This is a genomic window from Streptococcus sp. 27098_8_148 (genome assembly GCF_041432105.1).
In the GTDB taxonomy this organism is placed as follows: Bacteria; Bacillota; Bacilli; order Lactobacillales; family Streptococcaceae; genus Streptococcus; species Streptococcus parasanguinis_AE.
Genome location: NZ_JAPVYY010000004.1, coordinates 173,014 through 230,684 on the forward strand (window position 1 = coordinate 173,014; position 57,671 = coordinate 230,684).

The following is a 57,671-nucleotide window of genomic DNA, read 5'->3' on the forward strand; positions in this document are numbered from 1 at the left end:
CCAAAGTCGGAGCGGGAGCTGTCGTCGTCTCAGATGTACCAAGTGATGTGACCGTTGTCGGTGTTCCAGCCAAGATTGTGCGGGTGCACGGTCGAAAAGATGAACCGGTTATTCACCAAGAAGAAGAAAAACGGGAATACTATATGAACAAGCTGGAGCATGCTAAGGAAGCTAGCCATCGGTCTTCGAGTTTGTAAGGAGATCGCTACGTGATTCAATCAACCAATACATTGAATGACCACCAACTACTGGAAGCAAAGGCCCTTATTGCCACCTGTCAGAAGTATGACGGAACGTTTCGGGATCCTTATCTCTCCAATATGCTCAATTTTGATCCCGATATGCCCGCCTTTTTCCTTTATTATGAAAAAGGTGAACTTGTTGGCCTATTAACCGTCTATGCGGATGACCAAGATGTGGAAGTAGCGATCCTGGTCCATCCCAATCATCGACGTCAGGGAATTGCGCGTGCTTTGTATGGAAGTTTTGAGAAAGAAACGGCATCTTATCCAATTGAGTCTGTGACTTTTCAGACAGAGCGTATTTTTCTAGAGTGCCATCCTGATTTTGCCAGCAATTGGGGACTGGTTGAGGATGAAGAGACAGAAACTTGGTTAGGACGTGATCGAACCGCTTATGCATTAGATTCCCGTTCGGATGTCGATGTGCTCTTGGCAGAGCCTTCTTATCTTGAAGCCATTGCCCAGCTCCACCACCAAACCTTTGCAGATGAAGTGGAAGCACCGGAAGTGAGCCACAGATACATTTTGGAGGCCTTGAAGGATCCTGATAGTCTGCTTTACATGTTACTCAAAGAAGGTCAAGTGATTGGCGTTTGTACGGTCGATATGTCTGGAAAATGCAATTACCTTTATGGACTAGCGATTGCTGAAGTCTATCGTGGGCAAGGTTACGGAAGCTATCTGGCAAAATCCCTCATCAACCAACTCATGGAGCAAAATGATAAGGCATTTCAGATTGCAGTGGAAGATAGCAATGTAGGTGCCAAACGCTTGTATGAAAAGATTGGCTTTATCAAACAGACTCAGGCGGTTTATTTGAAGCCAAAAGAGTAGAAACAGAAAGGAAATGAAGCGTGTTAAAAATTTATGATACCATGTCTCGTGATTTGAGAGAATTTATCCCCATCGAGGAAGGAAAGGTCCGCATGTATGTTTGTGGGCCAACGGTTTACAACTATATCCACGTAGGGAATGCCCGCTCAACGGTGGCCTTTGACACGATTCGTCGCTACTTTGAGTATCGTGGCTACGAAGTTGCTTACATTTCCAACTTTACAGATGTGGATGATAAGATCATTAACCGTGCCAAAGAAGAAGGCATTACTCCACAGGAAGTGGCAGACAAGTATATTGCGGCCTTCCGTGAGGATGTAACGGCTCTCGGGGTCAAACCTGCAACCCGCCACCCTCGTGTGGTTGAGTTTATGGATGACATCATTCGTTTTGTCGCTGACTTGATCGAAAAAGGCTATGCCTATGAGAGCCAAGGTGATGTTTATTTCCGTGTGGAAAAATCCCACAACTATGCAAAATTAGCCAACAAAACTCTAGAAGACTTGGAGCTAGGCGCTTCTGGTCGGACAGATGAGGAAACAGCCCGCAAGGAAAATCCAGTCGACTTTGCCCTTTGGAAAGCTGCCAAACCAGGAGAGATTTCCTGGGACAGCCCTTGGGGCCCTGGCCGTCCGGGTTGGCACATCGAGTGTTCGGTCATGTCAACGGAGATTTTAGGGGATACCATTGATATTCACGGTGGTGGTGCTGACCTTGAATTTCCGCACCATACCAATGAAATTGCCCAGTCAGAAGCTAAGACGGGAAAAACTTTTGCCAACTACTGGATGCATAATGGCTTTGTCAATATTGACAATGTCAAGATGTCCAAGTCCTTGGGGAACTTTATCACCGTGCATGATGCTCTCAAGACCATTGATGGCCAAGTGCTTCGCTTCTTCTTTGCGACCCAGCACTACCGCAAGCCCATTAACTTCACAGAAAAAGCGGTGCGCGATGCGGAAACCAACCTCAAGTATTTGAAAAATACCTATGAGCAACCGTTCACAGGAGGAGTAGATTCAGCAGACTTGCAAGGCTTTGTGGACAAGTTTATCGCGGCTATGGATGAAGATATCAATGCGGCAAACGGAATCACTGTCGTCTTTGAATTGGCTAAATGGATCAATTCAGGTCACTACAACCAAGACGTCAAGGATGCCTTGACCAAGATGTTAGAAGTCTTTGGAGTGGTCTTTGTCGAAGAAGTCTTGGATGCAGATATTGAAGCCTTGATCGCTGAACGTCAGGAAGCGCGTGCTAAGAAAGATTTTGCCCGAGCTGATGCCATTCGTGATGAATTGGCTGCGCAAGGAATCAAGCTCTTGGATACAAAAGAAGGTGTAAGGTGGACACGTGATTGATGTCAATCTAATCAATGGGATTGCCCTTGCCTTTGAGGGAGATGCAGTCTATTCCATGTATATTCGCAGACACCTGATTTTTCAAGGGATGACCAAGCCCAATAAGCTTCACCAGGCTGCCACCCGCTATGTCTCTGCTAGAGCTCAGGCCAGCTTGATTGAAGGCATGCTGGAGCAAGAAATTCTGACGGAAAAAGAGTTGGAGATCTACAAGCGCGGTCGCAATACCAATAGCCATACCAAGGCCAAAAATGCCGATGTCGTGACCTATCGGATGTCGACGGGCTTTGAGGCTGTCATGGGTTATCTCCATATGACGGGGGAGCTCTATCGTCTAGAAGAGCTGATTGACTGGTGCATCCAGCAAGTAGAAGAAGGAAGAAAGCAGTGAAAAATATCAGAGAGTGGTTCCCTCATGCAGAGGTGACGGATCAAGCCAATCCACCAGCTGGTTATGTAGCCATTCCCCTTCAGGCTCATCAATGGCTGCTGCTGAAGGAAGAAGAGCTAACCGAGCGAGAAAAACAATTGATTTCCTGGTTGGGTGGTGAAGAAGAGGTTGCCCCTAATCCTTGGTACCAATACCTGATCGATGGAAAGGGAGAAGCCCCTCAAGTCATCAAAAAAATGCAACTCGTCTATTGCCACATCTCGCACTCGACAGCAGAAGGGACAGCTTCTTGGTTGGAGATGATGCAGACACTCTTGCCCAATTTCCGAGCAACCTTGCAACTGAGTGGGCAGGACTATGTGCTCATTCTGGACCAAGACCAGTCTTTGCCTGTGGCCGATATCTTAAAAGATACCGTCTCTGCCATGGAGTATGACTTCAATATTCGTTTATCTATCCTGGTCGGGCAAGTATGGACCGAGTCTAAAGACGGGAAAGTGTCTCCTGTCATCCGAGCAGAACAGGCTGTCTTTCGAGCTTGGATTCGAGAAGGTCATCAAGGTGTTTATCGCTTTTCTCAACTCTACCTATGGGGAATCGAGCAGGCAGATTTGGAACTCCATCCTATCAAAGAACGTTTGCATCAGTTGATTGGAAGTCAAGACCAGTTGCAGGACATCATTGTCGCCCTCTGGGACAACGGGGCAGTCGTCACCAAGGCGGCCCAGCAACTTTATCTCCATCGCAATTCCCTTCAATACAAGATTGACAAGTGGGAGGAGTTGACGGGTCTTCAGTTGAAAAATCTGACAGATCTAGCCTTGTGCTATCATTTAGTTTTACAAGATGTGATTTAAACAGAATCAATCCAGAGTTTTGTGCAACTTGCACAAAACTCTTTTTCTTTTTTGTGAGACTTGCCATAGAAATGTAAAACGTTTTCATTTACAATAGAACTATAAAAATCAAAGGAGTACCATCATGGTAGAATTGAATCTTAAAAATATTTACAAAAAATATCCAAACAGCGAACATTACTCAGTTGAAGACTTCAACTTGGACATCAAAGACAAAGAATTTATCGTTTTCGTAGGTCCTTCAGGATGTGGTAAATCAACGACTCTTCGTATGATCGCTGGTCTTGAAGACATCACAGAAGGTGAATGTTCAATCGATGGTACTGTTGTAAACAACGTGGCACCTAAAGACCGTGATATCGCCATGGTATTCCAAAACTACGCTCTTTACCCACACATGACTGTGTACGATAACATGGCCTTTGGTTTGAAATTGCGTAAATACAGCAAGGAAGATATCGACAAACGTGTACAAGAAGCAGCTGAAATCCTTGGCTTGAAAGAATTCTTGGATCGTAAACCAGCTGACCTTTCTGGTGGTCAACGTCAACGTGTGGCCATGGGTCGTGCCATTGTCCGTGATGCAAAAGTGTTCTTGATGGACGAACCTTTGTCAAACTTGGATGCTAAACTTCGTGTATCCATGCGTGCTGAAATTGCGAAAATCCACCGTCGTATCGGAGCTACAACCATCTACGTAACTCACGACCAAACAGAAGCGATGACATTGGCTGACCGTATCGTTATCATGTCTGCTACTAAAAACCCAGCTGGTACAGGTACTATCGGACGTGTAGAACAAATCGGTACTCCGCAAGAAGTGTATAAGAACCCTGTGAATAAATTCGTAGCTGGATTCATCGGAAGCCCTGCTATGAACTTCATTAACGTGAAATTGGAAGGTGGACACATCGTTGCCAATGGATTGAACTTGAAAGTTCCAGAAGGTGCTTTGAAAGTCTTGAAAGAAAAAGGCTATGATGGTAAAGAATTGATCTTTGGTATCCGTCCAGAAGACGTGAATACAGAAGCTGCTTTCCTTGAAACATTCCCAGAATCAGTCGTGAAAGCAACCATCTCTGTATCTGAGTTGCTTGGTTCAGAATCTCACTTGTACTGCCAAGTTGGTGACAACGAATTCATCGCTAAAGTAGATGCACGTGACTACCTTGGAACTGGTGAAACCATCGAACTTGGATTTGACTTGAACAAAGCTCACTTCTTCGACAAAGAAACTGAAAAAACAGTATACTAATACCTACTGAAACTGTAGAGACTGAGACGATATGTCTCAGTTTCTTTCATTTTAAGGAGACAAAACATGGAAAAAGACTGGTGGAAGGGGAAGGTCGCTTATCAGATCTACCCAAAAAGCTTCAAAGACAGCAATGGAGATGGTGTTGGGGACTTAAAAGGGATCACGGAGAAACTCGATTACCTTCAAGACTTGGGGATTGATATCCTCTGGTTATCGCCTATTTACAAGAGTCCGTTTATTGACCAGGGCTATGATATTTCTGACTATTATGCCATTGATCCTATTTTTGGAACTATGGAAGATATGGAGGAGCTGATTGCGGAAGGTAAGAAACGGGGCATTTCCATCATCATGGACTTGGTGGTCAACCACTGCTCCAGTCATCACGAGTGGTTCCAAAAAGCTCTAGCGGATCCAGATGGACCTTATGCGGACTACTTTTATTTCATCGAAAGTGACAAGGAACCCAACAACTGGGAAAGTTACTTTGGAGGCAGTGTCTGGGAACCAGTTCCTGGCACCAACAAATACTATCTCCATTCTTTCCACAAGGATCAGCCGGATCTCAATTGGCAAAATCCTGTCTTACGCGAAGAGATTTACAAGATGATCAATTGGTGGTTGGACAAGGGAATCGCTGGCTTCCGGATTGACGCCATTATCAACATTAAAAAAGATTTAGAATGGCGTTCGCTTCCGTCCGATCGTGACAATGGCCTGGTTCCAGTGCCGGAATCGCTGGTCAATGCCCAACCGATTGAACCTTTCCTGCGAGAGTTAAAGGAGCGAACTTTCGCCAAGTACAATGCCTTCACTGTAGGGGAAGTTTTCAATGAAACCGATGAAGAATTGCACTTCTTTATTGGAAAAGATGGTGTCTTCTCTTCTATCTTTGACTTCAAACAAACCATGCTGGGGCAGGAAGGAAAAGGCTGGTTTGACCATAGTCTTCCGACAGCAGATGAACTCAAGGAAAGTATTTTTCAAGCGCATGAGCGTGCAGATAGTATTGGGGTTCTATCGACCATCATTGAAAACCACGATGAGCCTCGTGGGGTGTCCCACTATATCGCAGAAGGTCAAGTCAACGACACGAGTAAAAAAGCTCTGGGAACTATTCAAATCTTGCGTAAGGGAATTCCTTTTATCTACCAAGGCCAAGAAATTGGAATGGAGAACCAAGTCTTTGAATCAGTGGAGGATTTTGATGATATCGCGACCATCAATGGCTACCACGTTGCGAAAGAAGCTGGTTTGAGCGAGGAAGAAGCCTTGGCAGCGATTGCCAAATACAGCCGGGACAATGCGCGGACGCCGATGCAATGGTCGGCAGAGCCAGGATTGGGCTTTAGCGATGGGTCAGCTTGGTTGATCAGTCCCAAACCAGATGTTGCCATCAATGTGGAAGTTCAGGAAAAGGATCCCAATTCCATCTTGAATTATTATCGGCAGTTGACGGCCTTGTATCACCATCCCCTCTATGGAAATACCGTTCGGTTTGGAGATATGATTCCAGAGTATCGGGACCGTGAAAACATCATCGCCTTTGAACGTCGTGGGGACAAGCGTCTCTTGGTGATCAGCAATTTCCAAAATCGCCAAGCTAGCTTGGAGTTGCCGGCTCCGATTAAAACGGTCGTTTTAAATAATACTGCTGGGTTGTTCCATGAAGGAGACCAAGTGCTCGAATTAGTCCCTTACCAAACTGTTGTGTTGGAATTGGTGGAATAGAAAAGAACCTTCGCAGACGCGAAGGTTCTTTTGAAGATATATCTTTTGAAACTTTCCTTAGGTGAGTACGGACGTCAGCGAACTTCTTCGAAGTTCCATGACTAATTATTGAGCCTGAGGTCTCAATAATTCCGCGTGCTTGAAACATAATAGTTTCAAGCACTTTTCTCACGGCGGAAAGTTTCAGTATAAGACTGAATACTGCTAAATACTAGAGCGAGTTTTATACCTTTTGTCTAATTTCTTAGATTATTTCATATGAAAAATTGATTTTCTATGAAAAGATGAACTTGAAATTCATAGCTAGTCTAAAATCTTACTCAACTTCTTTCTTTTTCAAGAGGAGGAAGCCTCCGCTAACGGCTAACAAGAAGCCTGAAAGAACGAAGTGTGCAGTTGTGTCTTCTCCAGTTTGTGGCAATTGCGCCTTGGCTGGACTTTCTTGGAAGCTTTGTCCTACTTGGTAAGTCAAGGCTTGCACACTTTCTTCATTTTTAGTTGTCATTTCTTTTTGTGGAAGGAGGACTTTAGGAGTATCCTTCTTGGCCAAGATTGGCTGTGGATTGGTTGTTTGGTTATGAATTGGAACCACCACTTGATCTGGTTCTTTAGCTGGAACGTAATCCATCAAGCTTGCCAACTTGCTGCCAAAGATCGCATTGGTTACCCAGCGGAAGAAGTGGACAGGGTGTTGACGGTTGGTTGGATTTCCTGCATAGACAAAGAGAGGTTGTCCCATCAGTTCTCCAGAGATGGCCATGACTTTGTTGGCTAGCACATCATTATGTGGCCACCAACCTGCAATATAATAATCACTCGGAGCGATGCTCATCAAGGTCTTGAAATGCTCTGGAACCTTTTCAATCCAGTTTCCTGAGTTGGAGTAGAAGAGGGTATTCTTCTTGTATCCGCTGGTCAATGGATCCTGATCATCAATGATCGCTTTCATCAAGCCTTCGTAGTCACTACCGCCTTTTAGTTTTTCAGCGTCAAATCCTGTAAGAACTCCCAATTTTTCCAATTTTTGCATGGCTTCCCCACCAATGACAAGGGTTGGTTTCTTACCAAAAATGGAAGCGTCAAAGCGGTTGCTTTCCAAAATAACAACATCTGCTTCTTCTGGAGTATTGACGATTTGGAAGCCTAATTTTTCAAGGACCAGACTAGTATGAGCAGGCGCATCTACTCCAGCCCAATTATAGTGGTAGTTTGGAGAGTAGACCTTCATCGGTTTCAAGGTTGGTCCGCTTGGTACCTTGTAGAGGGCATCACCATAAATAGCATAGTTTGGCAGGAGTGAAGCAAAGGTATCGCGGTCAACGATGTAGCCATCATCTGTTAGGTAGACAGATTTTCCTTGGGCAATGGCCTGGTTGACAGCTTTAACGGCACTAGCTGAGGTATTGGCAATCACATAGTAAGGAGCTTTTGGATCGATCTCAGAGGTACGAGTCGCGCGGGTGGTGGTGACTTCTCCTAATTTTCCGTTGAAAAGACCATCCGCAAAGACAGGTTCGGACTTGAACCCTCTCATATCTGGGAAGTTGACCAGCAACTCTGCGTACATAGCAGCCCAGGCAGATTCGTTGGAGCCCTTGTAGAGAATGTGGTTGGCATAGCCACGTTTGGCTTGGGCCATGTCAATGACTAAGTCCCCTTTTTTATAGTTGCCAATATCTTCTTTGAGTTCCTTAACAAGGACACCATTGCGTTTGAAGTAGTCGATCATATTGAAGGCTTCTTGGGCATCGTTGTCTTTGTCGAGGCTCATTGGGATGACGTAGTAGTCTGGGAAGAATTTCGGACGACCATTTTTCACACGTCCAACGATTTCCCCATTTGGGCCGACCAGTTCATTTTCAGCTTTTGGATCTTCGGTTTTATTGAGACCGCGCAGGTAGAAGTTGAGACGCATCTCAAGGAGACGGTCCGGATCTTGGTTGAGGAAGTCAATTCCGCCTAGGACAGCATTGCGACCTGCTTTATAGGATTCTTCATTTCCTTCCGGAATTTCGATAGTATGGCCTAAGATACCATGGTAGACAGCATAAACTCCTGTATAGCCAGAGAAGGAGTCATCCCAGCCATCGCCCCAATCCAGTTTTGGAATGATGTAACTATCGTATTTAGAATTGGCAACTCCTGCCCGTCCCATATGATGGGCATTTTCTAGCATCAGGTTTGACAGAAGATCGTATTCGAAGTTCGGATCATGTGGTGGCGTTGCAGGTTCGATCAAGAATTCTTTGACAAAACCGTGTAAGTCGTAGAGAGCGATTGGATTCCATTTGTTGATCATTTGGATAACCGTGCGAACTTCAGGGTTGGTTTGATAGCTGGCATCCCGGTTTGGATCGAGCCCGTTTGCTAGGGCCCGCAGGTTGAGAGCATCCCCATCTGGGTTTTCCGTGAAGTCAAATAAGAAAATGAATTTGTTTAAGAGAGTTGGGATGTCCAGGGTCACATTCTTGACGTTACCAGCTTCGTCTGTCGTTTTAAAAGTGACTTGATTTTCTGTAGCGAAGGTATGGAAGAGGCCTGTGATGATATCAATGCCTGGCTGTTCATCCGCGTGGGTGTTGTGGACTAAGACAGGTAATTTGTAATCCAAGGTCTTGTCTTTTAGTGCGGCCAGCATTTCACTTGGCTTAGTCAAAGCTGTAGGGTTGGTACTAGAAAGGTAGTGATCAATGCTGGCTTGGTCCTTGCTCACGATCCCCATCTTCATATCCCGGCCTTGGGCACTCTTGCCAAGAGTTTCCAGCTGCACTAAACGATCGGGTTTCGCTTCTTCCTTGGATTTTTCGATGGCAGCCAGCATCTCTTCATGTGTATGGTAGTCTTGGTAAGGTCTAAAAACAAGGGTTTTATTGATGGTCACACCTAAGTCTGCATTGGTCCCGACCAGTTCATGGTTGCCGATGTAGTTGCGGTAAGTCCGGCGAATATTATTTGGGCTACGAAGACTGAGATCTTCACCAAAGAGATCCTGCACGTCAATGTGGAGATCCAGATCATTGCCGTTTGCGGTCTCTGTGATAGTAAGGAATGGATCCTTGCTCAGTGTTCCTGTCTCCATATCCCAGGTTTTCCACTCAGAGAGAGGTTTATTGTCTAAGGTCCAGCTGATCTTGCCAGCAGCTTGAGCTTTTTCTTGGACTTTGTCATCAATCGTACTCTTTTCAGAGAGATAAATGGTGCTATCCGTCAATCGAGTCGCTTGGTCAGCGGTCGTTGTAGCACGGGTAGTGCTTGGACTAGCGGTTGGAGCAACTTCTGTTGTAGAAGCCGCATCAGAAGTCGCTGCGGTTTCTGTAGGACTAGCAGGAGTTACTTCTGTGGATGCAGCGGGACTGGTCGTCTCGGCGGTCACAGGTTGCTCAGTAGCAGGTGTCGCTTCAAGGGCCGTGCTAGGCTCTGTTTGAGGCGCTTCTAAGCTATCGGCTGAAGCTTGGCCATGACCGATAACGGAAAGCAAGACAGCCGCTGAGAGGCTGAGTGTTGTAGTGTACAAATGTTTCTTATACGAAGACTTCATATAGAAGACCCTCCTTAAAAAGTTATTTTCCGTTTCTAGTATACCATTTTAGGAAAGTGTTTACAACAAAACCCCGAATAAAAAAGCCTTTGCATCTTGCAAGGGCCTTTTTGTCTATTCTGTCTCCTTATGAAATTGTTGGTAAAAATCAACCTTGACCTGGATAAAAGTTTCTAAGTCTCTTAAGAGTTGGAGCAAGGTGGCGCGTGTTTCGAATTCTTCACGGGTCTTAGGAAGAGGACGTTCGCGAAAGATCGCCAAATACTGACTAATATCATCTAGAAGATCTTGGGCAGGATTTTTCTGGCTTAACTGTTGGGCCGTTTTCTTAAAAAGTTGAGCTAGGATTATGCTTTCACTCGCCGCCAACTGACAGCGGTTGACGTTTTCTGCCATATCCCGCAGAATATCGTTTTGCCGCTTGCGCATTTCGAAGTAGTGAATATGGTAGTTGGTTTGGTGAAAGAGGTGGTTGGAATGGTCCAGATAAACTAGCTTCAAAGCGTCCTTTAGGATACCATCCAACTCCTTAATCAAGCGAGCATCATTGCGACCATCCCCTTTACTAAGTAATTCCGCAAAACGACCAAGGATCTTTTTCAGTTGGTCTTCAACAACATCATGGTAGTGATCGATCGCTCCCTGATTAGAAGGCATATAGAGATTGGCCAGCAAGGCAAAGCTGGTCCCAATTAAAAAGAGAGCAAGTTCATTGAGCAAGAGCCCCCAGGAGGTAGACTGCTCAATCAAGAGGTGGGTAACCAACACCGTACTAGGGGTGATACCGATCTGCCAACCCAATAGAAAGGCACCAGGAACATAGAGAGCGATAAAAACTCCCAGTGCCCAGAGGTTGAATCCAAAAAAGGAAAAAGCGAGACTTCCGATAGCAAGGGCTAGCAAGGTCGACATAAAGCGCTGGTAGGCTTGCTTGATGGTACTGCGACGCGTATCAGAGATGCTCAAGATGGCAATGACGCCAGCTGAGATGGCATAGGTCAAGCCCAGAGCATAAGCAAGGGCAGCTGCTAAACAGGTGGCCAAGGTGAGCTTAATGGTTCGTTGAAAAAGAGGCATGGTTTCCTTTCTATTTTACTAGTTTCGCTGAGATAGATTTCATTTCATTATATCATGAATTGGCCTCATCCTCCTTTCTTATGGTATACTAGTTCTATGGAAAATAACGATATCGTATACGGTGTCCATGCAGTCACCGAGGCTTTACAAGCCAATACAGGCAATAAATTATATATTCAAGAAGACCTCCGAGGGAAAAATGTCGACAAGATCAAGGCCTTAGCAGCTGAGAAAAAAGTGTCGATTTCTTGGACGCCAAAGAAAACCCTGCAGGAAATGACAGAAGGAGCTGTTCACCAAGGCTTTGTTCTTCGAGTGGCAGCCTTTGCTTACACCGACTTGGCAGCGATTCTGAAACAGACAGCCCAAGAAGAGAACCCGCTTTTATTGATTCTCGATGGCTTAACAGATCCGCACAATCTTGGATCTATCTTGCGGACAGCTGATGCGACCAATGTCTCAGGAGTCATCATTCCTAAGCACCGAGCGGTTGGGGTGACCCCAGTGGTGTCAAAAACTTCTACCGGAGCAGTGGAACACATTCCCATTGCGCGTGTGACCAATCTTAGCCAAACCTTAGACAAGCTAAAGGAAGAGGGCTTCTGGATCTTTGGAACCGACATGAACGGCACGCCATCTCATCAGTGGAATACGGCTGGCAAGTTAGCCTTGATCATTGGCAATGAAGGAAAAGGGATCTCGGCCAATATCAAAAAACAAGTCGATGAGATGATCACCATTCCCATGAATGGTCATGTGCAAAGCCTCAATGCCAGTGTGGCAGCAGCCATCCTTATGTATGAGGTCTTTCGCAATCGACTATAATCCTAGAAAGGCAATGATATGAAACGAAAAATCTTATTGGTTGACGGCTATAATATGATTGCCTTTTGGCAGGAGACCCGCCAGCTCTTTCAAAAAAGTGAGCTCGATGCAGCCCGCAATATCCTCCTGCAAAAACTGAGCCACTATGCTAGCTTTGAAGGAATCGAAGTCATCTGTGTCTTTGATGCCCAGTATATGCCAGGAGTGCGGCAGACCTATGAGGAGTTCAATGTTCAGGTGGTCTTTACCGGTGAGGATGAGACGGCAGATGACTATATCGAGCGCTTGGCGGCAGAGCTTAACACGCCCCTCCACCAAGTATCAGTAGCGACCAGTGACTTAAATGAGCAATGGACCGTCTTTGCTCAAGGAGCTCTTCGGGTATCTGCCAGAGAGTTAGAAAAACGGGTCGCAGTCGTCAAAGGAAACCTCAATCAAGCGCAGCGAGTGGTTAACGATCAAAAACCACCCATGCGACCGCTCGATCACGAAGTATTGCGACAATTACAAGAAATGATGGGAGACAAGTAATGACATTTGCTATTTTAACCGATTCGACCGCAGATTTAGACCAAAACTGGGCCAAGGAACATCAGGTGACCATTCTTGGCTTGACCATTGAGTTAGATGGGACGGTTTACCAGACAGTAGGCCAAGCTCAATTGACCAGCCCGGAGCTTTTAGAAGCCATGAAAAATGGGGCCAAACCGACAACCAGTCAGGTCAATGTGGGCCAATTTCAGGAAACCTTTAAACAATTTGCCAAAGAAGGAAAAGATCTGCTTTATGTGGCCTTTTCATCAGTCTTATCTGGGACCTATCAGAGTGCAGTCATGGCACGAGACCTGGTTTTAGAAGACTACCCGGAAGCCGTGATCGAGATTGTCGATCAGAAGGCTGCTGGGATTGGAGAGGGTTATCTGGTCATGCGAGCAGTAGCTGCGCGTGATGCAGGTCGTTCATTAGCAGAAGCCAAAGAAGAAATCATGGACCTAGCGCCAAAACTGCGGACTTATTTCCTAGTTGATGACCTCTACCACCTCATGCGTGGCGGCCGTCTCTCAAAAAGTGCCGCGATCATGGGAAGTTTGGCCAGCATCAAACCCATTCTCTGGATAGATGCGGAAGGGAAATTAGTCCCTATTAGCAAGGTTCGGGGACGCAAAAAAGCTGTCCGGGAATTACTGGAGCTGATCAAAGCAGATATCGGTGAAAGCACAGCCTTGGTATCTTATACCAACGATCTAGAAGGAGCCGAAGCACTGAAGCAAGAAATGCTTGCGCTTGAAGGCATCGATGAAGTTCTCGTGATGCCTCTTGGACCGGTTATTTCAGCCCACGTCGGCCCGAATTCCTTGATCGGATTTGTCATTGGAAAAGAAAATCGCAAATAATTTTCCAAATCGGTTGACTTTTATCTTAGAATTTTGATACAATAGTAGGCGGTATTGTTTACCCCATTTGTAAGGCCCCGGAACCTTTCAAATAACTTGCGGACCGGAACATCCGCCCTGTAAACAAAAACGACATTCATATAGGAGAAATCATGAACAAAACTACATTCATGGCTAAACCAGGCCAAGTAGAACGCAAATGGTACGTTGTTGACGCAACTGATGTACCTCTTGGACGCCTTTCAGCAGTTGTTGCTAGCGTGCTTCGCGGAAAAAACAAACCAACATTCACACCTCACACTGATACAGGTGACTTCGTAATCGTTATCAATGCTGAAAAAGTTAAATTGACTGGTAAAAAAGCAACTGATAAGATCTACTACACTCACTCAAACCACCCAGGTGGATTGAAATCAATCTCTGCTGGTGAACTTCGTTCTAAAAATGCAGTACGTTTGATCGAGAAATCAGTTAAAGGTATGCTTCCACACAATACTCTTGGCCGCGCTCAAGGTATGAAATTGAAAGTATTCGTTGGAGCTGAGCACACTCACGCTGCACAACAACCAGAAGTTCTTGATATTTCAGGACTTATCTAAGGAAAGGAACAATAAAGTATGTCACAAGCACAATATGCAGGTACTGGACGTCGTAAAAACGCTGTTGCACGCGTTCGCCTTGTTCCAGGAACTGGTAAAATCACTGTTAACAAAAAAGATGTTGAAGAGTACATCCCACACGCTGACCTTCGTCTTGTAATCAACCAACCATTCGCAGTTACTTCAACTGCAGGTTCATACGACGTTTTCGTTAACGTTGTAGGTGGTGGATACGCTGGTCAAGCAGGAGCTATCCGTCACGGTATCGCTCGTGCCCTTCTTCAAGTAGACCCAGACTTCCGCGATTCATTGAAACGCGCAGGACTTCTTACACGTGACTCACGTAAAGTTGAACGTAAGAAACCAGGTCTTAAGAAAGCTCGTAAAGCTTCACAATTCTCAAAACGTTAATCAATACGATTATATCAACGTTTCAAAGCACTCAAGAGTTTACCTCATGGGTGCTTTTTTTATGTTTTTTGAAAAAGTTCACCTCAAAGTTTACCTTATTTTAACCTTATTGTTTTAGAGACTTTAAGGCAAATTCACCGACTGCCATAGGGACTACATTAGAAGTATTGACATAAATCTGTGTTGTACCTGTGTCGCTATGTGTCAGAGCTTCGGAAATAGCTTCTAAGCTCATTCCTGCCTGTTTAGCAAGTGTTGCTCCCGTATGACGTAGTTTATGTGGTGTAGCGTGTGTAAGCTCTGGGTGTCGCTTTTTGATAGTTTTCATCTTATTATTAAGATAGTCAGCATGTAAAGGTTTATTGATATTCCCTCTGGTATCTATATAAGTGAAAATGAATTGTTCTGAATTGCTGATGATGCCAAACTTTGCAAGTTCATATTTTTGTTGTTTTTTCCATAAAGTCAGAAGTTGAAGCAAGTCACTAGAAATAGAAAAGATAGTTTTTTTATTTCCTTTGGTAGATTTTACTTGTCCGTATCTGTCTAAAGCCTGAATTAACTGAATCTGAGATTTTGAAAAGTCGATATGTTTCCACTGGAGAGCATATGTTTCTGATTTTCTATCTCCAAGGAAAAAGGTGAGATAAAAAAGGACGTAATCTTTGAGTGAGATTTTATCGTTCTCTAAATCTTCTTTAAAAGCTGAGAACCATTCTTGGAGTTGTTCATGAGTTAAATATAAATCTTCATCACGTTTTGATTCTGCAAGTTGAATTTTTTTGACGGCCTTAATTCGTCTTAAAGTTTTTGCAACTCTATTTGCTTCAATATATTCAAGTTCTTCTGCCCAATCAAAAATAGAAATAACGTAACTTCGTAAAGTTTTGAAGTTGGCATATTCGTTGGCTTTTGCCGTCATCAAATTTAGAATAACCTGTTTATTTTGGTTTAAAAATTGAATCGTATAGTTGCCAAGAAGTGGTAGTATATGCTTTTCAAAACATGTTTTGGTATTAGCAATTGTTGACCTGCTTGGTGGCTTCGAAGTAGATGTAGTTTGTCCTGCTTTGTAGGATTCCCACCAAATATTATTATAGAAGTCCGAGAAAAGAATATCTTCTTTTCCTAGTCCCGAAAAGACGTTATCTTCAATTTGGTTTAGCTTCGTCAGTAGGTCTATCTCTGCTTGTCGTGCTTCCTTTCTTGTTTTAAATCTCTTATCATAATAGTTATTGTTAACGATACCAAGAGGCATTCGTGCTTCTAATGGTATATAGACTTTTAAGCGGTAAGTTCCGTTTTTTGTCTTACTGATAGTCATGATATTCTCCTTTATATCGAACCAGAAAATATCATGACCATTATAAAATAAAAATCTTGATTTTTCTAGTTGTTACTGTTTAGCCAGCGGTCAATAGCGTCTTTGTGGAATCGAATTGTTTTTCCAATTTTGATTGATGGAAGCCCCCTTTGAATCCATGAATCAAGAGTATTGTTGGAAATTCCTAAATAGTCGCAAGTCTGTTGTTTGTTCAAATAGGGACAACTTAAAGTATTTTTTTCTATTTGCTGTTCAATTTCTTTTTGGATAAGGTTTGATAGCAATAGTTGAATCTGATGAATCTGTTCATCAGGAAGAATCACTTGCATTTATTATCCTCCTTCTTATCTTGGTTCCTCATTGGATTGCATCGACGTGAATCCAAATACTTAGCAAAAAAGTAGGTACGCTCAATGATAAGTCCAAGAAGTGGTGTGTGATTAGCTCGTGCATACCAGACGAGTTCTTCAAACTCTGTGAAGTCATTCTGCTCAATAATATCCACAACTTCATGCATGAAATCATCTGAGTTATTTTCTACAAGAAATTTATCAAGATTAAAACCACATCCAACTTCAATATCATCTATATCATATTGAGTTTTCTCCTTATTTTCGGCATGAATGAAGTAGTCAAAAAGTCCTTTGGGTGATTGTACGATTTCTACATGAGCAGGGCCATTCAACTTGTCCTTGATTAGCTCAGAAACTTGTTTATAACTTTTGAGAGAATCAAAGAAGAAAGCTCCGTGTTTGTGAGATTTTTTCAGTTCCCCAGTTTGTCGATTAATATCCTTATCGTGCCAAGGACTCAGGACGAAGGGGATGTGTAGTTCTTCAAGAACTTCAAGGTAGTCAGCAGGGGCACTTTCTTTGTAAAAAAGGAATGTCCACTTGCTAGAGCGTTGTTCTTTTGTCATTTTGATACGCCTTTCTGATTACTGATTATAGGATAATTGGGGGTCGTAGTAACCCCAATTATCTTGGAAAATGCTAGAAGGGGCTATCTGGCTACTGCTTAACGCAAGCCATAGCCCCTTTTTATCGTTTTTTACCAACTAACCATAGCTTATTATGAATCCGATTAGGTGCTGAAAAGTAGTAGTCAGGATGTTGACTCGAAACCTCTTCTTTCAGTTGAGAGGTCATGTCAGCCAAAATTTTTTGCCCCTGCTGGTCTCTAGGGACTTTGATAAAAACCGTCACATCATCTTTTCGTATGTCTACGACACTCTTATGTGCACAGTGATTAAAACTACTATTTATGGGATTAAAGGTAGTTATATTCTGATTGTCAATCGTTGTTATTTTTTCTGATTTCTCACGTTGCGTTAAAAACTGACGAAGTTTGAATGTAAAGTATACGGACTTAAAATAGTTGAATAGACTATCAAATCGAAATCGATTCAGAATTTCAAACATTACAGAAACAAATAGTGTAAGTAGAAGGAAGGACATTGCTGTATAAGAATATTTGCTTCCTAAATCTAAATAGCCATTGAACTGGGAGAGGTCAAAAAAACTCAGAGGATTTAGTTTAAACTGATTTGATAGAAAATCCAGAGACCATCCTATAAATCCTGCTAGAAATGAAACTAGAATTAGATTGATATTGATGTTGAATGTCCTCATGAAGTAAGATTTTTTCACCATTAAAGAATTCCTTTCTTTGTGTAATACGTTGGACATAGTAGCGGAAGTACCTGATAAGGATGTTCGTTATCAATTACTTGAATCAGACCTGTTCCATGCCCGATAGGGATAACAATACCTTCTGGGTCGAGGTCAGGGAATAGAAATTGTGTCGTCTTCTTGTTAATGTTGCCAATCTGGATGAGGACATTAAGTTGTTCACGAACAGAAATGGGAATCGTAGTGTGATCGAATCTTTGTGAAACAAGTAACAAGTGAAGTTTTGTAGCACGTCCGAGAAGTGCGATAGAAGATAAGAGTGAGAAAAACGATTCTTTAATCGTCTTATTGACTCCCTCAGATAATGCAAGAACTTCATCAATCACAATTGTCATATGGCTGAACTCATGACGTGGATTCTCGTATAGGATTGATTGACGTTTGTGAATCAGTTCTAGACATTGACTTAATTTCTCATTGATTTCTGATACAAAGTCGGACTTAGAGCGATTTTCAACGGGGTGAAGCACTGCAATTTGATGTTCACGAGCCCAACGACTAGGTGTGTCAAATTTTGGGTCTACTATAATTAAATCAGATTGATGTTTGAGTACACTCAGTAAATAGGTGAGAGCATAGGATTTACCCGAACCACTATTTCCACAGATTGCCATGTGATTGACCTTATCAAGATTGAGAGTGAAATTTTCCATAATTGGAATTTGATTTTTTGGTAAACTTGTTGTGTATCTATCAAGGTCAGGAATGACTAATCGTTTTGAAATTCCCACCCTCCACGGAAAGAAAAGTCCTCGCTGAATATGGATATCATCCGTTTTTAGAGGGACGAAGTATGTGGCATTTTGCTTCAATAATGTGTAATGTGGATATAGGGTTGCGTTAGCAATCAAGAAGATTTTATTATAGAGCTCATCATCTAAAATATAGGCACAGGGAAGCCGTGGGATGAAAATGAAACCGTTTTCTTGAATAACGATGTTAAAACTGTTTGTATAACTCGTTTCGCCTTGCATCAAGGCTCCAAGAGCCATATTAAGGCTCTGGAGCAAGTATGAATGCAAGACGGTATCTGTTTTAGATACCATTATTTGACCTCCTTAACATTGTCAGCTTTGAAGTAGACGTTAAAGCCAACTTCGCAGGCTTGAAGATTATCAAACCGTACCAATGACATATAAGATGGTAGCTCCACTTCAGTTTCGAATTTGACAGTGAAGGGCGGGAGTCCTTTTTGTGAGAACCAAGCTTTATAAGAGATAATTTCCCCTGTTGGTTGACCGTCTTCAAATTTAATTTGTGCTTCTAGTTCGGTGCTTAAGCTGAGAATTCCCTGCTTGTTGTCAATATATTCATTAGCAGTATTAGCTGAGTAGCCACCTTTGCGATTGCGTGTTTTCATTAGATTTACCTCGTGTTTGATTATTTGTCTTAGCTAAGAACAATCTTAGTTTAACGTAATTTCATGAAGCAGACTGTCAATTTTTATGACAGTCTATCTTTAAAATTGTGATATGAGGCAAGCAAATTCAGATAACCAATCAGTTAATTTTTCAGCAATTTGATAGGATGTCTCTTCTTCTGGAAACTCAGAGATAAAATTTAATAGAGAAGTAATAAGAGTTTCTTGATAATAGTCAGTAAAGTCGGATACTTGCTCGTTTGACGAAATGGAATAATTTCTAAGTTTTTGTTTTAAAATTTTTTTGAGTAAACTATTATCAAAAATGGGGTCTGTTAAAATTGCAATTATCAAGTTTTGAAAAAGTTGGAGCATAAACTCTTTGTTTGGAAAGAATAGTTTTCTTGGTGTTGGGTAATTGAGGCTAGTTTGAAAAGCTAGTGAAGCATTAAAACTAAGATTCCTTTTCCCTTTGATAATTTGCCCAACAGTTGTTTCTGATAGAAGTTCAAATTCTCCCTCAGGTGTTTCAAAACCAATTTGATTTTGTAAGATTTGTAATTCTTTAAGACGCTTGTGTATTGATTCTCCGAGTAGTTTACAATATAATTTCGTCATAATCTTCTTATAAGTCATTTTCTTCCTTATCGTCCTTGGACGGAAAGAAACTTAATAGAGTTTAACCGAATAGTACAAAAAAGCACACCAAATAAACGGCGAAACTTCACAAAATATAGATAACTAATATGACTGTCTATATTTTGAGTTTCAATCCGTCAATTTGATGGCCATCAAAAAGAACTATTTAATTATTTATCAAGATTTTTCTTGATAATTCTATTTTATCTGAAAAAAATAATTTATTTTTCTACCAATAAGATTATTAAATCAATGATCAGGAAGTTTTGTAGCTTTTTAAAAAAGGAAACTTCCTAAAAAATGATATAATTAAATTATGGAAAGTAAAAATTTTGATTATAAGAAGTTAAATACCATTTTACAAAATAAGAATATCTCAGTTGAGCAACTTGCCAAAATGACAGGAAAAACGACCAGAGCAGTTCGTCCATGGTTAAATGGAACCAGTACACCACATAAAAGTACCTTAAAAAAAATAATTGAAGTTCTACATATCTCTGAAGAGAGTATTTCAAAGACAGGTGTATCAATAAGAAATAAAGAGTACGAAGTGATAACAGAAACACTAGATTTTCTTTTTGACTACTACCTACCGTTATTTGCATACTATACTCGAAGTAATGAAGGATATCAGTTAAATAAAAATATAGACAAACTCAATAAATTAAATTCAATACATAGCGATTCTATTAGATATAGATCTAATAAAGAATTATACAAAAACAAGACATCATTAGATCGCTCTCTAGATAGCATTATTAGTGAGATAAAAGAGTATGTTCAGAAAAATGATTTCCCCTTGGAGGAGATGAAAGAGATTTCAAAGAATATGATCTATGAGATAGCAAAATCTAGTATACGTAAAGAATATAGCAATCTTGATAAATATGAACTTTACCGCTCTACTTGCCTTGAAAGCATAACGACAATAGACAGAATTTTAAAATCCTCGCCAACTCTATTAAGAATGTTAGGAGAAAGAACTATTTTAAATTATTCGGATGAGTTACTTAAAGATAAAGCTACTCTTTCTTCAAAACACGAGATAGATTCTCACATGGGCATTATTGTAAATATCTTTTCTTCAAATATAAGGTTAATGAAAGATATCTTTATTCACGAACTAGAGCGATTCAGTTATTTTTCTGCATATTATTTATTTCTATACGAGCAAAGCATTTTAGATCAGAATTTTATAAATTTGCCAGTTCCTAGCAAAGAATTTGTGATATATTTGAATTGGAAGATATACAAGAGTGATGATGACAAATTTGCTAAAACTATACTTGACTCTTTGGAAAAACTGATACAAGACAAAGTTGATTTCCTTTCTAGTCATAGTTTTAATATTGAAGAAATAATTGATGATTTTGCTCCACTAGTAAAAGATGATGTTCGATTAGCCTGCGTATCGTATTTGCAAAAAAATATAACAGACTATTCAATAACATTGTTAAGCTTTCTAGAGGATCTACCGGTACAATTGACAAGAAAAGAGGAGGATTATTTATAATGGTCGAACAATTTAATGAACGTCCACGAAAAAATGAAAAGGATGAAGCAATCCATTATGTTAGAAGTCTGCTTGCAAAAGCTCGTGAAGATAATCGAAACGAAGATATAGAAAAATTAGAAGAATTAATTCGATTACTACACACCAAAAAATATGGTTTAGTTTGGGAAGAACATGCTGAATTCGTTGAAGAAGAGATGAAAACAAAAATTCCAGTCTTTGTAGAGGACCGAAATAAAAAAATTACAGGTAATCCTAACTCAACTGACTATAATTTTTTGCTAGAGGGAGATAATCTACACAGCCTTCATTTACTTGAAAAAACACACACTGGTAGGATAGATGTTATCTATATTGATCCGCCATATAATACCGGAAACAAAGATTTCAAATATAATGACAACTTTGTTGAAAAAGAGGATTCTTTTAAACACTCTAAATGGTTATCATTTATGAGCAAGAGATTGAGAATAGCTAAAAATTTATTGTCTGATACCGGAGTCATTTTAGTTAGTATGGACGAAAACGAACACTGTCAGCTCAAATTGTTAATGGACGAAATTTTTGGTGAAAATAATTTTGTAGAGTCTATTGTTTGGGATAAAAAATCATCTGCAAAGGGTGTGCCGCCAAGGAATATGATGGTCGGTGTACATGAGTATATTTTAGCTTATCAAATATCGGATAAATTCAGATTCTTGGGAGAAAAAAGAGATGAATCAGGATTTAAGAATCCAGATAATGATCCAAGAGGACCTTGGAGAGAATCCAATATAAAAAGCACGACTAAGCCTATTGAAGATGCCTTTACAATAAAAGATCCTAACACAGGAAAAGAATATACGAATACATGGGCGTTCTCAAAAGAGTCATTAGAAAGAATGATAGCAGAGGATAGAATCATTTGGAAAGAAAATCTTCCTAAACAGAAAGAATTTTTGAACAATATGAGAAATCCAACAAAAGCATTAAAATCAAATTGGGGAGTTTTTGATAATCAAAAAACAACAATGTTTTTAAAAAAATTATTACCATCTGTTCAATTTAATAATCCTAAACCATTAGAATTGATGAAATATTTGATTGAAGTCACAGTCCCGGAGAATTCTATTATTTTGGATTTTTTTGCTGGTTCAGGAACAACTGCCCAAGCTGTCATTGAAGCTGGAGGCAATAGAAAATTTATTCTAGCTACCAACAATGAAAATAACATTGCAAGTGAAATAACTCATGCTAGATTATTAAAATTGTCTGAGGGAACAGATTTTTATGTTCCTCAAAATTTTAACTTAAAATATTTTAAAACAGACTTTGTTGATAAAAGCCAATTCCCTGATATTACACTTGAAGAAGAATTACTTAAATATATAACTCCCCTTGTTGAACTGGAATTTGGTGTTGACATCTCTGACCCTTCTGTTCAAATTATTCTAACCGAGGAACATTTGGAAGATCTTTTGAAAAATGAAAAACTTGTTCAAGGGGCAACTCTCTTTATTCATCCTGATGTTTTTCTTGATAGCACTGAAGAGGAAAAACTCAATCAGCTAAATATCACTCTACAAGAAATTCCTGATTACTTCTTTGGAAAGGAACTTTGGTCATGATTACTTTAAAAGAATTTCAAAAAGATATAGTCGATAAATTACTCAGTTTTATTGCTCCTGAATACCGAGTCAATGAGCTCGTTATTAAGGCCCCTACGGGTTCCGGAAAAACAATCTGTCTTTTATCCTGGATTAACGATTATATTTCAACTACACATGATAACGTGGCTTTTGTCTGGTTCACTCCCGGAGCCGGTGAACTAGAAGAACAAAGTGAAGATAAAGCTAAAAACTTTTCAAGTATCAAACCTCAATCTGTCGACGATGCTCTGCTTCATGGATTTGATAATGGAACAGTAACTTTTATTAACTATGAGCGTGTTGTCGGGAAAAAATCTAAGGCGATGCTAACGGATAGTGAACGAGATAATCTCGATGATAAGATTGAAAAAGCATTTCAACAAGACAGACATTTTATCCTTGTAATCGACGAAGCGCATAGAAATGATACAAAGAAAGCTCGGGATATTATCTCACGATTTAAAGCTTCAAAAACAGTTAGAGTATCGGCTACAATTGATGACCCTAAAACGCCAGATATATCTGAATTTTATGAGGTGTCGGAAGAGTCTGTTATATCATCTGGGCTCATCACAAAATCAGTTGTCGTGAATGAAGGGATAAATATCAATCTTGAAGTTAAAGATGAGTTTGAAATTCTCTTTGAAGCAGCAGAACAGAAACGAAGAGAGATTGTCCAAGCATACTCTGATAATAATGTGCAAGGAGTGAATCCTCTTGTTATCGTTCAACTCCCTGATAAATCCGATTCAGAAGCCGAACTTGTAACACGAGTTGAAGACTATCTCAATAAAAAACTCAGAAAAAACTATGAGGACGGAACACTCGGAATTTGGTTAGCTGATAAGAAACGAAACCATCTTGATGTGACTAATCTTAATAATGAAGTCGAATATCTTATTATTAAGCAAGCTATCGCCACAGGATGGGATGCCCCCAGAGCAAAAATCCTTATTAAGATTCGTGAAAAAATGGGTGAAGCCTTCACTATACAAACTATCGGACGTATCCGTCGTATGCCACAGCCTCAACAAGGCCACTACGAGGTCGATGTTTTAGATAACGCTTATCTATACACGTTTGATAGTGATTTCTTGAATGGTGCTTTTGCCCAAGGTGGAGCTGTTGTTCCTACCCCACTTCTGCGATTAAAGGATAAAGCGAGAAGTTTAAAACTAGTAAGTGAGCGTATTATTAATGAATCAGAAGAGAAGAGCGAAAAAGTCATTCTTCAAAACCTCTATGAAGGATTGAAAAGAGATTGGGGACTCACTGATAATTTCGAGGCAAACCGAAATACTGTCGAAAACATTGGATTAAACATTGGACGTACAATAAAAACAACCTATAAACAAGGCCGTTTTGATACACTAAAACATACTGATCGGTTACAAGACCTTAATCGCCAAGTAGAAGTTGACTATAGAGGAAACCGTCTTGATCTACTTCACGCCTTCCACGAACTTGACCGTGTAATCCATCTCCCGATTTCAAAAGTCGAAGCAATTTTAAAACGTTTTTTCCTAAAAGATGGAAGAGCAAAGAAAGAAACCCTTCTACAATTAGATGCACAAGAATGGACAGCATTTATACTTAATCATTGGAGAGCTCTTCGAGAGGAATTTAGAAAAATTGATGTCGAAAAAGCAATGGTTCTAGAACTAGAAAATATTCAACAAAATGATTTTTCACTTCCATTGGAGGAGCGATACAGCTATAATCCTAAGATAGAAGCTGAGCCTGTTTATAGTAGTGCCTACGAGGGCTATTCTACAGCATCCATCGCTGTTCGACCTAGTCTAGTAGAACGTCTTTTAGAACGATATTTAGAAAATCGTGACGATGTTGATTTTGTTTATAAAAACGGTGATAAAGGACCTCAGTACTTCTCTCTAGCATACGGTACCAATGGTGGACGAAGTCATTTTTATCCAGACTTTATCGTTAGAATGAAAAATGAGGATATTTATATTATTGAAACCAAGGGTGGTGAAACACACTCAGGTCAGGATAAAAATATTGACCCCTATGCACCAGCTAAGTACGAAGCGCTAAAAAACTATGCAAAACGGCATGGTGTGAAATGGGCATTTATTCGTGACTATGATGAGAAACTTTGGTGTCTAAATGATGGGGAATGGTGCGATGAAATGGGGAACGAAAATTGGAAGCCAATCGATAATTTATTTAACTAATACCTGACACCACCATCTTGTTTTTTTAGGAGGATTAAAGTGGAAAATTTAGAAAAATTATTAGGAACTCTGCAGGAGCAAAGCTTTACCTTCAATTATGGAGATAGAGAAGCGAGGATTGATTTAGATACATTATTGTCTGATTATGATGATGGAACCTCATTTATAGACTACATATCAGATTTTTATTACGTTCAATCTGTTTATCAAAAATTAAAAAATAGTGAAGGTGCTGATCCTGTAGAATTCTTTAAAGAATTCTCTAATAGTAATAAATCATACTATAAACTATTATCATTTATTAAATTCTACTATTCAGAACTTGAAAGTTGCCTTCAATCGCTTAATGATAATGGTATTGAACTAGAAGAATATTGTCTTTTTGCCATTTTCGAATTTAGTTTGGATTTATATTTTGATAATGTGGATAAAGAGGTAAGCTTGAGCCGTTATTTTTATTTTTTAGAAGAAACATCAAATCCACTGCATAAATTTATTTTCTTGGTCAACATTTTAGAAATATTAATTTGGGATAAATTGGATTCACCTCTATATTATGAATCATTTGATGAACTCTTTGAACATTTATCATATCTATTATATGCTTTAACAGAAGAAGTTCAAAAATTACTAAGACGCCGACTCTCTAATGACAAGCTCTATCTTATTTCAGCCCCAATACATGATTGGTTTGGAAAAATAACTAGAAATAAGTCGTTTTCAATTGTTTTGAATAATTTGACAAAAACACAAGATGAGAAATTAAATTGTTATGCGGTTGCCTATGGTAATGACTTCTATTACTATGCAATAAATCATATGGACGGAGAGGACCGAAAAAAACTTCATGATACATTTAACAGCTTTCTAGAAAATATTCCTGCTGCACGATTGACAGATCAAGTAAGATATTTTTTACCTAATGAAATAGATTATATAACATATGAAGAATTCCAAAGCTTACCAGATAAACCAGATGGAAATTTTAATCGGATGTTTACTTGTTGTGAGAGGAAAATATTCGCAAAGCTAAGAACGGATAAACCAGCAGACAAATATGTCAATATAATTGTTACACAGGCTCCTTGTGAATATTGTTCAAGGGAATTACGTTATATTAAAAACAATAAAACATTAACTATTGATATAAATTATCCTGAGTTAAGTAATATCAATTCTTACGATAGTTTAGCACGCAAAATATTTGATTCCTGTCCACGTCATATGGGGGGGACAGATATTTAAATTTAATAAATAAAATATTATGTTTATCAAATGGCGTGATTTAAATGTTAAAAAAAGACCTCTTGAGGTCTCAGACTGAAGAAAAGTCCATTTTAGACAATTTTCTCCGGTCTTTTTCTTTTATTAGAGAAATTAAAAAACTCTTAAGAACAGCGTAATATCAACATTCCTAAGAGTTTTCACTATATGTTAACCAACCTACAAAATGATAATTTTTCTATTGCTGGTAGGGTTTGTATACGTTATGAAAGATCTCATAAGGTTTTTTTGTTTAATGTAGGTATTTTTGAACTTCCTCAAATGGCTTACAAAAAGCAGTTGCCCGCCCACCTAAAGGATGAATTGATTTCCCAACAAGTTGTTCAGTATCTTCTGCTAGAGTCATGGTATCAAACGTTATTTTTCTTGTAGTTCTAACATTTTCCCCATCAGGAGTCTGAGTTAGAGTTCGGTAATACTTAACAGTGTAACTTCGACGATAATCATCAGTCCATAGCTTTGCTGTTGCTAAAATTCTTCCAGAATCCTCTCCTGTGGAGATAATTAGAACACGCTGAACGTCCTCACTGTAATCAGGTGCGATCTTCCACTCGCCTCTAGCCCTAGTTAAAAGATCATTCAAAGATAAATCTTGAGCTTGCGAAACCTTTAGTATAAGTGTTTTATCCTTCATGGGATTTGTAGCCATTTAAACCACCTCGATTCGTATTTGATACATATATATTACCAAACAAGAACTTAAATGTCAAGTAAAAACTGTAAGTTTCTCTAAAGATTACAGTTTATATAAAGTTGGAGTATTTTGAATTTATAAGACTACCTTTTCTATTTATTTCTTCCTTTAATTCAGGAGAATAGTAACGATTCTTCCCTTTTTAACGAATTCCGTAACTATCAATCAATTTAACCATGTACTGAAGATTAGAAATGTTTATCTCAAATTGGTTTGAAAGACGTCTAAAGCTTTCTCAATTCCCTCATAAGTTGATTTCATAATAAAATAGTCCAAAAGCTAGATTTTTTTCTGTCTAACTTTTTGTATGCAGTTCATTACATTCAAATTAGAGTGTTGCATGTTAAAAAACACAATATATTGTGTTTTTTAAATATCAGTACACAACATATTGACAAAAACTAATATTTAGTAGTATAATCATCTTATATAAGTCGCTAGATAAAAAACTTTTAAAAGTAAAGCAATGATAAAAAATTAAAACAGAGGTACAGATGCTAGAATTTGATGTAATTGAACACTTTAAAACGTTTGAAAAAAACTTGAGGACTTCTGATGATGATGTAAAGACTATAAGTGAGAGAGTAAAAGTAATTACCAAAATAATTAACAAAGCTTATTGGAATATAAATTCTGAAGTTTCACATAGTATATTGGTAGGTTCATATGGACGGGGAACGGCGATACACTTGAGTGATATAGACTTACTTGTAGAGCTTCCAGAAAATCAAAAAGATCGATTTGGTAAGTATAGCGGAAACGGTCAGAGTGCCTTGCTTCAGGATCTGAAAAGCAAATTATTGAAGCACTATTCAAATTCGATTATTAAGGGAGATGGACAGATTGTTAGTATTGAATTTTCTGACGGTATTCGCTTTGAGGTATTACCAGCTTTTAAAATATCTGGTACAGATAAGTATGAATATCCCAATGCTAATGACGGTGGTAGTTGGGAAGAGACAGACCCTAAACTAGAACAATATAAACTAACGGACCAGAATAAACAATATAATTATGCTGTAAAAAAATTTTGTCGTATGTTACGTGCATGGAACGATGCAAACGATGTTGGATTGCATGGAATTGCCATTGATTCATTAAGCTATAAATTTTTTGAAACTTGGGATGAGTCTAAGACAGGGTATATATATTTTGATCAGATGTCGCGCGATTTTTTCAGGTATGTAATAAAATTTATAGAAAATAATAATATTCTACTCTCACTAGATGGAAGCTACAGCATTGAGGTTGACACTGCTATAAAACGTAAGGCAGAGAGTGCTCTAAGGAATTGCGAAGCAGCTATTGTTTTCTGTAGGGATAATCAGAAATCAGAAGAGTATTGGAGTAAAGTCTTTGGAAAAAATTTTCCAAAACTGTTATCTGGAAAAAATTTCCAAACTGACAGAGTTTCAATCTCAAACCGTAGCACTAGAGAACCAATCGGCACTGCTACGGATACTGAGCAATTTGCAGATGAAATGGGGTGGGATATTGCTATAGAAAAGATTATTGAAATCCAATCAAGTTTAGAGATCAATGGTTTTAGGAAAGGTAGCATTTCACATAAATTTAGAATCCCAATAAAACCTAACTCAAAAATAATCTTTTCAGTTAAAGATATTCCTGGTATTTATTGGTATTGGAAGGTTAGAAATGTTGGAGCGATAGCCAATAGTAGAAATGCAATCAGAGGTCAAATTGTAAAAAGGACATATAAGATCGTTGAACCTATTAATTTCAAAGGCAATCATTATGTAGAAGTATACGGGGTACATCAAGGTAGAGTGAAAATTTATGGGAAAATAGATGTGCCTTTGGAGGATTTCTTATGAGTGAAAATATTATGTATCAAAAGTTATGGCAGCAAATCGTTGAACAACATGCCAAGTTAGTATATAGTTTTACTACAGATGAAAAAGAAATAGCTCGTATATTATGGTGGGCGAAATTTCGACAAGTAATATCTATTATTTCGTCTGCAATAACAGTTAGCCCCGCTCTTTCATCTTTGTTTGGTCATAATGTGTGGTGGAAGTTTTTTTCTGCAATAGCTGGTATCGTTTTATTATGTTTATCTACTTACAATCTTAAAACAGATAATGACGGTAAGGTGATCGCTTTAAGAAAGTCAGCGGATACTTTGTGGGAAATTAGAGAAAAATATATATCTTTATTAGTTGACTTTGATAATTTTACGATAGAGGAAATTAGAGATAGAAGAGATGAGCTGATTAAAGAGACTGCTAATGTTTATAAAAATAGACCTAAGACAAGTCTACGTGCTTATAGAAAAGCTCAAAAAGCTTTACAAGTTGAAGAAGAGCAAACATTTAACGAGGGAGAAGCAGAGCAACTATTACCCAGGTCGCTAAGAAACAGGTATCCAATATCTAATCATTGATATATAAAAAGATAACAGATTTACCTCTGTTGTCTTTTTATATATCCGAACATCTAATTTATTTCACAAAAAATGTAGTCAAAAATGTAGTCATTCGGTTGATTTTTATTGCAATACATTGAAATTCGAAAACTCAAGAATTGCATTAAATCAAGGTTTTTTCGTCTCTACTGAAACGTAATGACCTATTATTTAACTTCTGTAAAAACTAAATAAGGTAAATTTTTGATATTCTGGTTCGATTTTCGCTTATTTTTTATGAAAGTTTACCTTATTTTAATGAAACTGATTGAAATTAGTTAAAATTTTATTTTTTGAAAAGTTATGAAAACGTTGATTTTAAAGCACTTTGAAATTAGATGAAATAAGTGGTGCCCCAACCAGGTCTTAAGAAAGCTCGTAAAGCTTCACAATTCTCAAAACGTTAATCAATACGATTATCTCAACGTTTCGAAACACTTCATGGTTCACACCATGGAGTGTTTTTTTGATGATTTTTAGCAAAATTCACACCACTTTTCACACCAAATTCACACCATTACTTTTTAAGATTACGAAAGGCAATTTCTCCAACAGCCATTGGGATTACGTTTGAAGTGTTGACATAAGTCTTAGTTGTAATCGTATCACTATGAGTGAGTGCTTCAGAAATAGCCTCCATAGAGGTTCCAGCCTGTTTAGCGAGTGTAGCTCCTGTATGTCGTAATTTATGAGGGGTTACATGTGCGAGTTCTGGATGACGACGCTTAACAGATTTCATCTTGTTGTTAAGATAATCAGCATGGAGACAACTGTTTACATTTCCCTTTGTATCAATATACGTAAAAACATACTGTTCAGGAGTTTGCATGATGTTAAATGAAGCCAGTTCAGATTTTTGTTGCTTCTTCCAAGAATTTAACAAGTCGGTAAGTTCTTGTGGAATCGAAAAAATCGTCTTTTTATTCCCTTTAGTTGACTTTCGATTTTTATATCGATCTAAGGCTTGAACCAATTGAATTTGTTGATTTTTGAAATCAATATGTTTCCATTGCAAAGCGTAGCTTTCAGATTTTCTATCTCCTAAGAAAAAAGTTGTATAGAATAACACATAATCTTTGAACAGGAGTTTGTCATTTTTTAAATCTTCTTCAAAAGCTGTAAACCATGCTTGAAGTTCTTCTTGAGATAGATATAAATCTTCATCTTTTTTAGATTCCTGTAGCTTGATTTTCTTAGTGGCTTTGATACGGCTTATAGTTTTTGATAGGCGATTAGTTTCGATATACTCTAATTCTTCTGCCCAGTCAAAGATAGAGTTAACGTAGCTCCTGATAACTTTGAAATTTGCATATTCTTCAGCCTTTTGAGTCAATAGATTTAGTACAACTTGCTTATTTTGATTAAGAAAGTCTATTGAATAATTCCCAAGTAAGGGTAAGATGTGTTTTCTAAAAGCAATTTCTGTTCCAACTATGGTTGCTTGAGAAGGTGGTTTAGCAGTAGAAGTAGTCTGACCTGCTTTGTAGGATTCCCACCAAACGTTTTGATAAAAATCGGAAAAGAGGATTGAACCATTTGTTTCCAATGAGGTTGAATCTCCGCTTAAAATTTTATCAATCCTGTTTTGTAATTCAAGTTCGTATTTTTTAGCCTCACTCCTTAGTTTGAAACGTTTTTCAATCACTTTTTTATCAATTCCCAATGATGATTTGACTTCTTCTGGGATATAGATACGTAAGCGATAAGTTCCATTTTTAGTTTTTGTAATTGACATAGTATTCTCCTTTTGAATTGAGCTAGAAAATACCATGGTTACATTATAACAAACGACCATAGAATTTCTACTGCTTTTGTAACCAACGATTGATTTCTGTTTTGCTAAAGCGAACAGTTTTTCCGACCTTAATACAAGGCAAACCTTGCTTAATCCAGCTGTCTAAAGTATTGTTGGATATATTTAAATACTCACAAGTCTGCTTTTTATTTAAAAAATGATGAGTACTTTCATTAGTATCTAAAAATTTATTTAGTTCTTTCTTAACAATATCCGATAATAGTAATTGAACTTGCTTAATCAGTTCTTCTGGAATAAATACATTCATAAATAGTACCTTTTTTCTTTCTGTTAGATTTAAATTATATTAGTTTAGATTTCCCATTTTTTAAGTCTTCAAGGGTTGAAGAGTTAAAAAGTGGGAAAACGTTGCTGTATTAATACTTCTTCTTTTTTTTCAATCAGAATTTATATTAAAATGGAAGAATTATTTATTTGAATGTTGTTTAAAATAGAATCTAGGATTGAACCTATGTCTTTATTCTTGTTTTTAAAAACTTTCTTAATAAATGCATCTTTTTCTTCAGCTGTAAAAGTAGGCATTTTAAACAAATGAAGTTTAGTATTTTGATTACTCTTGTAACAACCAAAATCAAGGATAGTAACAAGAGATAGAGTATTTAGCATTAAGCTAAAGAGATATAGCACTTGCCATGTAATCATAATAGAAAGAAAATAACTCTCATTTTTTAAATCATTCCTCCTACTTTCTTTAATCAGATTTTTTTTAGTTCTTGCACAGTTTTTTGGATTTACAAATTCAGATGCATCAATAAATAAAAAAATAGATTCATCCAATGTTATTGGATATAAATAATCCATAGCATGATTTAGTTGAGTTTCAAAAAAAGTTTTTATATATCCATCTTTACCTTTTTCTTCATACAATTCTTTTAACTTATTTTGGGTATCTCTTACTGAAGTTTGAACAATTATCTTAAAGTTGCACAATCCTTTCTTAATCACACGATATACAAATGAATAGAGCTGATCATTGTTTAGTTTATCCAAGTCAGTACTCTTGAATTCACTTTTAATTTTTTGTTTATTCAGTGTCATTTCATATCTATAGATGCGATATTTACGAGATACGTTTGATTCAATCTGGTTATTATGTTCAGCTTTTGCTGTTTTATCGTAAAGAACATGCAATAAGTTTTCATTTTTTTTACTTGAAAGAATATGGTGATCTTCGGGAGTTGAACATTCTGTATAAACTTTTTTATCTACTTGAGATGTTTTAGATAGACTCCTCAATAATAAATTTCTTGTTTGAAAATGAATAATCGCATCAGTAGCAAATGTAAATGAGATTTCCATTTTATGAATCCTAATCGTTGTTGGGATAATCCAAATACCAGTTTGCTGTTTGATTCCCGTTATAACTTTTATTAGTTTCTTTCGTATTGCAGAAATAGAGAGAGTTTCAAAATTGAGACCTCCATGATTCAGTTGTAGTAAACAATAATTAACAGTATCTCCGATTTCTTTTTTATAAATTTTTCCAATTTCAAGTCTTCCAAATTCCCTTGATTGGATAATTAAATCTTCTATCCGATTTGAATTGTAATTTAATTTTTTAACTTTATCAGGATTCTTTTTTCTGTATTCTATCAGCTTTTCGATGTCAACAATTAGATTTTCACCTAAGTTAAAATCCATGCGATCAAAGCCCCAGAAGGAATTCATTAAAGTAAAACAAGATTGAATTTCTTTCTCATTTAAATGCTTTTTTTCAGTAGAAGCTTTTGTCTGTCTTTTCATGTTTTAACGTTTCCTTTTTACTATTATTTTTGATAGGAATTATGCTAGGAAGTATTAGATGTCGTAAAATCAATATATTATCACAACCACATTTTGGTTCAAAACTAAAATTCCCTATTATAGGTATGCCATTTTTTTGACAAAAAACGCCTTTTTTTTAAAAAAAAATAGTGAAAAAATGGAAAAATTTTGAAAAACAATAAAATACACAATGTTTAATTGTTTAAAAAACGCGTAATGATAAGGGTTTGGAGAAAAAATTAGGTTTTTCCCTACTTTATTTATTTCAATGAGAGATATACAATTATTTTTTAAATGTGCTTATTAGTTTGCTTGTGCGATCAACTTATATGCATAGGATTTTTGAAACTCTTCTGGTCGATTGTGTCCGAGAGCACGAGATACAATTAAGCAGGCCTTTCGATCCAGGACGACTCCCCTTAATTCTCCTCTTAGAAAAATTTTTTCTTTTTTATTCTTGATATCTTTGAGATCTCTTGCGACAAGAAGATAAAGACGTTTTGCGTATTCTGCCCTATATTTATGTGGCTTTAAAGCGGTTGGAACTTGAAACACACGCTTTTTACCAGCTAGTTTAAATTCTTCAACAAGCTTCTCTAATTCTTCTTTGTCTCGCGTAATAATCGGAACCCAACGGTCTCGGGCTCCTTTTGTTTTATGCTTTTTACCAATGATTTTAAGATAATATCGACCATCTTCACGTTGGTAGAGCGAGTCTCCAGTAATTGCTTTTAATTCATTTTTTCGTAGCCCGGTGGCAGATACGATAGAAAACCAGCGATTATTTGTTTCTTCAGACATTCTGTCGTCATTAGACTTCAGGCGATTATTCTTTTTGTCGGCTCTATATCGAATATCCGTTGCAATAAAAGCGGTAGAAGATACACCCAGGACTTTTGCCAATGCTGCTTTATAGGTTGACTGAGTAGGAGCAGAAAGTCCTGATTTTTTACAATGTACTAAGTATTGATTTACTAAGTCAATCCATCCATCTATAGAGTTAGATATCTCAAGAGCTTCTAAATCTTCGGCAGTAGTTGTTGCGGCAACAAAGGAAGCAAATCTGCTCCAAGACCCAGCGTAATTGTGTAAGGTTCGGTCTGTATGGATTAGATAAATGTCCTCTCCCGTTTTTTTGGATTCATTTCGCTTGATACCTTTTCCTTTTTTAAAGCGCGCGACTAGATTAGTCAATCCTTTTGACTGGATGAATTGTTTACGGCCTTCGAAAGTCGTTAGAGAATCAATTTGTTGTTTCTTAGCTTTCTCCTTAGCTTTTCGTCGTTCAGCACGACTACGTTTCTTTTTTGCCATGGTTCTTTCCTTTCTATAGTAGATAATGTGCTTATAAAGATGATCTTAAGAAAAATCTTAAGGTCTTTCTTATTCAAGTTGAAGTAGTGCAGTGACATAAAGCTTATATTCACTGGGATAGTATCTTCCCTTTGCTGAGGGCGCTTCTTAATTGTGATGGCCAAGAAGATAACCAAGCCATTTTACAACATGACAAGTTGACTCAATTCAAATAAGATGTAGAGTTCCATCCTACAGATAAAAATCTGTTGTTTTTTCTTTTTACTCTTTTTCAGGTTTAAATGCTATGGATTTAGCGACTGTGTTAAGCTAGTTTTTTGTATTTGATTTTTAGACTTTTGTTATTTACTTTCGTTCTTATACTTTTATACTTTACTTTGTTATGATCAAAAAATTTTTTTACTGCTATTGACATTACTTTTATTATCTATACATTTATTTTTTTAGTTAGTGAAATACAAAAATTGGTTCTTTCTTAACTCAGCTTAAACCTGCTGTTTCCACGATAGCTACCTCCTTTTAAATATTAAAAAAAAACGTAGCTATTTAGTTACGTCTCTACTTAATCAATCTTTAGATATCTATAGTATGCCATAAATTGATACTTCTAAAAAACAAATTTTTTCTTTTTTGTGTTATTCGGTTTTATTTCGGACTGTGTGTTTAGCGTGACCTACACATACGTTTCTGTCAACGCTAAACACACAGAAAAGTCAGCGACGCAATAATAAGGACAGGATTGATTGAAGGAAAATGCATTAAAGTTTCTTATACAAATTGAAAATCAGAAATCTCAGAAAGCAATTTAAATTAAAATCACTCCATTTTTTAAAATCCATTGTAAAAAATTTTTTTATAAATTCCTTTTTCTGGCATACTATTAATATCCAGAAAATTTTTTTAATACAAGAGGTATCTGATATGTTTAAATTAAATTATTTAATTATTAATAGTGTCCTTTTCAAATGGCGAAGAGAATTCGAAAACTCATTCGATTGTATCCCAAAAAAAACTGTTTATGAGTTTCATATTTATGAATCAGGAGGGGGAATGAAAATTAGACAAAAAGAACATAATGCAATTCATATTTGCTTATATTCCAGTAACAGGAGTTACGTTACACTTTACTTAAGAAATTTTACGCCAGATGATTTAGAGGCAACGATGAATTCTATAATCAGGCAGAAGAAAGAGCTTGGATATGAGCGGTTGATTTGTTTATTTTCTGAGCTCAAAAATGAAGAATCCTTGAGTTTACTAATGAAGTTATCTTAAAATAAAATAAACACACTGGGACAAGTATGAACTGCACCCCAAAACCTAGACAAAAAATTATCCTTTGGAGCCAATAGCTTTTATAGTACTTTTTTGAAAAATCGTTTTTTTATTTTTATCAAAAAATGGCATAATAATATTGAAGATAAAAAAAGGCAGTGGTGAACTGTCTTTTTTTGTTTTCAATAAAGGAGGTAGCAGATGATCAAGCCAAATCATTTAATAATAATATTAAAGAGAGTAAGGCCGCCGTAAATCTAAGGATAAAAAAATCTTTTTCTAAAAAAATAAATGGAGGAAAACAAAATGAAAACATATAAAAAGTATGTAGTTTTTTCAACTCAACAATATCTTTCAGAGTTAATTAATCGCAATGAAGAAATTAATATTAGAATGTTTTATTCAACATTTGATGAGGATCAGTATATTTCAATCTTGAATGATCAAGATCAAGAAGTATCATTCAATTTTGTAAATGATAGTATTGAAATTGAATTAATTGATCCGTTGTGTGAGAAAATTTTGATTACATTTGATACTGTAGAACAAACAGCCAAAACCCATCAAGTAATTAAATTTCTCTTAGATTTGTTTTTTAAATTCAATTGGCATGAATCAGTTGCAGCGTTATCAGTTGCAGATTTCTGGGAATTGATCAAGAATTACGAGAAAGATAACCTTGATATGACATTTGGTTACCCAAGAATCGCAGGCTCTAATAGCTAATAGCCATATTTTTATGCACAAAAAAGTGGAAAAGGAATAGTTTTTATACTTATCCTTTTCCACTCTTTTTATTTTGTCTCGTTAATAATTGTGTTAATAGCTGAAATGACTTTATTTTGTTTGTACTCTGGTAAAGATTTGATAGTGTCGATAAGCTGTGCTAAGTCAGTGCTTTCTTCTTTAAGTGTTAAATCAAAAAAAGTTTGTAGATCAACATTTAAGGCTTCTATAATTTTTTCAAGCGTACTAATTTTTATATTGGGCTCTAAATTTTCTAACTTATACGCGTAATTGGTACCAAGATCTGCTTTTTCTTCTAATTGTTCCTGAGTCATACCTGACTGAATCCGCAAAATCCGTATTCTTTTGCTTATATACTTTTGTAATTCTGACATTGCTCACCTCGTAAGACTATTCTACAGTCTTAGAAGGTTAGATTCTAGTTCTTAAAAGGTTGGAAACAACTTTACAAAGTTGCTAAAATATAGTATAATTCGGATGTTTATAATTAAATAGTGATAATTTGCTAAATACTCTATCATAAGGTGGGAATTATGAAAAAGAAAACGATCAAAGCAACTGTATCTGCTGTATCAATAGCTACGGCTTTTGCGGGAATTTCTGTTGTACAAGCGGATGAAGTAACTGCAACTCAGCCAAATGAGTCAACATTAAGTGTTGAATCGAAGACTCCTTCGTCTACAAATATAAAACAAGTAGACGGAGTATTTGTCCATAATGGGGTTGCAACCGTAATGAAAACACCAACTTCTGAAGTTGTAGAAGAAGCAAGAACGATCAAGGAAGAAACGGATCGAACGGTTTCAAATCAAGAAAGTGTATTAGAAAACGCTAAAGCTTCAGAAGTAGCCACTTCATCAAAAGTTTCCGAGGCAAATGTTGACTTAAAGAATGCTGAAGTAAATAAAGAATCAGCTACGCCGGAAAAAATTGAAAAAACGAAGAATGAAATATCGGAAGTAAAAGCTGACATTGAGAAAAAGGAAACATTACAAAAAAATGCATCTGATAAAGTTCTAGAAGCTGAGAAAGAACGTAATCAGCAATCAGATGTTATTAAAAAAGATCAAGATAAAATTTCAGAGCAAGAAAAGAAAGTTTCGACAGCTAAGGGAGTAGTAGCAACTGCTCAAAAAAATCTTGATGGTACTGGAGCATCGGAAATCATTGCTGAAAGAGACAAAGCAAAAAGTGATGTAGCTGAAAAAGAATTAGAAGAATCAGCAGCGAAAAAGGCTTTGGAAAATGCTATTAGCGAAGAAAAAAATAAAGCTGAAGAACTCAGTAAAGCTTCTGCTGATGAAAAAACGCAACTTAGTGCCAGTCAAGTTTCTGCTAAACAATTAGTAGATGCTAGAAAGGTTGCAGAAGAAGCAGCAAGTGCATTAGTGAAGGCTCAAAAAGAGAAAGATACTGCTCAGAAAGTTTTAGATGGTACTGGCGTTGAAGAAATTGTAGCAGAACGTGATGCTGCTAAGAAAAATTTAGATGCTAAAGCAGCAACTGAAAATACAGCGAAACAGGAACTTGATCGTGCCAAAGAAGCAGATAATAAAAAAGCAACTGCACTAAAAAATGCAAAATCTGTTGAAGCGGATCAAATAAAGAAAAGCCAAGAAACGGCGGCAAACTTGTCATCTGCTGAGGAAAAACAAAAACAAGCACAAGAGAATCTAAAGAAAGCTCAAGAAAATAAGGTTTCAGCACAAAGTAATCTTGATGCTTCTGAATCACAACTTGCCCAAACAATAGCAAATCGTGATAACAAAGCAAATGATTTAGCAAATAAACAAAATAGTAAGATTAGTGCAGAAGAGGAGCTCAAAACAGCTAAAGAAAATGATGCTAAGAAAGCTTCAGAAATTTCAGTTTTAACTACTAAGAAAAACCAAGAAGAGGCAAAAGTAAATAAAACTTCAAATGAGCTAGCGAGTGCTACATCAGCAGCTCAAGAAGCAAAAGAGAATAAAGAGAAGGCCGATAAAGCGGTTGAAACGCTCAATAAACAAATTGCAGCAATTAAAAATCTCACTATTCCTCAATTGCCTCAAGATGTCATTACTGCCTATAAGGCTTATCTCGCCGATGACTCGGATGCAAATAAAAATGCGTTGAATGACATTATTCAAAAATGGTTCAAAGATAGTAAATATGATTTTGGAACAGGTATTGTTGAATACTCACCCGAACATCAAAATGTATACATAAAAGAATGGTCAAACAAGGATATTGTTTTGCCGATCGATGATTCAGTCGTAGATTTAGACAATTTAACTGATAAGCAAATTGAAGCCTTGAGCCAATATTATGCACTTCTAGCAAATAATCTTCAAGACCAAGTTTGGGGTAGTCACCATTATATTGTCACTGAAGAATCTGTTCAGGGTGTCAAAAACATTGCAAAAGCCTATGCTGAAGAAAATAAACCATACAGCACAAGTCACAGCGATACTGCTCTAGCGAAAGATGGATTAGATTCCATCGTATGGACTGGAGAAAACATGAGCTATGATAATACTTTACTGGGTTATGGTGCGTATTATTCAGAAGCTAAAGAAACTCGTAAAGCAACAATGTCTCAATTGTATCGCGAGGTATATGATGCTGTAATTAGTTTTATGACAAATGATGTTCATGCCTACTTTGGTCACATGAAGCTAATGATTGGGGAGAAAGCTCCTTCAAATATTCGGGCAATTGGAGCTGCAAATAGTTTCACACCAAGTGGTGTTGGACGCATGCACTTTATCGAATTCAAAGGTCAAGATGCACATCTTGAATATGTTAAAGATGAGCAAACTGGTGAATATCATTTTGTAACTGTTGACGATTATTATGATAAAGGGATTGCCAAACCTCTAGCTACTCCATTTGATACTTCAAAAATGGAAGATGAATTAACAGCTGCTAAAGCCAAACAGACTGCAACAAATACAGCAAATGATTCTGCACAGAAACGTTTGGAAAAAGCTAAATCAGAAAATGATTCAAGTTTAAAAGCTCTCAAAGAAACGACAGCAAAATTAGATGCTCTCAAAGCTACTTCTGATCAAACACTTGCAGCAACTAGTAAATTAGAGATCGCTACACAAAATTATAATGAAGCACAAAGCCAATTTAATAAGGCTCAAGATACACTCGATCAATTAAATGCTGATATTCAAAGTAAACGTCAAGCTTTAGCAAATGCAAAAGATAATTTAGATCAGGCTACAACAGCAGAAGAAAAAGCTAAATCTGATCTTGAAAAAGCAAAAGTGGAAAATCAAAATGCTAATCAAAATTTGAAACAAACTCAAAAACTAGTAGCAGAATTAATGTCACTTCCAGATCAAACTCCAAGTGCACAGAAGAAATACGACAATGCGAAACAGCTAAAAGAAGAAGCTGAAACAAGATATATCAAAGCACAAACAGCATTAGATAACTTAAATGCAGACCTTAAAATTAAACAAAAAGCATTAGAAATTGCAAAAGAGGAGCTTGAAAAAGCTAAAGCGTCAGATAAGACTGCAAGAAACAATTTAGATGAAGTAACAAAAATTCATGAAGAACATTTGACAGCGCTAGATATTACACGCCAAACAATTGCAAGATTAAACTCAATATCGGATAAGACACCTCTTGCACAGAAGAATCTAGATGAAGCTTCTCAACAATTGATTGCTGCCAAAACTCGTTATGCAAAAGCACAAACAGCGGTTGAAAATTTAAATGCAGATATTCAAACAAAACAGAAAGTTTTAGCAGATGCGCGTGCAGAATTGGATAAAGAATTTAAAGTTCTTTTAGATCTTAAAGCTGAAAAAGCTAAGGATGAAGCAGAACTCAGAAACCGTCAGAATAAAGTTGAAGAGTTAAAAGTTAAAGAAAGTCAAATTAAGGATGAAATTTCTAAATTAAAGACTCACTTAGTTGCTTTAGAAACACTTTTGGATCATCTTGAAAATGCTGATGCATATTTGAAGAAAGCAAAAGAAGCATATGAGAATGCAGTTGAAGAGCATCGTTTAGCACTTGAGAATGTAGCAAGAGAGGAAGCTAAACTTAAATCACTTCTACAAGATCAATTGGATGCAACTGCACAATATGAAGCGGTTAGGGAAGCCTATTTAAATACTCGTACAAGACAAAGCGAAGTCTTTAACGATAAAGTAGATCACAGGATGATTTCTCTGAATCCTACGTCAGAAAAGAGTATACCAGAGAATACTTCTAACGAACGAGTATATAGCTATGCTGGAAATCAAGCTAAATATGCTGCAAATAGAGCCTTGCCTAATACAGGTTCAATTGAGAATTGGTTAGTGTTTGCAATGGGAATTGTTCTTTGTAGTTTTGGTATTTCAGTATCACGGAAACATCGTGATTAATAAAAGTTAGTTAAGTATTTCTTATTGTAGGAATGAATAAAAGTTTATCATTCAAAATTTGATTTTTACTAATGATGTTAGTGAAACTAGGTATATGAAAAAAATAATAAATATCTTTAGATATTTATAGGAGGAAAAATAATGAAAAAAATTATTGCTTTAGTTGTTTTAGTACTTGTGGTTGCCGGTGGGGTATTCTTTTTCTTGAATCAAAATTCAGGACCAGAGAAGCAAATTATTGGTACTTGGTATGATAGTAAACACGATTCAACTATCGTTTTCAATAGCGACAAAACACTAGAAGTAACAAATAATAAAGACGAATCTAGAGATGGAACTTGGAAAATCGCTGGAAAATATGTCAAATTAAAGGTTTCTAGTGCAGCGAGTGCTAAAGCTGAATTACCTGGAAAAGATGAAAAAGAAGTAAAATATTTAAAGATTCAATTTAATTCAATTGAAACTGTTAACAGTGATTTTCGTGTAGCAGACGGAACTTTTGAAAAACAGTAATATAATTTAAGTATCTATCTTAAATATAGTTAAAAGATAAATAATAAAAGGATTTAGAATTAAGGTTATTGTTAACATGGTTCTAAGTCTTTTTTATTGAGATTTTATCAAATTAAAAAATATTAGATAACTATTGGAGATTTAAATCAACCTATTCTAAGATCATTTGAAACAGAATCTTGTCAACTAGTTTTAATGAAGTCTTGTAAAGCATTATAATTCTCAAAACGTATCAATCAATATTTCTATGATGTTTTAACCCATTTCAGAAATTATAGAGTCATAAGAAATAAAAATTTTGTTACATTATTTTTGTATGGTCTTATTTAAAATTGTTATTTGGTATATTGTTAAAATTATCTATCATCTTTTAAATTAAACATATATCCATGATGTGTATTTTTTAGATAAAAAATTTGAATATTAATATCGTTCGTGCTAAAATTGATGATGCAATAAAGTGATGAAGAGGATATAAGTTTGAGGACACTATTAGCAACAAGGTTAAAAAATAGACGAAAAGAATTAAAAATGTCGCAAAGAGAATTGGCTGAAGGAATTTGTAAACAGGGTCAGATTAGTCGACTAGAAAATGGAGACTATACTCCAGGAGCGGACTTCCTATATGCTCTAGCACAGAAGTTAAAAGTTAGTATGGATTATTTTTTTGAAGAACAGGTTGAACAGAAAACAGATGAGCTATCTGAGTTTAAAAAATTAGCACATATTTTTATTCTGAATCGGAATTATGAATCTTTAAAATATATATTTGAATTAGAAAAGATAAAGAGTCATCGCTTATCTTTATCTGATAAACTTTATTTGGAGTGGATAAAGTCTCTTATTGATTTTTATTTTTATGGAAAGAAAAATGAAGCGGTTATAAAGTTAGAGGAAGTATTAGAACAGACTAGTTTATATGATCTTAACTACCTTCAAGTATCTAATACATTATTTAATTTTTACTATGAAGTTGGGAGTTTAGAGCGGTTTAATGAGATAAAAGACAAATTGGAAGAAAGAGTCAGCCAATTGAGTTTAAATACTGTTGAAGAATTAGAATTGTATATTAAATTCAATTACAATATATGTCGCTATTTATGGCTCCAAAAAGACATTGAGGAAGCAATTACTAGAATTACCACTACTATAAAAAAATGTAAGGATTACAGAACGACTTATCTATTAGCTGATTTATATTTGTTGATGGGAAATATAAGTGAAATTATCTCCTCAAAAGATATTGCAGTAGAAAATTATGAATTAGCTCGTTTTTTGTATAAACTCGATGAAAATATCCCAATGATGTTAAAAGTGGAGCATTATATTGTAAAAATGGCGAATAAAGTATAAGAATGTCCAAAAGTAAGTTATGTTAGATTGAAGAGAAAGTCCATTGTTGATAATTTCTTCAATCTTTTTTATTTGTTCTCGAAGAAAGATTTCTAAAACAGTTACAGTAAATAGGTAAAATATTAAAAACAATCTAATAGATTTCAGAAATTATTTGATTAATCTAGAGTGTTTTGTTGTATTAGTACGATATTTTGAACAATTGATTTTTAGATACAAAAATGTATAAAAAAAAAAAATATAAAAAAAGATTATAAAAAAGATTGACTCGGATGATATGAAGTGCTAAAATGTATGCAACAACAAAAAGGAGAAGACTATGAAAGTTTTTTTAAAAAAGATTACAGTAATTCTATTTTTAGGAGTCGTATTTATAAGATTTAATTCAGTCACGAATTTAGACTTCAACATTGTACAACCAAATAATATAGGAACAGGTATTGATCCTGGTCCTGCTAATTTTAAATAAAATCTTTTGCCAAATTGGCTTTCCGATGGATATCTGTAAATGCTATCTATCGGAAAGCTATGTGATGACCGCTAATATGGCTTTTATAAATATTTTTTCTGGAGGATTTCGCAGATGGAAAAATCAATTAATGACTTACTAGTAACAGTAAAAATCGAAACAACACCAGCTAAGCAACCTGAAGTAATGTTGAAACATACGGGTGGTTCAGGTGGATGTTCCTCAACTCCAAGTTGTTCATAGTTTTATTTTTAGTAAATAAATTAAAATTAAGTTAAGTAATATTCATTGCGGTCGTTTTTATTGCTTATATACATGACATCTGAAGTTGTTATAATGGGCTAAGTTCAGGATAACGATTTTAGATGTTTTTTTGCTATCAAATATCTTAATATTATAATTTTCAAATAAGTGTGAGGTGAAGTTATGAAATTATCTAGTGAAGTAATAGTCAGACAGTCAAATTTTAATTTTAAAGAATTAAAACCTATTTTAGAGCAGGTATCTACTTTTTTTGAAAATGAAGATTATATAAGAATAATTGAGATTGTAAAAAATAATAAAAAAATAAGAGATAGTATATTAGTATCTTCACCTGATTTTTTAAAATCCTGTTTTAATTTTGAAAAACTAAGTGATAAAAAGAAACGGAATGTTTGTTTAACGTTTTATAAATATCTAAATAGAATGTTATATCGAGCAACACCTTTTGGTATTTTTAGTAGTATTGGAAAAGCTATTACTAAAAATACTGATACTGAAACAAATTTTTTAATATCTGATTTTGAAACAAAAAAACATCTAAATTTTTCTTTAGAGATACAAGAGTATTTCTATGATAAATTGGTTACTAATATCGCATTCGTTAATCAATCCTCTATTTTATGTAAGGCGAATACAAGTATAAAAGAAACAAAGAATTATATTGATTATTTTCTTCCAAATATTTCTTTGGATGAACGAGAAGGTAATAAGATTCTCTTCCAGAAAAATAGAGTTTTAGAATTTATATACGAAAAGTCTTTAGAGGGAGTTTATTCAATTAGTAAACTAATTTCGTTAACAAAAGAAAAATTTTCGAACGATTTTTCAAACGAAATTATAGAATCTTTAATACTGGAGTTATTGAAAATAAGATTCATTTTGTTAGATGTATATCCGTTTGTATTATCTGAAGAATCTTTAAATGTGTTAAGAAACGATTCCAAATTACCAATTATAGATGAAATAGAGGCAGTTATTAATATAGGTAAAGAATTTAATGAATCTGGGAATATTGATATTCTAAAAAAAATAAGTTTTCATTTAGAAGATGCAAATAGACTGAATAAGTACAATATAACTCAAGAAATAGCGAATGAAATAGAATTCTTTTTATCAAATACTGATAAGAAACAAATTCAACATCTAGCACAGTTTGTATTTTCTAATTTCAATAAATCAGTATCAGATAGTAGACATAAGGTAAATATATACAAGGAAAAATTTTCAGAAAGATATGGCCACTATAGGGCAGTTTCTTTAATAGAAGTTTTTGATGAGATTTCTGGATTGGGTTCCCCATTTACTGAAGAGCTTATTATTGATAAATTAAAATATGATGAAATAAAATGGAAAAACGAATTAAAATTGGAATACTCCAAAAATCAATATGAGATTTTTGATTTATCAATTTTTTATGAGCATCAAAGAAATATAGAGGAGTTAGGATTTGATTTAAACTTTAATATTTATGATATTGATGGTAAGGTGAATTTAACACTTGGACGTTCGGCCTATTCAAGAAGTCCCAGATCATACCACGGAAGATTTGGTTTTTTAAATTTAGATGAGAACGACAATTACACTCATGGCTTAATTTATTACCCCAAAAATACCAAAATTAAAAATTTAGGAGTAGCTTTAGAAAATCAGTATCAATCGAATCTGGTAATTAATGGAATAAAAAAATCTTCAGAAGATTTAACTTTATCAGAAATATATTTGAAATTAACTAAAGACAATGAATTTATTTTGCAAGATGTCCACGGAAGAGTATTGAATATTGACATAAGAAGCATGATAAACCTAGACTTAACAAATGACTATATAAAGTTTATTGGATTATTATCTTCTAAAACAGACAAAATTGGTTCGTTACTTGGAATACTAGAATCGTTGAATGAGTTTCATCAGAAAAGAATAGTTTTTGAAGATATTGTACTCGTTCCAGAAAAATGGAATTTGACAAAAGATATGTTACTCTCGTATGATATTGAAGGAGTTATAAATTTATTTAATAGTTATTGTATACCTAAAAAAGTGAAGCTTATGATTGAAGATCAAGTATTGGTTTTGGATATCACTAAAAAGATAGATGTTGAACTATTTATTGATATTTTAAAGAAAGAAGGGAAAATTGAAGTCTATGAATGCTATGGAGAATGTTACACATATACAAATTTGGAATCTCTTGCAACTGAGTTGACATTTACTTTTTATAATCGTAGAGTAAGTAGTCATCAAATTCAACCTGTTATTGAAGTGAAAGATAGATTGCAAATTATGGAGAATAATTATGGATGGTTTTACGTGAAATTGTATACGTACAAAAATTTACAGGATCAATTGTTGACATATTTGAATAGATACTTTAAAGATATAACTATGAGTTGGTTTTATCTACGTTATTCGGATGATAGACCACATATAAGGTTCAGAATTTATATTGACTCTGAAAGTAAGTATAACTTATACGATATTTTTCATCTTGTTACAAGTTTATTAAGTAATGGGGTAATTGATGATTATTCTATTTGTCCATATGAAAGAGAATATGAGAGATACGGTATAAAAAACTATCCTTTGGTTGAAAAAATTTTTGAATTTGACTCGAAGCTTTGTCTTGATTTGTTAGAAAAAAGAAAAGAGTTATCTGATCTTAAGTTTAAATGGTTAATTGTTTATAGCTCGATAGAAATTTTTCAACAATTATTAAAACAAGTAAATAACTATGAATTTTTGTTTTATAAAAAAGGAGAACTAGAAGATAAAAATATTTTAAAATCTATAATTAGATTAAGTGATTCAAAAAATTTGAATTTAATTAAAAGTAATATAAATTTTAAAAAGCTTGTTGAGTTTATTGGTTTATTACATCTTGAAAATGTTGAACAACTATTAGACAGTCTATTACATATGCATTTTAATAGGTTGTTTGGTGATTTAGAGGTTGAGTCTAAATATAGAAATTATATTCTAGGAGTATTAAATTTTGAAATTAAGAGAAAATAAATTAATAAGAGATTGTTTAGAAAATTTTACAAATTATAATGACGTTAGTTTATTGGATGGTAGTTCAGGGTTCCTTTTGTTTCTATTAAACTTGTATTTAATAGAAAAAGATGATTTTTATGAACAGAAGGCGATAGAAGTACTATATCAAACGGATTTTAATTTCAGTATTTCGAACTATAATAGAGGGTTGTGGACTGGTGTCATAGGTTTATCTTATGTTATAAATTTGTGGGGAAGATATTCTTGCAACGATATATTTAAAAATTTAGATTTACAATTAACGGAAGCCTCTAAAAAGATTATAGACACTTATTTAAATGAAGAAATAAAGAACTATTCGGATTCTACTACTTATGATATTTTATATGGATTAGCAGGAATTATTATTTTTATTAAATATCATCCATTATTTAAAACTGAAAGAAATTTAGATCAATGTTTGTCGAAGTTAGTTAATAAAATTATTAAAAATAATGACAACTTTAAATTATTCTTTTCCAATTTTGAAAGTAAAGAAGCTAAGAATTTGGATAAAACAGTTATTATTAATTTAAGTTTATCTCATGGAATGGTTTCGTTACTGAATTCTTCCCTATTGTTAGACGGCATAGATATTATGGTGCCAAATAAGTTGAATATAATTTATCAAGATTTTATTGACAATATAGCTTGGATTCCAGAGTATGTAGAAGTAGATTTACAATGTAATAAAGATGTGAAATTTTTGTATAGTAGAGATAATGAAAATTTTTCGTGGTGTTATGGAGTATATGGACACTATATATTTCAAAGAAATAAGGGGCTAAATTTTTCTACTTATCTAAAAGATAGATTACTGGTTCGTGTGAATGAGTTTATTAATAATGAGACATTAGAGACAAATAATGTTTGTTTTTGTCACGGATTAGCGGGGCTACTTTATTCGTGTCATGATAGGTATTCAACTAAAGATATTCAGAAGTGTTGTAGGTTATTGGAAAGTAATTATTTCAATAACAAAGTACTGGATGAGTACAGTATATGGGGAGTATTAGATGGAAAAATAGGAATTTTATTATCTTATATTGCAATTAAATATCAAAGAAAAATAATTGGTGAAGAAATATTTGGAATTTTTAAGTGAGGCTGGGATATGACATTAAAAACTTATTTAATTAGATGCAAACGAAGTAATTCTATATGGTTGTTTTGGATTTTTATTAATTCATTATGTGTTTACTTAAATGGTATATTGAGTGCCAAAGCAATCTCTACAATTGTAAATTTTGATTTACAGGGATTTTTGTATTTAAGTGGAGCGATTTTAGCTGTAAATTTAATATGGGTATTGCAAATATATCAAAACTCAAAAGCAAGTGAAAAAGCCATACAAGAAATGTGTACCGAAATACGTAAAGATATTGTAAAAAGTATTGAAAGTAAGGGTGTAATACGTTTTGGCTCAAAAAGTGTTAGCGCCTATACCTCATGGCTGACAAATGATCTTAATACTATTCGAGATCTTGGCTTTGAAACACTTGAATTAATGATTAGTCAAGCATTAAATATCATTTTTGCAATTATTGCCTTTTTTAGTTTCCATTATTCATTATTGTTTACAATTTTGATATTCTTCATTCTAATGGTAAATCTCCCTAAAATATTTACAAAGAAAATGGAGAATAAAGCTGTTTACTTTACTGAGAAGAATGAAGAATTAGTTAAAGCAATTGATGATTCTTTAAGTGGATTTCGAATGTTATCCAATGCTAATCAACTTCATTTTTTAATGGTAAAAATTTTATCTTATTCAAAAAAATATTCGAAGTCCAGAGTTTCATATTCAAAAACCTTTGGTGGACTTATGTCTGTTCAAAATGGGACTAGTTTTGTGAGTCAAATTGCCATGTTGACCCACGCAGGGGTCTTATATTTTAACCGATTAATTCCGATTGGTGCTGTATCTTCTTCTCAATATTTTTCATCAATTATCTTTGCTGGCTTAACAGGCTTAACGGCAAATTACGCTGAGTTTAAAACTGTAAACAAAATATTTGAAAAATTTGAATTGGAAGGTGACCAAAGTATTAATGAAAGTAATGTTAATAAACAAACTTGGAAGAAATTTATAGATAAAGTAGAATTTCAATCGGTAACTATTGAACGTGACGGTAAGATTGTCTTAGATAATTTAAATGTTAAAATTGAAAAAAATAAGAAGTATGCAATATCAGGGTCATCTGGTTCAGGAAAATCAACTATATTAAAGGCTATTAATGGTGAAATCCCAATTTCGAAAGGCCACATCTTCTATGATAATATCGATTCAAAAAATATGAATTTCAAGGATCTTCATGAAAATATTTCTTATGTTAGTTTGGAAGATCATATTTTTAACGAATCCATTTTATTTAATTTGACATTAGGCCGAGAAATAGAAGATTCAAAAATCAAAAGAGCATTGGAATTATTTTATTTAAGAGACTGGATTAATGGATTGAGTCATGGATTGGAAACTACTTTATCGGAAATTAGCCAAGACATTTCTAGTGGACAGAAGCAACGAATTAGTCTAGCTAGAGCTTATCTTGAAGAAAAACCAATTTTAATTATTGATGAGGCAACTGATGCGATTGATAAAGAAAGACGGTATCAAATTGAGAAACATCTATTCTCAATGACAGAAAAAACTGTTATTTTTGTAAGCCATCATCTAGATGAAAATATAAGATCTCTTTTTGATAAAATTATATATTTGGATTAGTTTTAACATACTGAGATCAGTAGGTTAGATTGAAGAAAGATTCATCTACCAGATTTAAAAACGCACCATTTTTGGTGCGTTTTTAAATTTTGTGCTATAATAGAAATAAATAAAAGGAGGGCCCTCATGATCGGAGAAAATATTAAAGCGTTACGTAAAACACATGACCTAACCCAGCCTGAGTTCGCAAAGATTGTTGGTATCTCTCGAAATAGCCTGAGTCGTTATGAAAACGGGACAAGTTCAGTTTCGACAGAATTAATAGATCGTATTTGTCAGAAATTTAATGTTTCCTATATCGATATTGTAGGAGAGGAAAAGATGCTCACGCCAGTAGAAGATTACCAGCTCACTCTAAAAATTGAAGTAATTAAAGAACGAGGGGCGAATATCTTAGCGCAACTTTATCGTTTTCAAGATGAACAAGGAATTTCATTTGATGATACTTCTAATCCTTGGGTTCTAATGAGCGATGATTTGTCTGATTTGCTGAACACGAAGATTTACCTTGTGGGGACTTTTGAGGAAGTAGAGCGATATAATGGCTATTTGGACGGCATTGAACGGATGCTAGAACAAGCCAGTCATCTGGTGGTGGCCTAATGAAACTAGAAGAATTTAGTCAAGGTGATTTTGAACGAGCATCCAGACGACTCGTTCGTTCTTTAACTCGTGGTAAAACAACTTCGTCTCATCCCAAGGCTATTTTGCTCGGTGGACAGAGTGGTGCTGGTAAGACAACGATTCATCGTGTGAAACAAAGGGAATTTCAAGGCAATATCATTATCATTGATGGAGATAGTTATCGCTCTTTTCATCCGAACTACCTTGACCTACAGGAAAAGTATGGCAAAGATAGTGTGGATTATACCAAAGTATTTGCGGGAAAAATGGTTGAATATCTCGTAGATGAATTGAGTAAACAAGGTTATCATTTGTTAATCGAGGGCACCTTGAGAACAACAGAAGTTCCTAGAAAAACGGCCCAATTATTGGCAACTAGAGGTTACCAAGTCTCACTTGCACTGATTGCGACCAAGCCTGAATTGTCCTATCTCAGCACTTTGATACGTTATGAAGAGCTCTATGCTATAAATCCTAGTCAAGCCAGAGCAACTCCTAAAGCACACCATGATGGAATTGTAGAAAATTTGGTTGAGAATTTACGGGAGTTGGAAAAGGATCAGCTTTTTAGACAAATTCAAATTTATCAAAGAGATCAATCGTGCGTTTATGATTCGCAAGTAGATCAAACCTCAGCAGCAGAAATTCTACAAGAATGCCTCTTCGGAAAATGGAGTAAGGTGGAGGAAGAGATGTTTAAGATGGGGCAGGAACGGTTGAGAGAATTAATGGAAATGAAAAAAGGGATAATTGATGGAAATTAAAAAAATCTATATTCAACATTATCGTTCATTAAACGATTTTTCTTTAGAGTTAAAAAATGATTTATCCTTAATTGTGGGTAAAAACAATTGTGGCAAGACTTCGGTTTTATCTGTGTTAGAAAAAATATTCAATAAAAATTCCAATCGCAATTTGGTATGGGAAGATATTAATTTAAATCATAGGAGGGAAATCTTTGAGAATATAAAGAGAGTCTCTGATATTCCTGATTCGGAATTATCGTCTATTTTAGGGATTAATCTTCAAATTTGGATTCAATACTCAGAATTAGATTCTTATCAAAATATCCAAGGATTTATGATGGATTTAAATCCCGAAAATAATTTTATTATTCTTGAATTTTCGTATATAATTCCTACTCAAAAGCTTCGCGAGATAAGTAGTTTGACTTGTGATTTTGCAGATGATTTTTCAAAATTTGAATCATTTATGAAGAAAAATCTGAATAAATTTTTCGAAATACAGATTTATTCACGTGGATATAATCCTATTACTCAAGCAATGACAGAAGAAAAGTCTGATTTACATGAAATGAAAGATGTTCATAAAATTATTAAAGTAAGAGGGATTAGTGCTAGTCGAGAAGTATCTAATAAAGAAAATAACCATTCATTATCTAAGACATCAAATCGATTTTATAAATTAAATAATGGCGAAGAAATTAACAGTAAAGCAAATAATTTACTGCAATCTGCTATTTTAAAGGCAGATGAAACTTTAACCAGAGCATATAGTGGTGATGATAGCGTCGAAGGAATTTTTACTTCAGTCTTTGAACGCGTCAAAAGATTTGGTGGAAATGATAGTGAAGCAGAATTAGCAATTCATTCATCACTATCTGAGAAAGATATTTTAAGCAATAATACGACATTGTATTATAAGCATGACGATAGTCTATTACCTGAAACATATAATGGTTTGGGATATTTAAATTTATATGGAATTATTTTTGAAATTGAAACTTTAATGGCAGATATAAAAAGCGAACCTGCTGATATTAACCTAATATATATTGAAGAACCAGAATCACATACACATCCACAATTACAGTATATTTTTATCAAGAATATTAAAGATTTGCTAAAGGAACACAATGATGAACTAAAAGAAAGTGGAGATTTTAGTTGTATTCAAACTTTAATTACAACTCATTCCTCTCATATAGTTTCTGATTGTAACTTTGATGATCTAATTTATTTTAAACGTGATAACGGTACAGCAGTATCAAAGGCTTTTAATTCATTGAAAGAAGAATATGGTGATGAACAACTAGGATATAAATTTGTAAAGCAGTACCTTACTCTCAATAGTAGTGAATTATTTTTTGCTGATAAAGTCATTTGTGTTGAAGGTGATACAGAAAGGATTTTAATTCCTACGATGATGCAAAAGGTAGATACAACCAATCCAATAAATCAAGCTTCTAATACAATGCCATTGCTTTCTCAAAATATTTCAATCATTGAAACAGGTGCCCATTCACAAGTGTTTAGGAAGTTATTTGATTTTTTAGGAATAAAAGTATTGATAATTACGGATATTGATCCAGCAAATAAAAATGAAAATAATCGCTTAACTTCTTGCTCAGCAGTAGATGCTACCTCTACGACAAATGCTTCAATTAAAAATTTTTTTGATATTTCTGGAGATGAAGTTTTTTCAATAGTAGCTCAAAAGAGTTTGGCAGAAAAAATAACATCAGATGGTAGAATTCGTATTGCATATCAAATTCCCGAAGATGAAAATGGTTATCAGCCTGCTAGTTTTGAGGATGCTTTTATCAGTTTAAATAAACAATTCATTATTGATCAAAAAGCTGGTTTTATTCAATTTGAAGCTTTAAAAGACTTTGATGATAGTGAAATAGAAGATTTCTATAAATTTGCTAGGGATAAAGTAAACAAAAAATCTGCATTTGCATCAAGTTTATTATATTTTGAAGGTGAAGAAAATACTTGGAAAGTACCTAAATATATTTCGGAGGGATTATTATGGTTGAGAAAACAGTAGAACCAGAGGTAGAAAAAGTATTTGAAGTAATAAAACAAGGTCAAAATTTTATCCTTGAGGGTGGTGCTGGGAGTGGGAAAACTTATTCATTAATTTCCATTATTGAAAAAATATCTATGGAAGAACCAAAAAAATCGATTGTATGCATTACTTATACTAACAATGCTGTTGCAGAGATTAGATCTAGAATCATTAATGATAATTTACGGGTTTCAACTATTCACGATTTTATATGGCATGTCATTAAAAATTTCCAAAAAGAGATTAAAGAATGTCTTGTTGAGTTAATAAATGATGATGAACAAATTCTATTCGTTGCTCCAAAGGAAGTATTAGGTGAGGAACTTATTTCGCTTGATTACTTTGATAGTGTTCGTGTTGAATATACTGAATGGTATTCTATGAGCATAACTGAGCAAAATAAAGTTCAAATAAGTCATGACCATGTTCTTATAGTTGCTGAAAAAATGTTTTCTAAATATAAGAAGTTGAGTGATATTTTAAAGGATACTGCAAACTATATTTTTGTTGACGAGTATCAAGATACGAGTCCCTTAGTTGTAAAAATTTTATTAGAGCATCTCAGAAAGAGTACTAGAGATAATATTGTAGGTTTTTTTGGAGATTCAATGCAGGCTATCTATGACTCAGGAGTGGGAAACATAGATTCCTATGGTCTTGAAAAAATACAAAAAAATCAAAATAGACGTAATCCACGAAAAGTTATTAATTTAGCAAATAAATTTAGAAGCGATGGATTAGTTCAGATTCCTTCTAGTGATGTAGCGGCTCCAAACATGAATAATGGTAATGTAATTGAAGGAACGGTGAAATTCATTTATGGTGATGGTATTACCCACCTTGAAGATCTTAGAAATAGCGAACTATTTAAAGAATTAGAGTTTGATATACCACAGAAAACAAAGGAATTGCGATTAACACACAAACTTAATGCAGAAACGGCTGGGTTTTCTAAACTATTTGAATTGTATAGTTCTGATTTGCTTGTGAAATTAATTACAGATATGAAGAAAAAATTTAATGCAAGTGAGTTAGTTGATAAAGGAAAAACTTTTGAAGAATTAGTAGAAGAAGCTCAAATTGTTGTTAGAAAGGGTGGTCCATTAATAATTGATATTGTCAAATCTATTCCAGAACTTTTAGCCATTTACGAAGAAATTAAGACATTTTCATTTGAAGAAGTGATTAGTAAGAGTAAAGTTAATAAAGATTCTTTATTGGCCTATAAATTTAATGGTTTAAGTAGTAGATATGAGGCGGGTACAGATAGAGATAGGATTCTTCAAAGATTAGATCTAATCTTTGAACTAATAGAACTATATAAAATAGGTAAGCATAACGAATTTTTGCGTATTACTTGCTTTAAAATAACTTCGTCCGCTGATAAAATTAATCTATCTAAAATTATGGAAGAAATCTCTGATAATGATATTACAATTGGAAAAGTCATAAAACTTGCAGAGAGAACTGGATTAATTCCAAAGGACGACTTATTTACTAATTTTATAGAAAATAAGGGCTATTATTTATGGTTACGCCTTGAGAAATTACCATTTCAAGAATATGTAAATAGTATTGCTTATCTTAGAGAATATGTATCTGTCATAACTCAGCATAAGGTTAAAGGCAGTGAATATGAGAATGTCTTAGTTTTGTTAGATAATGGAAGATGGAATCAATATAATTTTAATTCTATATTTGGTAAAGGTTCATCTAATGAGAAGGTTCAAAACAGAACTAAGAAACTATTTTATGTTACAATCACTAGAGCAATGAAAAACTTAATTGTTTATATGCCATGTAATGACCAACAGATTCTTGAAAAAGCTAAAGATTATTTTGAACAGAGTGATATTGTTGATGTTCTGTCATTAGTTGATTAGTAAATAAACTTTAACAATTGTTGAACTGAAAGTTGAAGGAGCAATTATGATTACATTGGAAAATGATTTACTTGAATTTGATATTACAGGAATTTTAGGCTATGAAATCAATCAACATATTGATTTTTATAATACTGGAGTAGAAGAAGCTTATGTGGCAATAAAAAATAAAGATGACAGTACAGCACTGTCCATTTTAAGAATATTAAAATCACAACTAGATATGGAGTATAAGTATTTTGATTCTAAAAGGTTTTGGGATTTTGGTCAATTAAATGATGCTTACAGTTATGTTGATGGTATAAATAGAGCTAGTCGAGCATTGGTGGGAGCACCCAATTATCGAAATATGAAATCTATGCTCTATGACATTCAAGATTATATGGCTAGAACAAGATTTGACGATGATAGGTATTATGGAAATGTATTCGCTTTAGCTGTTGACAAATATTTAGATGAGATGACAACCTCGGAACGTCATTCGCGTTTTGGAATATTCCTTCAAGGGATTAGAACGTTTTACCATCGACCAGGAAAAGGCACAGCAAAACAATGCCTTAGTCTATCTAAAGGTCTCGCTTATAAAGATATAGAACCTTTTATCTTCGTAGAGTATATTGAGAGATATTTGAGATAATTTATAATGCACTCCGTATATCAAATGTACAAAACAATAACAATTCAAATGGTGTGAACTTTTTGGTAAAATCTAGCTCAATTTGTGTATTTTTAGGGTAAAATTCACACCATTCAAATGAAATATATTCAAATTAGATGAAATTATTCTTTCTGAAAACGTGGGAAAACATTGATTTTAAGCGGATATTGAAACTTATTCAAATAAAAGTGTTTCCAACCAGGTCTTAAGAAAGCTCGTAAAGCATCACAATTCTCAAAACGTTAATCAATACGATTATATCAACGTTTACAGACATTCAAGAATTATTTCTTGGATGTCTTTTTTGTTTCAAAAAATCAAAGTTCACCCCAAAATTCACCCCATATTCACCCCATCAATTTTTTAAACTACGAAAAGCAATATCACCTACAGTCTGATTGACTTTATCTTTGATATTAACGTAAGTTTTTGTAATCTCTTTATCACTATGAGTAAGAGCTTCTGAGAAGGCTTCAAGAGAAACACCTGCTTGTTTAGCAAGAGTAGCACCAGTATGTCTTAGTTTGTGTGGTGATGCTGGTGCTAATTCGGGATGTCTTCGTCTGACTGATTTCATCTTGATAAAACTTAAAATTTTTCTAATTATAACGAAGCATAGTCAAAAAGCTATGACCTCTATATTCACAAAAAAATCCAGACCAATACTAGTCCAGATTTCTTGTCTATTAAACATTCTTTTCAAAGAATGGAAGAACGGCTGTAACGGCTTTGTCAACGCAATTATTTAACTGTGAGAATCCGACGCACATAAATTTTAAATGGCGTCTCAGTCACATTTAAATTTATGAGACGCTTAGACGTTAGGCTTTCAATTTGTCAAATTTTGCTTTGACATTTGCCTTGAATTCTTCAAGTTTAGCCTTGCGTTCGGCTTTACGTTCAGCCTTCATTTGTGCACGTGCCTGGTTGTAGAGGTCTTCTTGGACTTGCAGAGCTGCTTCGATTTCGGCTACGACGGTTGCTACATCCCAACGCACGATTTGGGTGTCGTACTTGGTGAAGTAAGCATCGATGACTGCTTCGTTGTTTTCTTGCACCAAGGCGACAACGGCTGTTTCGCCGTCGATCAATTTTTGAGACACAACGTCAATCAAGCCAGCTTCTGCCGTATCAACGGTATCACCAGCAGCCAAACCATAGAGGCTGCCAATACCATAACCAAACAAGACGCCGATAGGACCACCCAAAAGCCCGATAACTGCACCGAGCAAGCCACCTTCTAGGGTTGCATCCGTCGTTGAATCTTCAAAGTCATAGCGTTCTTTTTCAACGATGTGACCGTTTTCATTTTTGACCAAGGCGATTTGAGCAACCTTGGTCGTCTGAGTTTGGCGGAAAGCCTTCAAATCCGCAAAGGACTGATAAGCTTCGCTTTCAGTGTTAAAGACTGAAACTACTAGGTTTTCCATAGTTAGTACCTCTTTTCTAAATATATACGTTCATTATAATACAGTTTCAATCACTTTTCAATCATTTTAGTGCGACATTTTAATTGATATGTCGCGTTTATCAGCGTCAAAGAACAGTTTCAGGCAGCGGTATATCTTTGCCATATCCCAGCCCAGACACTCTGGCGACTCTGAGTGATTATCAAGAAAGGCGTCCAGCAACATCTTAAAGCCTCCCGTGCAAAAAGTAAATAAATAGTGTTTTTCCTGTATGCCTGTCACACGGCTAAAAGACCGCTTGACCAAATCTTCCAGAAAATTATAGCAGATATTATGTACCAGCTCTGTGTAGCGAGTCTGATGAGCGTGCCGAATCACATCGACACTTTTATAGAATCTGCCAACTGTTTCCTTATGGTCGAATCCTTGAAAGAAGTCGCTTTATTCGTCGGTCAAGACAATTAATTTGGCTGGTGCAACTGATTCACCAAGCTATGAACAAGCAATTATTACCTTTTGAAAGCAAAAATGGCAATTATGAAGGTGAAGCTACTCAGGTCTTAGTTCTTCTATCCAATTACTATGCAGACAAAAAACTATTTGATGAAAATACAGATGAATATGGAAATATCTTGATTTTAAAGGATTCATCCATCATTTCTAAATTATCGGCTATCCCAGATTTATTAAAAAGGGGATCTAGTAGGTAACAATAATATCGAATATATCAAAGTACGCAATATTAGGATTTCTTCAGAGGTTGAGTTAGAGTCAGATGTTGATGGGGATAAGTCGGATAATCTGCCAATAGATATAAAAATACTAGAAAACAGGCTTGAAAAAGGCTCGTAAAGCTAGCCAGTTCTCTAAACGTTAATTCGTTGCTGGACAGCAGAATACAAACGAAAACACTTTGCATCTTGCAAGGTGTTTTTTTCTATGAGAACTGGCGGTGCGCAATTAGGATAGCTCTAGCGACTTTAGTCGCATAGAGATATGCTATGCACAGTTGCCTCAAGAAAACAATGCTTCTTGGTCCACCCTGTTAGACAAGCTTCAAAACCAAGGAATCCAACAGATTTCTCTTGTAGTTACAGATGGCTTTAAGGGGCTTGAGTAGATTATCAGTCAGGCTCACCCATTAGCTAAACAACAATGTTGCTTAATTCATATTAGTCGAAATCTAGCTAGTAAAGTGAAACGAGCAGATAGAGCGGTTATTCTGGGGCAATTTATAATGATTTATCGTGCTGAAAATTTAGAAATGGCAGGACAAGCTTTAGAGGACTTTCTCGCCGAATGGAAACCAAAGTATAGGAAAGTCATGGAAAGTCTGGAGAAGACGGATAATCTTTTAACTTTTTAT

At 35.3% G+C, this 57,671-nt stretch carries 50 protein-coding genes and 3 pseudogenes (2 of these 53 only partly in view); 36 read left to right on the top strand and 17 right to left on the bottom strand.

The window, feature by feature from the left end:
• The 7 genes from cysE to O3646_RS05025 all read left to right on the top strand — a co-directional run.
• A protein-coding gene (gene cysE / locus O3646_RS04995) for a serine O-acetyltransferase (protein WP_003018264.1) crosses the window boundary here: on the top strand, window positions 1-197 show its end. 421 nt of this gene lie to the left of the window's left edge; 197 of the gene's 618 nt are visible here — the last part of the coding sequence; its start codon lies beyond the left edge, outside the window; its stop codon occupies window positions 195-197.
• Window positions 198-209: 12 nt separating this feature from the next.
• Window positions 210-1,076, top strand: coding sequence for a GNAT family N-acetyltransferase (locus tag O3646_RS05000; protein WP_049491650.1), 867 nt, complete (start codon window positions 210-212; stop codon window positions 1,074-1,076).
• A gap of 20 nt (window positions 1,077-1,096) precedes the next feature.
• Window positions 1,097-2,440 carry a cysteine--tRNA ligase gene (gene cysS / locus O3646_RS05005; RefSeq protein WP_049491652.1) on the top strand — a complete coding sequence of 448 codons (1,344 nt, stop codon included), beginning with the start codon at window positions 1,097-1,099 and terminating at the stop codon, window positions 2,438-2,440.
• Entirely contained in the window at window positions 2,433-2,831 is a 399-nt protein-coding gene (locus O3646_RS05010) for a Mini-ribonuclease 3 (RefSeq protein ID WP_049487795.1), read from the top strand. Before cysS ends, O3646_RS05010 begins: the two co-directional genes overlap by 8 nt.
• Window positions 2,828-3,688 (top strand): helix-turn-helix domain-containing protein, encoded by an 861-nt coding sequence (locus tag O3646_RS05015; protein WP_049491654.1) that lies wholly within the window; start codon window positions 2,828-2,830, stop codon window positions 3,686-3,688. The genes O3646_RS05010 and O3646_RS05015 overlap by 4 nt, the downstream gene beginning before the upstream one ends.
• A 124-nt stretch (window positions 3,689-3,812) precedes the next feature.
• Complete coding sequence (locus O3646_RS05020) at window positions 3,813-4,943, top strand: ABC transporter ATP-binding protein (RefSeq protein ID WP_021154414.1); 1,131 nt, start codon at window positions 3,813-3,815, stop codon at window positions 4,941-4,943.
• Between the two features lie 66 nt (window positions 4,944-5,009).
• Window positions 5,010-6,677: an alpha-glucosidase gene (locus O3646_RS05025; protein ID WP_371610628.1), complete on the top strand. Its 1,668-nt coding sequence runs from the start codon at window positions 5,010-5,012 to the stop codon at window positions 6,675-6,677.
• 316 nt (window positions 6,678-6,993) lie between these two features.
• On the opposite strand, the gene O3646_RS05030 is transcribed toward O3646_RS05025, so the two are convergent.
• Together O3646_RS05030 and O3646_RS05035 are read right to left on the bottom strand one after the other, a co-directional pair.
• Window positions 6,994-10,215 carry an LPXTG-anchored zinc carboxypeptidase gene (locus tag O3646_RS05030; RefSeq protein WP_371610629.1) on the bottom strand — a complete coding sequence of 1,074 codons (3,222 nt, stop codon included), beginning with the start codon at window positions 10,213-10,215 and terminating at the stop codon, window positions 6,994-6,996.
• Between the two features lie 114 nt (window positions 10,216-10,329).
• On the bottom strand, window positions 10,330-11,292 hold the full coding sequence (locus tag O3646_RS05035) for an aromatic acid exporter family protein (RefSeq protein WP_070594805.1): 963 nt from the start codon (window positions 11,290-11,292) through the stop codon (window positions 10,330-10,332).
• A 96-nt stretch (window positions 11,293-11,388) separates the two neighbouring features.
• On the opposite strand from O3646_RS05035, the gene rlmB reads away from it, so the two are divergent.
• The 5 genes from rlmB to rpsI all read left to right on the top strand — a co-directional run bounded on the left by rlmB (window position 11,389) and on the right by rpsI (window position 14,521).
• A complete protein-coding gene (rlmB, locus tag O3646_RS05040) occupies window positions 11,389-12,117 on the top strand; it encodes a 23S rRNA (guanosine(2251)-2'-O)-methyltransferase RlmB (RefSeq protein ID WP_003010074.1) in 729 nt (242 codons plus the stop codon).
• A gap of 18 nt (window positions 12,118-12,135) precedes the next feature.
• Window positions 12,136-12,648 (top strand): NYN domain-containing protein, encoded by a 513-nt coding sequence (locus O3646_RS05045; RefSeq protein ID WP_003004212.1) that lies wholly within the window; start codon window positions 12,136-12,138, stop codon window positions 12,646-12,648.
• Window positions 12,648-13,511, top strand: a complete 864-nt coding sequence (locus tag O3646_RS05050) for a DegV family protein (protein WP_003010076.1) — start codon at window positions 12,648-12,650, stop codon at window positions 13,509-13,511. The genes O3646_RS05045 and O3646_RS05050 overlap by 1 nt, the downstream gene beginning before the upstream one ends.
• Before the next feature lie 152 nt (window positions 13,512-13,663).
• Window positions 13,664-14,110, top strand: coding sequence for a 50S ribosomal protein L13 (gene rplM, locus O3646_RS05055; RefSeq protein WP_002876943.1), 447 nt, complete (start codon window positions 13,664-13,666; stop codon window positions 14,108-14,110).
• Window positions 14,111-14,128: 18 nt separating this feature from the next.
• Window positions 14,129-14,521: a 30S ribosomal protein S9 gene (gene rpsI, locus O3646_RS05060; protein ID WP_002893764.1), complete on the top strand. Its 393-nt coding sequence runs from the start codon at window positions 14,129-14,131 to the stop codon at window positions 14,519-14,521.
• A 106-nt stretch (window positions 14,522-14,627) separates the two neighbouring features.
• On the opposite strand, the gene xerC (O3646_RS05065) is transcribed toward rpsI, so the two are convergent.
• The 7 genes from xerC (O3646_RS05065) to O3646_RS05095 form a co-directional block, all read right to left on the bottom strand.
• Window positions 14,628-15,845, bottom strand: coding sequence for a tyrosine recombinase XerC (gene xerC, locus O3646_RS05065; RefSeq protein WP_214255267.1), 1,218 nt, complete (start codon window positions 15,843-15,845; stop codon window positions 14,628-14,630).
• Window positions 15,846-15,910: 65 nt separating this feature from the next.
• Complete coding sequence (locus O3646_RS05070; protein ID WP_018364576.1) at window positions 15,911-16,174, bottom strand: helix-turn-helix domain-containing protein; 264 nt, start codon at window positions 16,172-16,174, stop codon at window positions 15,911-15,913.
• A complete protein-coding gene (locus O3646_RS05075) occupies window positions 16,165-16,764 on the bottom strand; it encodes a replication protein (RefSeq protein WP_214255268.1) in 600 nt (199 codons plus the stop codon). The genes O3646_RS05070 and O3646_RS05075 overlap by 10 nt, the downstream gene beginning before the upstream one ends.
• A 121-nt stretch (window positions 16,765-16,885) precedes the next feature.
• On the bottom strand, window positions 16,886-17,497 hold the full coding sequence (locus O3646_RS05080; RefSeq protein ID WP_301354976.1) for a hypothetical protein: 612 nt from the start codon (window positions 17,495-17,497) through the stop codon (window positions 16,886-16,888).
• Entirely contained in the window at window positions 17,497-18,582 is a 1,086-nt protein-coding gene (locus O3646_RS05085) for an AAA family ATPase (protein WP_214255270.1), read from the bottom strand. The genes O3646_RS05080 and O3646_RS05085 overlap by 1 nt, the downstream gene beginning before the upstream one ends.
• Window positions 18,582-18,896 (bottom strand): hypothetical protein, encoded by a 315-nt coding sequence (locus O3646_RS05090; RefSeq protein WP_214255271.1) that lies wholly within the window; start codon window positions 18,894-18,896, stop codon window positions 18,582-18,584. Before O3646_RS05090 ends, O3646_RS05085 begins: the two co-directional genes overlap by 1 nt.
• A gap of 99 nt (window positions 18,897-18,995) precedes the next feature.
• A complete protein-coding gene (locus tag O3646_RS05095; protein ID WP_367316941.1) occupies window positions 18,996-19,514 on the bottom strand; it encodes a hypothetical protein in 519 nt (172 codons plus the stop codon).
• A gap of 337 nt (window positions 19,515-19,851) precedes the next feature.
• Here O3646_RS05095 and O3646_RS05100 point away from each other — a divergent pair, with 337 nt between their 5' ends.
• From O3646_RS05100 to O3646_RS05115, 4 genes are read left to right on the top strand one after another with little or no spacing between them, the layout of a single operon-like run.
• Entirely contained in the window at window positions 19,852-21,048 is a 1,197-nt protein-coding gene (locus O3646_RS05100; RefSeq protein ID WP_301354977.1) for a helix-turn-helix transcriptional regulator, read from the top strand.
• The gene (locus tag O3646_RS05105) at window positions 21,048-22,655 is read left to right on the top strand and encodes a site-specific DNA-methyltransferase (protein ID WP_301354978.1); all 1,608 of its coding nucleotides are present in this window, start codon (window positions 21,048-21,050) and stop codon (window positions 22,653-22,655) included. The genes O3646_RS05100 and O3646_RS05105 overlap by 1 nt, the downstream gene beginning before the upstream one ends.
• Window positions 22,652-24,871: a DEAD/DEAH box helicase gene (locus O3646_RS05110; RefSeq protein WP_371610630.1), complete on the top strand. Its 2,220-nt coding sequence runs from the start codon at window positions 22,652-22,654 to the stop codon at window positions 24,869-24,871. The genes O3646_RS05105 and O3646_RS05110 overlap by 4 nt, the downstream gene beginning before the upstream one ends.
• Before the next feature lie 39 nt (window positions 24,872-24,910).
• Window positions 24,911-26,116 (top strand): hypothetical protein, encoded by a 1,206-nt coding sequence (locus tag O3646_RS05115; protein ID WP_301354980.1) that lies wholly within the window; start codon window positions 24,911-24,913, stop codon window positions 26,114-26,116.
• A 271-nt stretch (window positions 26,117-26,387) separates the two neighbouring features.
• Here O3646_RS05115 and O3646_RS05120 read toward each other — a convergent pair whose 3' ends face one another.
• Window positions 26,388-26,804 (bottom strand): hypothetical protein, encoded by a 417-nt coding sequence (locus O3646_RS05120; protein ID WP_214255274.1) that lies wholly within the window; start codon window positions 26,802-26,804, stop codon window positions 26,388-26,390.
• A 539-nt stretch (window positions 26,805-27,343) separates the two neighbouring features.
• Here O3646_RS05120 and O3646_RS05125 point away from each other — a divergent pair.
• The gene (locus O3646_RS05125; RefSeq protein WP_214255275.1) at window positions 27,344-28,684 is read left to right on the top strand and encodes a nucleotidyltransferase domain-containing protein; all 1,341 of its coding nucleotides are present in this window, start codon (window positions 27,344-27,346) and stop codon (window positions 28,682-28,684) included.
• Entirely contained in the window at window positions 28,681-29,253 is a 573-nt protein-coding gene (locus tag O3646_RS05130; RefSeq protein ID WP_214255276.1) for an SLATT domain-containing protein, read from the top strand. The genes O3646_RS05125 and O3646_RS05130 overlap by 4 nt, the downstream gene beginning before the upstream one ends.
• Before the next feature lie 538 nt (window positions 29,254-29,791).
• Here the strand turns inward: O3646_RS05130 and xerC (O3646_RS05135) are convergent.
• The 4 genes from xerC (O3646_RS05135) to O3646_RS05150 all read right to left on the bottom strand — a co-directional run bounded on the left by xerC (O3646_RS05135) (window position 29,792) and on the right by O3646_RS05150 (window position 34,168).
• Entirely contained in the window at window positions 29,792-31,009 is a 1,218-nt protein-coding gene (gene xerC / locus O3646_RS05135) for a tyrosine recombinase XerC (protein ID WP_371610631.1), read from the bottom strand.
• A gap of 67 nt (window positions 31,010-31,076) precedes the next feature.
• The gene (locus O3646_RS05140; RefSeq protein WP_320909469.1) at window positions 31,077-31,337 is read right to left on the bottom strand and encodes a helix-turn-helix domain-containing protein; all 261 of its coding nucleotides are present in this window, start codon (window positions 31,335-31,337) and stop codon (window positions 31,077-31,079) included.
• Between the two features lie 140 nt (window positions 31,338-31,477).
• Window positions 31,478-32,833 (bottom strand): hypothetical protein, encoded by a 1,356-nt coding sequence (locus O3646_RS05145; protein ID WP_371610632.1) that lies wholly within the window; start codon window positions 32,831-32,833, stop codon window positions 31,478-31,480.
• A 324-nt stretch (window positions 32,834-33,157) separates the two neighbouring features.
• Window positions 33,158-34,168 carry a site-specific integrase gene (locus tag O3646_RS05150; protein WP_371610633.1) on the bottom strand — a complete coding sequence of 337 codons (1,011 nt, stop codon included), beginning with the start codon at window positions 34,166-34,168 and terminating at the stop codon, window positions 33,158-33,160.
• 1,050 nt (window positions 34,169-35,218) lie between these two features.
• Between O3646_RS05150 and O3646_RS05155 the strand changes: the two genes are divergently transcribed.
• Window positions 35,219-35,443: a hypothetical protein gene (locus O3646_RS05155; protein WP_371610634.1), complete on the top strand. Its 225-nt coding sequence runs from the start codon at window positions 35,219-35,221 to the stop codon at window positions 35,441-35,443.
• A gap of 306 nt (window positions 35,444-35,749) precedes the next feature.
• Window positions 35,750-36,169, top strand: coding sequence for a hypothetical protein (locus tag O3646_RS05160; RefSeq protein ID WP_371610635.1), 420 nt, complete (start codon window positions 35,750-35,752; stop codon window positions 36,167-36,169).
• A 68-nt stretch (window positions 36,170-36,237) separates the two neighbouring features.
• Here the strand turns inward: O3646_RS05160 and O3646_RS05165 are convergent, their stop codons facing one another.
• Window positions 36,238-36,564, bottom strand: a complete 327-nt coding sequence (locus tag O3646_RS05165) for a helix-turn-helix domain-containing protein (protein WP_003013607.1) — start codon at window positions 36,562-36,564, stop codon at window positions 36,238-36,240.
• 159 nt (window positions 36,565-36,723) lie between these two features.
• Between O3646_RS05165 and O3646_RS05170 the strand changes: the two genes are divergently transcribed.
• From O3646_RS05170 to O3646_RS05230, 13 genes are all read left to right on the top strand, one after another.
• Window positions 36,724-40,563, top strand: a complete 3,840-nt coding sequence (locus O3646_RS05170; protein WP_371610636.1) for an SEC10/PgrA surface exclusion domain-containing protein — start codon at window positions 36,724-36,726, stop codon at window positions 40,561-40,563.
• A gap of 141 nt (window positions 40,564-40,704) precedes the next feature.
• The gene (locus O3646_RS05175; protein ID WP_371610637.1) at window positions 40,705-41,076 is read left to right on the top strand and encodes a hypothetical protein; all 372 of its coding nucleotides are present in this window, start codon (window positions 40,705-40,707) and stop codon (window positions 41,074-41,076) included.
• Window positions 41,077-41,556: 480 nt separating this feature from the next.
• On the top strand, window positions 41,557-42,429 hold the full coding sequence (locus tag O3646_RS05180; RefSeq protein ID WP_371610638.1) for a helix-turn-helix domain-containing protein: 873 nt from the start codon (window positions 41,557-41,559) through the stop codon (window positions 42,427-42,429).
• 319 nt (window positions 42,430-42,748) lie between these two features.
• Window positions 42,749-42,898: a hypothetical protein gene (locus O3646_RS05185; RefSeq protein ID WP_003010099.1), complete on the top strand. Its 150-nt coding sequence runs from the start codon at window positions 42,749-42,751 to the stop codon at window positions 42,896-42,898.
• 114 nt (window positions 42,899-43,012) lie between these two features.
• On the top strand, window positions 43,013-43,141 hold the full coding sequence (locus tag O3646_RS05190) for a hypothetical protein (protein WP_003010100.1): 129 nt from the start codon (window positions 43,013-43,015) through the stop codon (window positions 43,139-43,141).
• A gap of 183 nt (window positions 43,142-43,324) precedes the next feature.
• A complete protein-coding gene (locus O3646_RS05195) occupies window positions 43,325-46,171 on the top strand; it encodes a thiopeptide-type bacteriocin biosynthesis protein (protein ID WP_371610639.1) in 2,847 nt (948 codons plus the stop codon).
• On the top strand, window positions 46,152-47,297 hold the full coding sequence (locus tag O3646_RS05200; RefSeq protein WP_003010107.1) for a lanthionine synthetase LanC family protein: 1,146 nt from the start codon (window positions 46,152-46,154) through the stop codon (window positions 47,295-47,297). The genes O3646_RS05195 and O3646_RS05200 overlap by 20 nt, the downstream gene beginning before the upstream one ends.
• 9 nt (window positions 47,298-47,306) lie before the next feature.
• Entirely contained in the window at window positions 47,307-48,917 is a 1,611-nt protein-coding gene (locus O3646_RS05205; protein WP_371610640.1) for an ATP-binding cassette domain-containing protein, read from the top strand.
• Window positions 48,918-49,043: 126 nt separating this feature from the next.
• On the top strand, window positions 49,044-49,520 hold the full coding sequence (gene pezA, locus O3646_RS05210) for a type II toxin-antitoxin system antitoxin PezA (protein WP_371610641.1): 477 nt from the start codon (window positions 49,044-49,046) through the stop codon (window positions 49,518-49,520).
• Window positions 49,520-50,305: a type II toxin-antitoxin system toxin PezT gene (pezT, locus tag O3646_RS05215; protein ID WP_371610642.1), complete on the top strand. Its 786-nt coding sequence runs from the start codon at window positions 49,520-49,522 to the stop codon at window positions 50,303-50,305. Before pezA ends, pezT begins: the two co-directional genes overlap by 1 nt.
• The gene (locus O3646_RS05220; RefSeq protein WP_003010113.1) at window positions 50,295-52,334 is read left to right on the top strand and encodes an ATP-dependent endonuclease; all 2,040 of its coding nucleotides are present in this window, start codon (window positions 50,295-50,297) and stop codon (window positions 52,332-52,334) included. Before pezT ends, O3646_RS05220 begins: the two co-directional genes overlap by 11 nt.
• The gene (locus tag O3646_RS05225) at window positions 52,316-54,238 is read left to right on the top strand and encodes a UvrD-helicase domain-containing protein (RefSeq protein ID WP_371610643.1); all 1,923 of its coding nucleotides are present in this window, start codon (window positions 52,316-52,318) and stop codon (window positions 54,236-54,238) included. Before O3646_RS05220 ends, O3646_RS05225 begins: the two co-directional genes overlap by 19 nt.
• 46 nt (window positions 54,239-54,284) lie before the next feature.
• Window positions 54,285-54,875 carry a hypothetical protein gene (locus O3646_RS05230; RefSeq protein WP_371610644.1) on the top strand — a complete coding sequence of 197 codons (591 nt, stop codon included), beginning with the start codon at window positions 54,285-54,287 and terminating at the stop codon, window positions 54,873-54,875.
• 376 nt (window positions 54,876-55,251) lie between these two features.
• On the opposite strand, the gene O3646_RS05235 is transcribed toward O3646_RS05230, so the two are convergent.
• Both O3646_RS05235 and O3646_RS05240 read right to left on the bottom strand, forming a co-directional pair.
• Window positions 55,252-55,473 carry a tyrosine-type recombinase/integrase gene (locus O3646_RS05235; RefSeq protein ID WP_002893762.1) on the bottom strand — a complete coding sequence of 74 codons (222 nt, stop codon included), beginning with the start codon at window positions 55,471-55,473 and terminating at the stop codon, window positions 55,252-55,254.
• 244 nt (window positions 55,474-55,717) lie between these two features.
• Window positions 55,718-56,326 (bottom strand): DUF1269 domain-containing protein, encoded by a 609-nt coding sequence (locus O3646_RS05240; RefSeq protein WP_002893760.1) that lies wholly within the window; start codon window positions 56,324-56,326, stop codon window positions 55,718-55,720.
• Between the two features lie 350 nt (window positions 56,327-56,676).
• On the opposite strand from O3646_RS05240, the pseudogene O3646_RS05245 reads away from it, so the two are divergent.
• From O3646_RS05245 to O3646_RS05255, 3 pseudogenes are all read left to right on the top strand, one after another.
• Window positions 56,677-56,820, top strand: a pseudogene (locus O3646_RS05245) (IS982 family transposase); the annotation flags it as partial.
• Window positions 56,821-56,823: 3 nt separating this feature from the next.
• A pseudogene (locus tag O3646_RS05250) lies at window positions 56,824-57,157 on the top strand (diacylglycerol kinase family lipid kinase); the annotation flags it as partial.
• Window positions 57,158-57,305: 148 nt separating this feature from the next.
• A pseudogene (locus O3646_RS05255) lies at window positions 57,306-57,671 on the top strand (transposase); its annotated part runs 225 nt beyond the window's last position; the annotation flags it as partial.

Excerpts from the sequence above, each read along its gene's own strand:
- O3646_RS05020 (WP_021154414.1), top strand. The coding sequence starts at position 3,813 with ATGGTAGAATTGAATCTTAAAAATATTTACAAAAAATATCCAAACAGC.
- O3646_RS05025 (WP_371610628.1), top strand. The coding sequence starts at position 5,010 with ATGGAAAAAGACTGGTGGAAGGGGAAGGTCGCTTATCAGATCTACCCA.
- O3646_RS05030 (WP_371610629.1), bottom strand. The coding sequence starts at position 10,215 with ATGAAGTCTTCGTATAAGAAACATTTGTACACTACAACACTCAGCCTC.
- O3646_RS05035 (WP_070594805.1), bottom strand. The coding sequence starts at position 11,292 with ATGCCTCTTTTTCAACGAACCATTAAGCTCACCTTGGCCACCTGTTTA.
- rlmB (WP_003010074.1), top strand. The coding sequence starts at position 11,389 with ATGGAAAATAACGATATCGTATACGGTGTCCATGCAGTCACCGAGGCT.
- O3646_RS05045 (WP_003004212.1), top strand. The coding sequence starts at position 12,136 with ATGAAACGAAAAATCTTATTGGTTGACGGCTATAATATGATTGCCTTT.
- O3646_RS05050 (WP_003010076.1), top strand. The coding sequence starts at position 12,648 with ATGACATTTGCTATTTTAACCGATTCGACCGCAGATTTAGACCAAAAC.
- rplM (WP_002876943.1), top strand. The coding sequence starts at position 13,664 with ATGAACAAAACTACATTCATGGCTAAACCAGGCCAAGTAGAACGCAAA.
- rpsI (WP_002893764.1), top strand. The coding sequence starts at position 14,129 with ATGTCACAAGCACAATATGCAGGTACTGGACGTCGTAAAAACGCTGTT.
- xerC (WP_214255267.1), bottom strand. The coding sequence starts at position 15,845 with ATGACTATCAGTAAGACAAAAAACGGAACTTACCGCTTAAAAGTCTAT.
- O3646_RS05070 (WP_018364576.1), bottom strand. The coding sequence starts at position 16,174 with ATGCAAGTGATTCTTCCTGATGAACAGATTCATCAGATTCAACTATTG.
- O3646_RS05075 (WP_214255268.1), bottom strand. The coding sequence starts at position 16,764 with ATGACAAAAGAACAACGCTCTAGCAAGTGGACATTCCTTTTTTACAAA.
- O3646_RS05080 (WP_301354976.1), bottom strand. The coding sequence starts at position 17,497 with ATGGTGAAAAAATCTTACTTCATGAGGACATTCAACATCAATATCAAT.
- O3646_RS05085 (WP_214255270.1), bottom strand. The coding sequence starts at position 18,582 with ATGGTATCTAAAACAGATACCGTCTTGCATTCATACTTGCTCCAGAGC.
- O3646_RS05090 (WP_214255271.1), bottom strand. The coding sequence starts at position 18,896 with ATGAAAACACGCAATCGCAAAGGTGGCTACTCAGCTAATACTGCTAAT.
- O3646_RS05095 (WP_367316941.1), bottom strand. The coding sequence starts at position 19,514 with ATGACGAAATTATATTGTAAACTACTCGGAGAATCAATACACAAGCGT.
- O3646_RS05100 (WP_301354977.1), top strand. The coding sequence starts at position 19,852 with ATGGAAAGTAAAAATTTTGATTATAAGAAGTTAAATACCATTTTACAA.
- O3646_RS05105 (WP_301354978.1), top strand. The coding sequence starts at position 21,048 with ATGGTCGAACAATTTAATGAACGTCCACGAAAAAATGAAAAGGATGAA.
- O3646_RS05110 (WP_371610630.1), top strand. The coding sequence starts at position 22,652 with ATGATTACTTTAAAAGAATTTCAAAAAGATATAGTCGATAAATTACTC.
- O3646_RS05120 (WP_214255274.1), bottom strand. The coding sequence starts at position 26,804 with ATGGCTACAAATCCCATGAAGGATAAAACACTTATACTAAAGGTTTCG.
- O3646_RS05125 (WP_214255275.1), top strand. The coding sequence starts at position 27,344 with ATGCTAGAATTTGATGTAATTGAACACTTTAAAACGTTTGAAAAAAAC.
- O3646_RS05130 (WP_214255276.1), top strand. The coding sequence starts at position 28,681 with ATGAGTGAAAATATTATGTATCAAAAGTTATGGCAGCAAATCGTTGAA.
- xerC (WP_371610631.1), bottom strand. The coding sequence starts at position 31,009 with ATGTCAATTACAAAAACTAAAAATGGAACTTATCGCTTACGTATCTAT.
- O3646_RS05140 (WP_320909469.1), bottom strand. The coding sequence starts at position 31,337 with ATGAATGTATTTATTCCAGAAGAACTGATTAAGCAAGTTCAATTACTA.
- O3646_RS05145 (WP_371610632.1), bottom strand. The coding sequence starts at position 32,833 with ATGAAAAGACAGACAAAAGCTTCTACTGAAAAAAAGCATTTAAATGAG.
- O3646_RS05150 (WP_371610633.1), bottom strand. The coding sequence starts at position 34,168 with ATGGCAAAAAAGAAACGTAGTCGTGCTGAACGACGAAAAGCTAAGGAG.
- O3646_RS05155 (WP_371610634.1), top strand. The coding sequence starts at position 35,219 with ATGAAAATTAGACAAAAAGAACATAATGCAATTCATATTTGCTTATAT.
- O3646_RS05160 (WP_371610635.1), top strand. The coding sequence starts at position 35,750 with ATGAAAACATATAAAAAGTATGTAGTTTTTTCAACTCAACAATATCTT.
- O3646_RS05165 (WP_003013607.1), bottom strand. The coding sequence starts at position 36,564 with ATGTCAGAATTACAAAAGTATATAAGCAAAAGAATACGGATTTTGCGG.
- O3646_RS05170 (WP_371610636.1), top strand. The coding sequence starts at position 36,724 with ATGAAAAAGAAAACGATCAAAGCAACTGTATCTGCTGTATCAATAGCT.
- O3646_RS05175 (WP_371610637.1), top strand. The coding sequence starts at position 40,705 with ATGAAAAAAATTATTGCTTTAGTTGTTTTAGTACTTGTGGTTGCCGGT.
- O3646_RS05185 (WP_003010099.1), top strand. The coding sequence starts at position 42,749 with ATGAAAGTTTTTTTAAAAAAGATTACAGTAATTCTATTTTTAGGAGTC.
- O3646_RS05190 (WP_003010100.1), top strand. The coding sequence starts at position 43,013 with ATGGAAAAATCAATTAATGACTTACTAGTAACAGTAAAAATCGAAACA.
- O3646_RS05195 (WP_371610639.1), top strand. The coding sequence starts at position 43,325 with ATGAAATTATCTAGTGAAGTAATAGTCAGACAGTCAAATTTTAATTTT.
- O3646_RS05205 (WP_371610640.1), top strand. The coding sequence starts at position 47,307 with ATGACATTAAAAACTTATTTAATTAGATGCAAACGAAGTAATTCTATA.
- pezA (WP_371610641.1), top strand. The coding sequence starts at position 49,044 with ATGATCGGAGAAAATATTAAAGCGTTACGTAAAACACATGACCTAACC.
- pezT (WP_371610642.1), top strand. The coding sequence starts at position 49,520 with ATGAAACTAGAAGAATTTAGTCAAGGTGATTTTGAACGAGCATCCAGA.
- O3646_RS05220 (WP_003010113.1), top strand. The coding sequence starts at position 50,295 with ATGGAAATTAAAAAAATCTATATTCAACATTATCGTTCATTAAACGAT.
- O3646_RS05225 (WP_371610643.1), top strand. The coding sequence starts at position 52,316 with ATGGTTGAGAAAACAGTAGAACCAGAGGTAGAAAAAGTATTTGAAGTA.
- O3646_RS05230 (WP_371610644.1), top strand. The coding sequence starts at position 54,285 with ATGATTACATTGGAAAATGATTTACTTGAATTTGATATTACAGGAATT.
- O3646_RS05235 (WP_002893762.1), bottom strand. The coding sequence starts at position 55,473 with ATGAAATCAGTCAGACGAAGACATCCCGAATTAGCACCAGCATCACCA.
- O3646_RS05240 (WP_002893760.1), bottom strand. The coding sequence starts at position 56,326 with ATGGAAAACCTAGTAGTTTCAGTCTTTAACACTGAAAGCGAAGCTTAT.